Here is a 54,613-nt window from a genome sequence, read left to right as displayed (position 1 = left end):
TGCCGCCGGACGACGAGCCTCCCGTCGCGTCTCAGCAGAGCGCGTCGAGCTTCTCCTTGAGAAGCGCGTTGACCTGCTGGGGGTTGGCGGTGCCGCGGGAGGCCTTCATCACCTGGCCGACGAAGTAGCCGATCATCTTGCCGCGCTTGTCCGGCTCGGCGTCGCGGTACTGGGCCACCTGGGCGGGGCTGTCGGCGATCACCTGGTCGATCATCGCCTCGATGGCGCCGCTGTCGGTGACCTGCTTGAGGCCCTTGGCCTCGATCACCTCGTCGGCGCTGGCCCCCTCGCCGTTCCACAGGGCCTGGAAGACCTGCTTGGCCGCCTTGCCGTTGATGGTATCGTCCATCACCCGCGCGATCAGTTCGCCGAGCGCCTCGGCCGAGACGGGGCTGTGCTGGATCGGCAGGCCTTCGCGGTTCAGGGCGCCCGAGAGCTCGCCCTGGACCCAGTTGGCGGCCTGCTTGGCGTCGCCGCAGACGTCCTTGACCCGCTCGAAGTACTCGGCCATCTCGCGGCTCGCCGAGAGCACCCCGGCGTCGTAGGCGGAGAGGCCCAACTCCTTCTCGAAGCGGGCGCGCTTGTCGGCGGGCAGCTCCGGCAGGGTCTCGCGCAGGTGGTCGACATAGGCCCGGTCGAGCACCACCGGCAGCAGGTCGGGGCAGGGGAAGTAACGGTAGTCGTTGGCCTCCTCCTTGGTGCGCATGCTGCGGGTCTCGTCGCGGTCGGGGTCGAACAGGCGGGTCTCCTGGACCACCTGGCCGCCGTCCTCCAGCAGCTCGATCTGCCGCTCGACCTCGAAGGCGATGGCGCGCTCGACGAAGCGGAAGGAGTTGACGTTCTTGATCTCGGCGCGGGTACCGAAGGCCTCCTGGCCGACCGGGCGCACCGAGACGTTGACGTCGCAGCGCATCGAGCCCTCGGCCATGTTGCCGTCGGAAATTCCCAGATAGGTCACGATGGAATGGATCGCCTTGAGGTAGGCGGCGGCCTCCTTCGCGGAGCGCAGGTCCGGCTCGGAGACGATCTCCAGCAGCGGGGTACCGGCGCGGTTGAGGTCGACCCCGGTCATGCCGTGGAAGTCCTCGTGCAACGACTTGCCGGCGTCCTCCTCGAGGTGGGCATGGTGCACCCGGACGCGCTTGGTGCTGCCGTCGTCGAGGGTGATCTCCACCTCGCCGGCGCCGACGATGGGGTGGTACATCTGGCTGGTCTGGTAGCCCTTGGGCAGGTCCGGGTAGAAGTAGTTCTTGCGGTCGAACACCGAGACCTCGGGGATCTCGGCGTGGATCGCCAGGCCGAATTGCACCGCCATGGCCACGGCGGCCTCGTTGAGCACCGGTAGGACGCCGGGCAGCCCCAGGTCCACGGCGCAGGCCTGGGTGTTGGGCTCGGCGCCGAAGGCGGTGGAGGCGCCGGAGAAGATCTTGGAGCGGGTGGCGAGCTGGACGTGGACCTCCAGCCCGATCACGGTTTCCCATTGCATCAGACATTCTCCTCGGCGATGGCCGGACGGCGGCGGTGCCAGTCGGTGGCCTGCTGGAAGCGGTGGGCGACGTTGAGCAGGCGCGCCTCGGCGAAGTGGGTGCCCAGGATCTGCAGCCCCACCGGGCGACGCCCCACGAAGCCGGCCGGCACGCTGATGCCGGGGAGGCCGGCCAGGTTGACGGCGATGGTGTAGATGTCCTGCAGGTACATCGACACCGGATCCTTGTTGGCCCCCAGGTCGAAGGCCGGGGTCGGCGAGGCCGGGCCCATCAGCACGTCGACCTCCTCGAAGGCATCGAGGAAGTCCTGGCGGATCAGCCGGCGGACCTGCTGGGCCTTCTTGTAGTAGGCGTCGAAGAAGCCCTCGGAGAGGGTGTGGGTACCGATCAGGATACGCCGCTTGACCTCCTCGCCGAAGCCCTCGGCCCGTGACCGCTCGTAGAGGTCGATCAAGTCCTGCGGGTTGTCGCAGCGGTGGCCGAAGCGCACCCCATCGTAGCGCGACAGGTTGGAGGAGGCCTCGGCCGGGGCGATCACGTAATAGGCCGGTATCGCATAGTGGGTGTGCGGCAGGCTCACCTCGCTCACGCTGGCCCCCAGCGACTCGTAGACCTTCACCGCCTCGCGCACCGCGGCTTCCACCTCGGGGTCGAGGCCGTCGCCGAAGTATTCGCGCGGCAGGCCGATCTTCAGCCCGGTCAGGGGGGCCTCGAGCTCCTCGGTGTAGTCGGGCACGCCGCGGGCCACGCTGGTGGAGTCGCGCAGGTCATGGCCGGCGATGGCCCCCAGCAGCCGGGCGCAGTCCTCGGCCGTGCGCGCCATGGGGCCGGCCTGGTCGAGGCTCGAGGCGTAGGCGATGATGCCGTAGCGCGAGACCCGGCCATAGGTGGGCTTGAGGCCGGTGATGCCGCAGAAGGCCGCCGGCTGGCGGATCGAGCCGCCGGTGTCGGTGCCCATGGCGGCGGGCACCAGGCCGGCGGCCACCGCGGCGGCGCTGCCGCCGGAGGAGCCCCCCGGCACGGCGGTGGGGTCCCAGGGGTTCTTCACCGGGCCATGGAAGCTGTTCTCGTTGGAGGAGCCCATGGCGAACTCGTCCATGTTGGTCTTGCCCAGGCTCACGGTGCCGGCGGCCTTGAGCCTCTCGACCACGGTGGCGTCGTAGGGGGCGACGAAGTTGTCGAGCATCCTCGAGCCGGCGCTGGTCTTGACGCCGCGGGTGCAGAAGATGTCCTTGAGCGCCAGCGGCAGGCCGTCGAGCGGGCCGGCCTTGCCCGCCGCGCGGGCGGCATCGGCAGCATCCGCGGCGGCCAGGGCCTGCTCGGCGGTCACGGTGATAAAGCTGTTGAGATCACCGTCGAGGCGCTCGATGCGTGCGAGCAGGTGCTCGGTCAGCTCGCGGCTCGAGAACTCGCCGGCCTCGAGAGCGACGGCGAGTTCGCTGAGTGTCTTGTCATGCATGGGCCTAGGGCTCCGTCAAAGCTTGCCGGGAACGGAAGGTGCCGGATGGGTCATTCCACCACCCGGGGGACCAGGTAGAGGCCCTTCTCGACCGCCGGGGCGCAGCGTTGGAAGTCGTCGCGGTGGTTGGTCTCGGTCACCTCGTCGGCGCGCAGGCGCTGGGTGGCGTCCAGCGGGTGGGCAAGGGGGGCGACGCCTTCGGTGTCCAGGCTCTGCAACTGGTCGACCATCGCCAGGATGCGACCCAGGTCGTCCACGTAGCGCGCCGCCTCGTCGTCGTTCAGGCCGAGCCGGGCCAGGCTGGCGGCCCGCATCACCTCTGCGTGTTCAAGCGCCATGGTCAGGGTTCCTCGAACGGGGTGGGTCATGGAAATGACCGCAAAATGTACCACATCCGGCGCCTCTCTGGCAGCTCCGGCGGGCGCCTCATGCCGGGGCCTTTCGCTTGCTGCTGGGGGGCCGCGGTGATACCGTTTGCATCCGCATAGGGTTCCCGGACTGCACTAGGTAACGACTTCCATGTTCAAACGCTTGAGGGGGCTGTTCTCCAGCGATCTGTCGATCGACCTGGGCACGGCCAATACGCTGATTTACGTGCGCGGTCGCGGCATCGTGCTCGATGAGCCTTCGGTCGTGGCGATCCGCCAGTCCGGCAACATGCGCAGCGTGGCCGCGGTCGGTTCCGATGCCAAGCGCATGCTGGGCCGTACCCCCGGAAACATCACCGCCATCCGCCCGATGAAGGACGGGGTGATCGCCGACTTCACCGTCACCGAGCAGATGCTCCAGCACTTCATCCGCAAGGTGCACCAGAGCACCTTCCTGACCCCGAGCCCGCGGGTGCTGGTCTGCGTGCCCTGCATGTCGACCCAGGTCGAGCGTCGCGCCATCAAGGAGTCGGCCGAAGGTGCCGGGGCCCGTGAGGTGTTCCTGATCGAGGAGCCCATGGCGGCGGCCATCGGTGCCGGGCTGCCTGTGGAGGAGGCCCAGGGCTCGATGGTGGTGGACATCGGTGGCGGTACCAGCGAGATCGCCATCATCTCGCTCAATGGCATCGTCTATTCCGAGTCGATCCGTGTCGGCGGCGACCGCTTCGACGAGGCAATCACCGCCTACGTGCGACGCCACTACGGCAGCCTGATCGGCGAGGCCACCGCCGAGCGCATCAAGGAGGAGATCGGCTGCGCCTACCCGGGCGGCGAGCTGCGCGAGATCGACGTGCGTGGCCGTAACCTGGCGGAGGGGATTCCGCGCAGCTTCACCCTCAATTCCCACGAGATTCTCGATGCCCTGCAGGAGACGCTGGCTTCCATCGTCACGGCGGTGAAGAACGCCCTCGAGCAGTCACCACCCGAGCTGGCCTCCGACATCGCCGAGCGGGGCCTGGTGCTGACCGGTGGCGGCGCGCTGCTGCGCGACCTGGACAAGCTGATCGCCGAGGAGACCGGGTTGCCGGTGATCGTCGCCGAGGACCCGCTGACCTGCGTGGCGCGGGGCGGCGGCAAGGCCCTGGAGATGATCGACCAGCATACCTTCGAGCTGCTGTCCAGCGACTGATGCTCTGAGCAGGTCGCAGGCCAGGTGCGGGGGGGACGAATATTAAACCGCTGTTCTCGCACGGACCGCTGCCCGTCTATCGCATGCTGCTGTGCGCCTTGGCGGCGTCCGCGCTGATGTTCGTCGATATGCGCTTTACACGCATGGAGAACGTCCGTGCCCAGCTCTCCACCCTGGTGGCGCCCATCCAGTGGGTGGTCAGCGTACCCAGCGACGTCCTCAACTGGGGCTCGCTGGCGCTCTCCGACCAGCGTGCGCTGGTGGACGAGAATCGTCGACTGCGCGAGCAGATCCTGACCCTCTCGCATCGGGTGCAGCGCATGGCCAGTCTGACCGCCGAGAACGTGCGCCTGCGCGAGCTGCTGTCGGCGGCCGGTCAGAACGATGTGCCCTTCATCACCGCCGAACTGCTGTCGCTGGACGCCGACCCCTTCTCCCAGCAGATGGTGATCGACCGCGGGCGACGCAACGGTACCTATGTGGGGCAGCCGGTGATGGATGCCTCGGGGCTGGTCGGCCAGATTACCGCGGTGTCGGCCTACTCCAGCCGGGTGCTGCTGCTGGCCGATGCCAGCCATGCCCTGCCGGTGCAGGTCAACCGCAACGGCTTGCGCTTCATCGTCCAGGGCTCCGGCCACTACAACGGCCTGAACGTGCTGCACGTGCCCGATACCGCCGATATCCGCGAGGGCGACCTGCTGGTCACCTCGGGGCTGGCCGGTCGTTTCCCCGCCGGCTACCCGGTGGCACGGGTCGCCGAGGTGGTCCACGATCCCGGCCAGCCCTTCGCCCGGGTCACCGCTACCCCGGTGGCGCAGCTGCAGCGCTCGCGCCACTTCCTGCTGCTGTTCCCGCCGCCCCCGGCGCCGATGCCGGGAGAGGGTGGCTGGGAGCTGGAGCTCTCCGAGGAGGCGAGGGAAGCGGCCCGCCGGCTGGTCGGAATACCCAGCGACGAGGAGGAGCCCTGATGGCCACGTCGTCATCCGCCAGCCTGCTCTGGATCTGGCTGACCCTGCTGCTGGCACTGTGCCTGCAGGTGATGCCGCTGGCCGATGGCTGGCAGATCTGGCGCCCCGACTGGCTGGGGCTGATGCTGATCTACTGGTGCATGAAGGCGCCGCTCAGGGTCGGCGTGCTGCACGGCTTCGTCCTCGGCATTCTGCTCGACCTGATCGAGGGGGTGACGCTGGGGCAGAACGCCCTGATCCTGTCGCTGCTGGCCTTTCTCTGCGCGCTGGTCTATCCGCGCTTCCGGGCCTATTCGCTGCTTCAGCAGGCGGTGCTGATCTTCGTCCTGCTCGGCACCGTGCAACTCGCCGAGCAGTGGCTGCGCACCCTGCTGGGGCCCTTCTCCATCCATCTGTCGTTCCTGCTGCCCTCGCTGATCGGGGCGGTGCTCTGGCCCTGGCTGACCACGCTGTTCGAGGCACTGGGCCGCCGGCTGGCGAAAGAGTGAGGGAGGCTGCGTGACCGCTGATCTCTGCCTGGCGTCGGTTTCGCCTCGCCGCCGCGAGTTGCTCGCCTCGATCGGCGTGCGGGTCGAAGTATGCCCGGTGGACGTCGACGAAACGCCACGGCCCGGGGAGGCGGCCGTCGATTACGTGACGCGCCTGGCCCGTGCCAAGGCCCTGGCCGGGGCGCGGCGCTCGCCGCTGCCGACCCTGGGTGCCGACACCGCGGTGGTGCGCGACGGCGCGATCCTCGGCAAGCCCCGCGACCGTGAACACGCCGCCGCCATGCTGCGCTCGCTGTCGGGACGCGACCACCAGGTGCTCACCGCCGCGGCGGTGACGGGCCCCGCCGGCCTGCTCGACGCCTGGGTGTCGACCCGGGTCGTCATGCGCGAGATCGGCGAGGATGAGATCGACGCCTACTGGGCCACCGGGGAGCCCGCCGACAAGGCCGGCGGTTATGCCATCCAGGGGCTCGCGGCGGTCTTCGTCGAGCGCATCGAGGGCAGCCATTCGGCGGTGGTGGGGCTGCCGCTGTTCGAGACGGCGGCCCTGCTGAGGCGACAGGGCGTGCCGCTCTGGAGCGGGGCTTTCCAGGACGGGGCTATGTCATAATGTTTTCAGATTATTTCCGGACAAGGATTTCCGCATGAGCGGTGAAGTACTCATCAACCTGACGCCGATGGAAACCCGAGTGGCCGTGGTGGAGAACGGCGTGCTGCAGGAGGCCTTCATCGAGCGCTCGCGACGCCGGGGCATCGTCGGCAACATCTACAAGGGCCGGGTGGTGCGCGTGCTGCCCGGCATGCAGGCGGCCTTCGTCGACATCGGCCTGGACCGCGCCGCCTTCATCCATGCCCATGAGGTGATGCCGCCGGGCACCCCCGCCGAGGAGCAGGTCGCCATCGGTCAGCTGCTCCATGAAGGACAGGCCCTGGTGGTGCAGGTGACCAAGGACCCCATCGGGTCCAAGGGCGCGCGGTTGACCACCCACCTCTCGGTGCCCTCCCGCTACCTGGTCTACATGCCCGACTCGCCCCACCACGGGGTGTCCCAGCGCATCGAAGACGAGCGCGAGCGCGAACGGTTGCGCGCCGTGCTCGAGGAGGCCCAGGCGGAACAGCAGCTGGAGGTCAGCGGGGGCTTCATCGTGCGCACCGCCGCCGAGGGGGTGGGGGAGGAGGAACTCACCAGCGACATGCACTTCCTGCTGCGGCTGTGGCGCAAGGTGAGCGAGCGCAAGGTCACCGCGCCCGCGCCCAGCGTGATCTACGATGACCTGCCGCTGTTCATGCGTACCCTGCGCGACGTGATGCGCGACGAGATCGAGAAGGTGCGCATCGACTCCCGGGAGAACTACGTCAAGCTGGTCGAGTTCGCCGAGGAGTTCATGCCCGATTCGGTGGGGCGTATCGAGCACTATGCCGGCGAGCGCCCGATCTTCGACCTCTACAGCGTCGAGGACGAGATCCAGAAGGCGCTGGGGCGCAAGGTGCAGCTGAAGTCGGGGGGATACCTGGTCATCGACCCCACCGAGGCGATGACCACCATCGACGTCAACACCGGCGGCTACGTGGGGCATCGTAACCTCGAGGAGACGATCTTCAAGACCAACCTCGAGGCGGCCACCGCCATCGCCCGGCAGCTGCGCCTGCGCAACCTGGGCGGCATCATCATCCTCGACTTCATCGACATGGAGGACCCGGAGCACCAGCGTCAGGTGCTGCGGGTGCTGGAGAAGGCACTGGAGCGGGATCACGCCAAGACCAAGTGCACCGGGGTGACCGAGCTGGGGCTGGTCCAGTTGACGCGCAAGCGTACCCGCGAGAGCCTCGAGCAGACGCTCTGCGAGCCCTGCTCGACCTGCCACGGGCGCGGCACCCTGAAGACCCCGGAGACCGTCTGTTACGAGATATTCCGCGAGATCCTGCGCGAGGAGCGTGCCTATGGCCCCGAGACCTACATGGTGCTGGCGTCGCAGTCGGTGGTCGACCGACTGCTCGACGAGGAGTCGGCGGCGGTGGCCGACCTGGAGGCCTTCATCGGCAAGACCATTCGCTTCCAGGTCGAGATCCACTATTCCCAGGAGCAGTACGACATCGTGCTGATGTAAGCCCATGCCCCGGATTCGCCTGCTGTCGCGCTGGGTGCTGACGCTGGCGGCATTGCTGCTGGCGCTGGTGGCCCTGTTGCTGGTGCTGCTGCGCCTGGCCCTCGGCCTGGCCGAGGGCTTCACGCCGCGGCTCGAGGCACTGCTCTCGTCACGCTTCGGTGCCGTGGTGCAGATCCACGAGCTCGACACCCGCCTGACCCGGCTCGACCCGGTGCTGGAGCTCTCCGGCCTGACCGTCCGTTCCCGGGAGGGCCTCGGCCACACTCCGCTGATCGAGGTCGAGGGCGGTCGCTTGCGGCTGGATACCCTGGCCAGCCTGCGCGAAGGCGTGCCGGTGGTGGAGGATGCCCGCCTGCAGGGGGTGACCCTGCACCTCTATCAGGATCAGCAGCGGCGCTGGCACTGGCCCGACCCGGCCCGACTCCCCCCCGAACTCGAGCCCGATGTCGCGTTCGACCTGGAGCGTCTCGACTTCCTCGTCGGGCTGCTGCTGCGACAGCGCGCCTGGGTCGATGACCTGCGCCTGGTGCTGCATGGCCAGGAGCAGCGCGAGGTGCTGTACGCACCGCGGTTGCTGTTGACCGGGGATGCCCGCCATGCCCACCTGGAGGGTGAGGTGCGCCTCGAGGATCAGGAGCAGGGCCGGGAGCAGCTCGCCATGCAGGCGGCGCTGGAGCTCTTCCCCGGCCCCTCCGGGCTGCGCGACTTCAGCGCCGCCCTGCAGGCCGACATGAAGCTCGACAGCCTGGTGGGGCTGGCCGAGGTGCTGGGGCGCAATGATCCCCTGCGTCTCGAGGCGGCCAGCGGCGACGCCCGACTGTGGGGGCGCTGGCATCGCGGCAGTCTCGCCGATGCGCGCCTCGACCTGGACGTGCCGCTACTGGCGATGAGTCATGATGACCGCAACGGCGAGCTGCGCACCATCGTGCTCGAGGATGTCGACGCCCGCGGCCAGTGGCTGCGGCGCGATGACGGCTGGGAGGCCTGGCTGGAGGGGGATGCCGGCAGCGCCGACTGGAACGCGCCGGAGGCGCTGGCCGAGGCGGAGGGGGCGGCCCTGCCGGCCTATTGGCACCTGCGCCGCAGCGACGCCGGGTGGTGGCTCAATACCAGCGAGTTCGAACTGGGCTCGCTGGCCGCCTGGCGCGACCGCCTGCCGCTGCCGGAGGCGCTGTCGCGGGTGGTGGCCGCCCTGGCCCCCCGTGGCCGCGTGACCGGGCTGGGACTGGGGCGCGAGAATGGCCACTGGCTGGCCCGGGCCGGGCTGCAGGACGTGGCGGTCTCGCCCTGGAAGCAGGCCCCCGGTGGGGGGCCGTTCGACATGTGGGTCGAGGCCCGGGACCTGAGCGGCCAGGTGAGCTTTGTCGACAGCGATGGCGCCGAGCTGCACTTCCCCGAGGTCTTTGCCGCCCCCATGACGCTCTCCCACGCCAGCGGCGAGGTGCTCTGGTCCTACGACGGGCCGCGCAGGTTCGTCAGCGGTCGTGATCTCGAGGTGGGCTGGAACGGTGCCGAGGCCCGCGGCGGCTTCGGCCTTTCGGTCGGCGGGGGGCAGCGCGGTGGCTTCGGGTTGACGCTGGGCTTCCACGACGTGGATGCCATCGAGACCCCGCTGCTCGACTGGTTGCCGGTCGAGATCATGGACGAGGGGCTCACCGAGTGGCTGGGTGCGGGAGTGGCCGGGCGTGTGCCGGAGGGCTCGCTGCGGCTGCATGTGCCGCTGGCCGGCGGCGCGGCCAGGGTCGCTCCCTCCTTCGGCCTGGAGCTCACCATCGAGCAAGGCCGGCTGCCCTTCGGGCCGGCCTGGCCGGCCCTGGAGGCGCTGGAGGGTCGCCTGACCCTGCAGGACACCACGCTCGAAGCGACCGTGGCGCGGGCCGAGAGCCTCGGCGTCGAGGCTCGTGACGGCCGGGTCTCGCTGGTCGATGAACACCTCGAGGTGAGCGGCGAACTCGAGGCCTCGGCCGAGGCGCTGCGTCGCTACCTGCTGGCGATGCCGGTGGAAGGCATCGAGGCGGTGGAGGCGTGGCAGGGCGAGGGTGGTGCCGCGGGCCGGCTGGCGCTGGCGCTGGCGCTGGGCGAGCCCGAGGCGCTGGCGCTCGATATCGACACCGACGCCGCCTTTGATCGGCTGGAGTACCGCCCGCTGGCGCTGGTCTTCAGCGATCTCGACGGGCCGCTGGCCTGGCGCCAGCGCGGCGAGGAGGGGTGGCTCGAGGGGCGCCTCGAGGGCCGGCTGCTCGGTGGGCCGGTGCGCGCCGAGATCGACACCCTGGCCGGTGGCCTCGACCTGGCCGGCACCGCCGTGGCCGCCGACCTGGCCAGCTGGTCCGGAGCGGCCGCCCTCGACCGCCTGCTCGAGGGCCAGTTCGCCTGGCAGGGGCGCCTGGCGATCGGCGAACAGGCCAGCACGCTGAGCCTGTCGAGTTCGCTCGAGGGACTGGGCATCGCCTTGCCGGCACCGCTGGGCAAGGGGGCCGCGCCGCGCCAGCCGCTGCGGCTCGACATGGACCTGACCGGCGGCCGGCTCGAGGGCCGCCTGGGGGAGCAGTTGAACCTGCGCTGGCGGGAACTCGCCGGGTCGGAGGTCGGCCAGGGCCAGGTCTGGCTCGGTCGTTCGCCGGGCGCGACCTGGCCGGAAAGCGAGGGCTGGTGGGTGCAGGCCTACCAGCCGCGGCTCGACCTGGCCGCCTGGGGCGAGGCGCTCGTGGCGCTGGATGTCGGCCGGGGAGACGGAGCCGGCGATGGGCTCGTCGAGACCCTGGGGGGCCTCGAGCTCGAGACCAGCTGTCTGGAACATGAGGGGCGCTGCCTGGGCTCGCTCTATCTCGACGGACGGCCCCAGCGTGGCGGCGGCTGGCGGCTGGCGCTGGACGGCAGCCTGGTCGAGGGACAGCTCGACTATCGGCCACAACTTGCCGAGCCCCTGGATGTCGCGCTGAGGCGTTTGACCCTGGACGGCCTGATCCACGAGGCCGGCGACAGCGAGTCGCGGCTGGGCGAGGTCGCCACGCTGACGGAGCTGGAGCCGTTCCCGGACTGGGTCGAGCAGTTGCCCGCCGGCCGCTTGCGTGTCGCCGACATCGAGTATCGGGGGCGACGCTTCGGCCCGCTCACGACCCGCTGGCGGGCGACGCCCGAGCGGTTGACCATCGCGCCTCTGGGGCTGACCCTGGGCGAGGTCTCGGCGCGGGGCGAGCTGATCTGGGAGGCCGCCGGCCCCGCCAACAGCCTGAGCCGGGCGCGGCTCGACCTGGATGGCCGCGACCTCGGCACCGCGCTGGAGCGGCTCGGTCAACCGGTGGCGATCCGCAACCGCGAGACCCACGTCACCAGCCAGCTCGCCTGGCCCGGCGCGCCCTGGCAGTTCGCCCTGGAGCGCTCCCGCGGCAGCATCGAGGTGCTGCTGCGCGACGGGCGCTTCGTCAACATCGAGTCGCCCTCGGCGCGCCTGGTGGGGCTGCTCAACGTCGACAACCTGGTGCGTCGCCTGCGGCTCGATTTCTCCGATGTCACCGGCCAGGGCACCGCCTTCGACAGTGTCACCGGCGCCGCGACCCTGTATGGTGGAATTCTCGAGACTCGGGGGCCGGTGGAGGTCGAAGGGCCGGCCACCTTCTTCACCCTGGAGGGCAGCGTGAACCTGGTGCGGCGGGAACTCGACCAGCGCCTGGGCGTCACTCTGCCGGTGAGCCGCAACCTGCCGCTGGCCGCCGTGATTGCCGGCGCGCCGCTGGTCGGCGGTGCCCTGTTCATTGCCGACCGCCTGTTCGGCGACGCCCTCGACCGGGTGACCCGAGTTCATTACCGCGTGCGGGGCCCCTGGACCTCGCCCCAGATATCCGTGGAAAGTGCCGAATGACATCACGCCATCACTCCCTGCTCGAAGACGCCGCCGACATCCTGCTCGCCCCGGGCGGGCTCGATGTCGGTGCCCTGGACGCGGGCCTGGGGCATGCCCTGGGCCCGGGCATCGACTTCGCCGACCTCTACTTCCAGCGCAGCTGGCACGAGGGCTGGGTGCTCGAGGACGGCGAGGTCAAGGAGGCGAGCTACAACATCGACGGCGGTGTCGGGGTGCGCGCCATGGCCGGCGAGAAGACCGGCTTCGCCTACTCCAACCAGATCACCCGCGAGGCACTGGCCGAGACCGGACACACCGCCGCCGGCATCGTGCGCAGCGGCAGCCGCCTCGCGGTCGCCCCCCGGGTGGCGGTGCAGGGAGACAGCCGTTACGGCGGCGTGGACCCGCTCTCCGGCCTGACCGCCGAGGAGAAGATCGCCATGCTCAAGCAGGCCGACCGGATGGCACGGGCGGCCGACCCCGCCGTGGCTCAGGTCAGCGCCTCGCTCACCGGGGTGCACGAGGTGGTGCTGGTGCGGGCCAGCGACGGGACCCTGGCGGCGGACATCCGCCCGCTGGTGCGCTTCAACGTCAGTGTCATTGCGGTCAGGAACGGCCGTCGCGAGCGCGGCAGCGCCGGGGGGGGCGGACGCTACTCCATGTCGCGGCTGCGCGACGAGAATGTCGCCGAGCGCTATGCCAGGGAAGCGGTGCGCCAGGCGCTGGTCAACCTGGAAGCGGTCGACGCGCCGGCCGGCCAGCTGCCGGTGGTGCTGGGACCGGGCTGGCCGGGCATCCTGCTCCACGAGGCGGTGGGCCATGGCCTGGAGGGCGACTTCAACCGCAAGGGGAGCTCCGCCTTCGCCGGCCGCATGGGGCAGCGGGTCGCCTCGCCGGGCGTCACCGTGGTCGACGACGCCACCCTGGCCGATCGACGCGGCTCCATGAGCATCGACGACGAGGGCACCCCGGGGCAGTGCACCCCCCTGATCGAGGACGGCATCCTCACCGGCTACATGCAGGACAAGCTCAATGCCCGGCTGATGGGCATGGCGCCCACCGGCAACGCCCGGCGCGAATCCTTCGCCCACCTGCCGATGCCGCGCATGACCAACACCTACATGCTGGCGGGGCGGGACGACCCGGAGGAGATCCTGCGCAGCGTGAAGCGGGGGCTCTACGCGGTGAGCTTCGGTGGCGGCCAGGTGGACATCACCTCGGGCAAGTTCGTCTTCTCGGCCAGCGAGGCCTACCTGATCGAGGACGGCAGGATCACCGCGCCGGTCAAGGGGGCGACCCTGATCGGCAACGGCCCGGAAGCCATGGGCCGGGTGTCGATGATCGGCCACGACCTGGAACTGGACACCGGTATCGGGGTCTGCGGCAAGGAGGGGCAGGGCGTGCCGGTGGGCGTCGGCCAGCCGACGCTGAAGCTCGATGAGCTGACCGTCGGCGGCACCCAGTCGTGAGGCGTTGTGTAGGGCCGCCGGCGTCGGCGGTCCCTATGGGGTCAGACCCCGGCGGGGACTGCCTCGGCGAGAGAGGAGCGCCACGACAGGGATGATGGCTTGGCTGGGGTCTGACCCCATAGGGGCCATGCCGTCAACATGGGCAGTGTAAGGGCACGAGAGCCATGCGCTCGGGCAGGTGCCAGGTCTACAGCCCCGCGGTATCGCGGATCAGGCGGAACAGCCGGCGGGCATTGGTCGGCGGCTTGCCTAGCTCGCGTTCGCGGCGGGCATTGCGGATCAGCTGGCGCAGGGCCTGGCGGTCGACGGCGGGGAACTCCGCGATGAAGGGCTCGACGGCGGTATCGCCCTCCTCGATGAGCCGGTCGCGCCACTTCTCGAGGCGGTGGAAGGCGTGGTCGCGCCGGAGCTTCTCCTGCTCGACCTCGTCGAACACCGCCTGGATGGCGGCGAGGTCCTCGCGGCGCATCAGCTTGCCGACGTACTGCATGTGCCGCCGGCGTCCCTCGTGGGAGCGGATCCGCGAGGTCTCCTCCACGGCGGCGAGCAGGTCGTCGGAGAGGGGGAAGCGGGCGCGCTCGGCCTCGCTCATGGCGATGATCTGCTCGCCGAGGGCCTGCAGGGCGTGCATCTCGCGCTTGAGCTGCGACTTGCTGGGCGGTTCGTCGGCCGACTGGGTGATCTGCGCGAGCAGCTCACGAGAGGATTCCTGGGACATGCCGCTTCCATCGGTTGAGGTCGGGATGGCCGATAGTATATCAGCCCGCAGCGGCGGGCTGTGCAATGCATCATGAATGACCACCGGCCCGCGGGGCCGGTCGACGAGGAGAATCGCATGACACAGGCTTTCGATGCCGCCGCCCAGCAGGCGCTGCTGGAAACCCGCGCCGAGGCGGCGCTCGAGCTGGCCAGGCGGCTGGGGGCCGACGCCTGCGAGGTCGGGGCCAGCGTCGACCAGGGGATCGGCATCAGCGTGCGCGAGGGGGAAGTGGAGACCGTCGAACTCTCTCGTGACCAGGGCATCGCGGTGACCGTCTATGTCGGGTCGCGCAAGGGCAGTGCCTCGTCCAGCGATGCCGGCGAGGCCTCGATCCGCGCGGCGGTGGAGAAGGCGCTGGCGATTGCCCGCCATACCGGCGAGGACCCGGCCTCGGGGCTGGCCGACGCCGAGCTGATGGCGCGCGAGCTGCCCGATCTCGATGTCCACCACCCCTGGGACCTGACCACCGACCGCGCCATCGAGCTGGCGCTGGCCTGCGAGGCCGCCGGGCGCGGCGTGGCGGGGATCCGCAGCTCCGACGGCGCCTCGCTCTCCAGCGGCGAGGGCGTGCGGGTCTACGCCAACAGCCATGGTTTCCTCGGCAGCCAGCGCGGCAGTCGCCATTCGCTCTCCTGCATGCTGATCGCCGAGGATGCCAGCGGCATGCAGCGCGACTACGACTACACCAGTGCGCGCGACCCCGGCGACCTGCAGGCGCCCGAGGTGGTGGGCGAGAGCGCGGCGCGGCGGACCCTGCGACGCCTCGGCGCCCGGCGCCCGGCCACCGGACGCCTGCCGGTGCTGTTCGATCCGACCCTCGCCAGCGGGCTGGTGGGGCACCTGATGAGCGCCATCGCCGGCGGCGCCCTCTACCGCCAGGCCTCCTTCCTCTGCGACCGCCTGGGCGACCCGCTCTTCCCCGAGTGGTTCAGCCTCGGCGAGCGGCCCATGGAGCGCGGCGCCATGGCCAGCAGCCCCTTCGACAACGACGGGGTCCAGACCCGTGACAACGTCTTCGTCGACCGTGGGCGCCTGGCCAGCTACATGCTCTCGGCCTACAGCGCGAGGCGCCTCGGCCTGCAGACCACCGGCAACGCCGGCGGCGCACGCAACCTGCGTATCACCGCCCCTCTGGAGAACCAGGAGGCGCTGCTGCGCCGGATGGGACGCGGTGTGCTGGTCACCGAGCTGATGGGACAGGGGGTCAACGGCGTGACCGGCGACTACTCCCGCGGTGCCGCCGGCTTCTGGGTCGAGGATGGCGAGATCCGCCACCCGGTGGAGGAGTTCACCATCGCCGGCAATCTCGAGGGAATGTTCAAGGGCCTGGCGGGAGTCGGCGACGACATCGACACCCGTGGCAGCATCCATACCGGCAGCTGGCTCGTCGACGAGATGATGGTGGCGGGCAGCTGAGGCCGGTCTTCCGTGCCCACCCGGCCGCTGTCCCTACGTCGTACAGGGGTCAGGCATCCTCGTCGAACCTGGCATCGAAGAGTGCCTCGATGGCGTCGAGCGCCGCCTCGGCGTCTTCGCCCTCGGCCTCGAGGGTCAGCTCGGTGCCGCAGGGGGCGGCCAGCATCAGCAACGACATGATGTTGGCGGCGTCGGCGTCGCGGCCGGCGTGGCTCACGGTGACCTGGGCCTGGAAGGGCTGGCAGCACTGCACGAGCTTGGTGGCGGCACGGGCATGCAGGCCACGCCGATTGTTCAGGGTGAGCTTGCGTTGCGGCACGCCTCAGCTTCCTTCGTCGTCGTTCTCGGCCCGTGGCGGCTCCGACTGCCGGGGGAGGATGTTGTGGATGCCCAGTTCCCGATGGCGCAGTCGCACGCTGGGGCAATGCCCGGCGAGCTGCCGGGCCAGTCGTTCGGCCAGGTAGACCGAGCGGTGCTGGCCGCCGGTGCAGCCGATGGCCACGGTCAGGTAGCTTCGATGGCTGGCCTGGTAGGCCGGCAGCCAGCGCTCCACCCAGGCCAGGATGTCGTCATGCATCTCGCCGACGACGGGGTAGCCGTCGAGGAACTCGATGATCGAGGCATCGCGACCGGTGTCCTGGCGCAGCCGGGGATCCCAGTAGGGGTTCGGCAGGCAGCGGGCATCGAAGACGATATCGGCGTCGAGGGGCACGCCGCGCTTGAAGCCGAAGGACTCCACGGTCAGGGTCAGCTGGTCGGCCCGGTGGTGGGCCACCTGGTCGCTGATGCGCCGGCGCAGCTCGTGCACCGAGAGCCGTGAGGTATCGATCACCAGGTCGGCCAGGTCGCGGATCTCGGCCAGCGCCGTCTCCTCGGAGTCGATCGCCTCGGCCAGGGTCATGTCGCTGTCGCGCGTCAGCGGGTGGCGCCGGCGGGTTTCCGAGTAGCGCTCGAGCAGGATGCGGGCGTCGGTGGTGAGGTAGATCACCTGGCCGTCGATCCCGCGCGCGCGGACCTCCTCCAGCAGGCTGGGAAAGCGTTCCAGCGCATGGGGCAGGTTGCGGGCGTCGATGCTCACCGCGATCGAGGTGTGGGGGGAGTGGTCGCTGCTGAGTTCGTCCACCAGCGGGCCGAGCAGCATGGCCGGCAGGTTGTCGATGGCGTAGTAGCCGAGATCCTCGAGCGCCTGCAGTGCGATCGACTTGCCTGAGCCGGATCGGCCGCTGATGATCACGAGCTGCATGGCGGGTCTCCTGGTCGTGTGGCTGGCCGGGTGGCCCGGTGAGGGGCGATCAGCCCGAGGACTGTCGTCGGATCGCCTCGATGAGTCGTTCATGAAGTTCGCGCTGGCTCGCGCTCTTGCGCAGCCGGCCCCGGGTCTCGGCATCGTTCATCACGCCTGCGACCTGGGCCAGCAGCGCGAGGTGGGCATCGTCTGCCTCTTCCGGCACCAGCAGCACGAAGATCAGGTCCACCGGTTCGCCATCGATGGCGTCGAAGTCGATCGGTTCGGCCAGTTTCAGGAAGCCGGCAATGGGTGCCTTGCAGTGCGGATCGCGGGCATGGGGAATGGCGACGCCGTTGCCGATGCCCGTACTGCCCAGCCGTTCGCGGCCGATCAGGCGGCCGAAGACTTCCTGGCTGTCGAGGCTCGGGGTGTTCTGGGCGATGAAGGTGCTGAAGAACTCCAGGACCCGCTTCTTGCTCCCCCCGGGCACGCCGAAGAGGGTGCGCTCGGGGGGCAGGATGGCTTCGAGTGTCATGATGGATCAGCGGGCGCCGGCGCCCTGGGCGCGGGCCTGGACCTTCTCCTTGTGCTTGACCAGCTGGCGGTCCAGCTTGTCGGCGAGGGCGTCGATGGCGGCGTACATGTCACCGTCCATGGCCTCGGCGTGCAGATCGGCACCGGCGGCATGCAGGGTGCAGGCGGCCTGCTGGCGGGCCTTCTCGACGGAGAGCGTTACCTGCACGGTGGTGATGTTGTCATAGTGGCGTTCCACGCGAGTGAGCTTCTCGCTCACATAGTCACGCAGGGCGTCGGTCAGTTCCACATGATGGCCGGTGATGTTGACTTGCATGACACGCTCCTTCGTCCTTCGATTGGTGCCTCGATTGTAACCCTTTTTCCTGCCGTGCAAACCCCCCGTGAAGGGCGACGCCCGCAACGCCTGGCGCATGCCGCGACAGCGCCCGGAAACCCACTGGTGACGGGTGCTCCGGGCGCTGTCGATGCCTCACCTCAGCCGCTTGCGCTCGCTGGAGGAGGGGATGCCCATCGCTTCCCGGGTGAACCTTGGAGAGCGCAATGGTCGTCGCCGTCCCCTTCTCACCTCAGCCGCTTGCGCTCGCTGGAGGAGGGGATGCCCATCGCTTCCCGGTACTTGGCAATAGTCCGGCGCGCGACGCTGATGCCGGCCTCCTCGAGCAGTGCCACCAGCTTGCTGTCGGAGAGCGGCTTGCGTGGTGGTTCCTCCTGGATCAGCTTGCGGATGCGGGCGCGAATCGCCGTGCTCGAGTGGGCGTCGCCATCGCCGTTGCTGACCTGGCTGGAGAAGAAGTACTTCAGCTCGAAGACCCCGCGCGGGGTATGGATGAACTTCTGGGTGGTGACCCGTGAGATGGTCGACTCGTGCATCTCCACGGCCTGGGCGATATCGGCCAGTATCAATGGCCTCATCGCCTCCTCGCCCTGCTCGAGGAAGTCGAGCTGGCGCGCCATGATCTCGCGCCCCACCCGTAGCAGGGTATCGTTGCGGCTGGACAGGCTCTTCATCAGCCAGCGCGCCTCCTGCAGGTGATCCTTGAGGAACTGGTTGTCCTGGCTCTTGTCGGCGCGGCGAATCAGCGCCGCATAGTCGGGCTGGATGCGCAGCCGCGGCAGGGCCTCGGGATTGAGCTCCACCTGCCAGCCGCGGCTGTCGTGACGGGCGACCAGGTCGGGAATGACGTAGTCGCTGGCGGATTCCGAATAGCGGCTGCCGGGTCTCGGGTCCAGCGAGCGGACCAGGGCGGTCACCGCGTCGAGGGCATCGTCGTCGAGGCCGAGGCGTCGCCTGAGCAGGCGGCGGTCATCGGCGGCCAGCGCCTCGAGAAACTGGCGGACCAGGCGGCGGGCCTGGGGCAGCAGCGGGGTATCGTCGGGCAGGGCGGCGAGTTGCAGCATCAGGCATTCGCGCAGGTCCCGGGCGAAGATGCCGGTCGGTTCGAACTGTTGCAGGCGCAGCAGTACCTGCTCCACCTCGCGGCTCTTGAGGCCCTCGAGCCCCTGGCCCCTGAGCCCGTCGCGCAATTCGTCGAGCGGCTGGGTCAGGTAGCCGGCGCCGTCCACGGCGTCGATCAGGCTCTCGGCGATGTGCCGCTGGCGCTCGTCCAGGTCGGTCATCGCCAACTGCCAGGCGAGATGGCTCTGGAGGCTCTGGCCCTCGGCCTGGCGTTCGAAGTCAGGGCCCTCGCCGCCACCGGCGGGGGCGCCCAGGTCTTGATAGGTGTCCGACCAGTCGCTGTCGACGGAGAGTTCGCTGGGGATTTCGCTGGCCCAGTCGTCAGCGGGCGTCTCACTCGCCGCCTGCTCGCCGAAGCCGTCGTCGAGCTCCAGCATGGGGTTCGCTTCCAGGGCCTGCTGGATCTCCTGGCGCAGGTCCAGGGTGGAGAGTTGCAGCAGGGCGATGGCCTGCTGCAACTGGGGTGTCATGGTCAGTTGGGTACCGACGCGCAGTTGCAGAGATGCTTTCATGGCCATGAGAGGTGTGTGCTCATTCGCCGAAAACCTCCACCCTAGTCCGCTGTCGGTCGTCTTGCAAGGCTTTTATTAGCAATAAGCGTGCCATTGGCAATTAGTATGCCTATTTGTAATAATTGCCTTTATATCAGAAAGTTGCGGTGACAGTGCTCAGAGGCGGAAATCCTCGCCGAGGTACACTTCCCGTACCCGCTGGTTGGCCAGGATCGCCTCGGCATCGCCTTCGGCGATGATTCGGCCGTCGCCGACGATGTAGGCGGTGTCGCAGATGTCGAGGGTCTCGCGCACATTATGGTCGGTGATCAGCACGCCGATGTCACGGGCCTTCAGCTGGCGGATGATACTCTTGATCTCGCCCACCGAGATGGGGTCGACCCCGGCAAAGGGCTCATCGAGCAGGATGAAGGCGGGCTCCGTGGCCAGCGCCCTGGCGATCTCCACCCGCCGCCGTTCGCCGCCGGAGAGGCTCATGCCGAGGTTGTCGCGGATATGGGTGACGTGGAAGTCCTCGAGCAGCTGCTCGAGTCGGGCGCGGCGGCCGGCGCGGTCGAGATCCTTGCGGGTCTCGAGGATCGCCATGATGTTGTCGGCCACCGATAGCTTGCGGAAGATCGAGGCCTCCTGGGGCAGGTAGCCGATGCCGGCCCGGGCCCGCTCGTGCATTGCCGCTCGCGTCAGGTCCCGGTCGTCGATGTGCACCTCGCCGACATCGGCTCGCACCAGGCCGACGATCATGTAGAAGGAGGTGGTCTTGCCGGCGCCGTTGGGGCCGAGCAGGCCGACGATGCTGCCCTGACCGATGGCGAGGCTGATGTCCTGCACCACGCGGCGGCGCTTGTAGCTCTTGGCCAGATGGCTGGCGCGGAGTGTCTTCATGTCGTCCCTTACTGCTCGGGCTGCAGGGTCATGCGCACGCGCTGGCGCTCCTGGACGCCCTCGGCCTCGGAGCGGGCCTGGACCACGCGACGATCGAGGAAATACTCCAGATAGCCGCCATCGAAGGTGTCGCCGGCCTGGTGCAGCTCGGCACGGTCGATCAGCTCCACCCGTCGCTCGGCGACATAGTAGACGATGGTGCGCCCCCAGCCGCGCACGAGCGGCTCGTCCGGCGCGGGCTGCTGCTCGATGTAGGCACGCTCGCCGGTGGCGATGGCGTGGGAGAGTTCGCCTGCCTCGTTGCGGCGGATCTCGACCCGGTCACCGGTCAGTCGCATGCTGCCCTGGCGGATGTCCACCTCCCCGGTATAGACGGCGGTGCCGGCGCGGTCGTCGAGATCGAGCTGGTTCGCCTCCACCTCGATGGGGGCGCTGGCGTCGCCCTCGAGGGCCAGCGCCGGGGGGGTGGCCAGGACCGTGAGCGCTAGTCCGAGCAGTGCCGGGGCCAGCAGGGAGGCAGGGGACTGTTGCGTCATGGCTCGGGGTCCTCGTCGGTGGGGGGCGTCTCGGGCGGATGGTGGCCGCGAACATTGTCGGTCAGGCGGACGCGATTGTCATGGATCCAGGCGTCGAAGCGCTCACCGCGCATGCGTTGGGGCGGCTGCTGCAGCAGCGCCGCGGTCTCGCTCCAGGCGTGGCCGGTGTCGGCATCGAAGTGCAGGATGTCGGTGTCGAGCTGCCAGCGCTCCGCGGGGGCGCGCAGGCGGGCGTCGCCGGACAGGGTGAGGGGGTTGCCGTCGGCGCCCAGGGTGCCGACCGCGCCATGGCCAAACCAGGTGCGCCCCGAGGTGTCGATCAGCCGGGCTGCCGGGGCCTGCAGGCGGGTGACATCGTCGTGGGGCGTATGCACCAGGCGCGGGGTGTCCAGGCGCTGGTGTGCCCGGCCCTCGGCGTCGAAGCGCGTCAGGCGAACCCCTTCGAGGTAGTAGTCCGGTTCGCCGGCCTCGTCGCGCGGCACCGGCCCCGGCTCCCGGGAGGCGCGCTGGTCGAGCAGGGCGAGTACGCCGCCGAGCACCAGCAGCAGCAGGAACAGCCAGACCCGGAATGACGGTCGCGGCAGGCGCAGCGCCATGGCCTCAGTCGGCTCCGTGCAGGTAGGTGTCGACCACGGCATCCCAGTGTCCCTGGGCCTGGAGCAGGACGTCGCAGATCTCGCGCACCGCGCCGTGGCCGCCGGGGCTGTCGGTGACCCAGTCGGCGTGCCGGCGGATGTAGGCGGGGGCGCCGGGCACGCTGATGCCGACCCCGGCGCGCTTGATGGCGCCCGCGTCCGGCAGGTCGTCGCCGCAGTAGGCGACCTGGTCCAGCTCGAGGCCGAGCCGGGTGCACAGTTCGCGCAGCATGGGCAGCTTCTTCTCCACTCCCTGGTAGAGGTGCTTGATGCCGAGGGCGGCAGCGCGGCGGCTGACCATGGGCGAATCGCGGCCGGTGATCAGCGCCACCTCGAGCCCCGCACGCTTGAGCAGCTTGAGACCGTGGCCGTCGTGGGTGTGAAAGGCCTTGATCTCGATGCCGTCGGCCTGGAAGTAGAGGCGGCCGTCGGTGAGCACGCCGTCCACGTCCAGGGCCAGCAGGCGCACGCGGCGCAGCCGGTCCACCAGTTGGGTATCGAGCAGGGGGGAATCGAGGGTCATGAGGACTCCTTGGGGGAAAGGGGCATCAGATCACGCCGCTGGCGAGCAGGTCGTGCATGTGCAGGGCGCCGACCGGCCGGTCGTCGTCGTCGACCACGGCCAGGGCGGTGATGCGGTTGTCTTCCATGATGCGCACCGCCTCGGCGGCCAGGATGTCGGCGGCGACGCGCTTGCCCGGCCGGGTCATGACATCGTCGACCCTGAGTCCGGAGAGGTCGCTGTGCTGGTCGAGGGTGCGGCGCAGGTCGCCATCGGTGTAGACCCCGGACAAGCGGCCGTCGACATCGACCACGCAGGTGAAGCCCAGGCCCTGGCGGGTGATCTCCAGCAGGGCGTCGCGCAGCGGGCTGCCGAGCGGTACCGAGGGGAGTCGGCTGCCCTGGTGCATCAGGTCGGCGACCCGCAGCAGCAGGCGCTTGCCGAGGCTGCCGCCGGGGTGCGAGCGGGCGAAGTCCTCGGCGGTGAAGCCGCGGGACTCGAGCAGCGCCACCGCCAGGGCGTCGCCCAGGGCGAGCGACGCGGTGGTCGAGGAGGTGGGGGCCAGGTCCAGCGGGCAGGCCTCGCGGTCGACCGCGGCGTCGAGGTGGGCATCGGCATGGCGAGCCAGGGTCGAGCCGGGGCGCCCGGTCATGCTGATCAGCGGCGTGCCCATGCGCTTGAGCAGCGGCAGCAGGGCGGTCACCTCGGCGGTCTCGCCGGAGTTGGAGAGTGCCAGCACCACGTCGCCGGGGGTGATCATGCCCAGGTCGCCGTGGCTGGCCTCGCCGGGGTGGACGAAGAAGGCCGGGGTGCCGGTGCTCGCCAGGGTGGCGGCGACCTTGCCGGCGATGTGGCCGGACTTGCCCATGCCGGTCACCACCACCCGGCCGCGGCAGGCCAGGATCAGCTCGCAGGCGCGGTCGAAGCCCTCGTCGAGGCGTTCGACGAGGGCGGTGATGGCCTGCTGCTCCAGCTGCAGGGTGCGTCGGGCGCTGTCGCGCAGCGGGGAGCTGCGGGTGGGGGGGGTGTCTGTCGTCATGGCGATGATTGTTGCCCGTTGCTGAGTTTCACTCAAGTGCGTGACTCCGTTCAAAAGACCGGTGCTGGCGCGGCGAGGCTGGCGATGCCGAGCCAGGTCAGATAGCCGGCATAGCTCAGCGCCAGCAGCCCGCCGGGGAGTCGCCCCAGCTGGCCGCGTCGCTGCCACAGCAGCAGCATGCCCAGCGCCAGGGTCAGGACCAGCATGACCGGGAAGTCCCGGCTGCCCGCCGCCGGGTCGATGAGGCCGGGGGCCAGCAGGCCCGGCACCGGCAACACGGCGAGCATGTTGAACAGGTTGGAGCCGATGACATTGCCGATGGCGATGTCGTGGTGGCGCTTCAGGGCGCTGGCCACGCAGGCGGCCAGCTCCGGCAGGCTGGTGCCGATGGCCACCACCGTGAGCCCGATGGCCAGCTCACTGACCCCGAGACCGCGTGCCAGTTCACTGGCGCCCCATACCAGGGCACGCGAACCGATGCCCATGACCACCAGGGTCAGCACCAGCCAGAACAGGGCGCGGGGGAGGCGCATGTCGGGAATCTCGCCCACCGGGGCCGCGTCGGGAGTGTCGGCGCGGACCAGCCACCACAGGCTGAACACCAACAGCAGGATCAGCAAGAGCGCATCGATGCGGCCAAGAATGCCGTTGGCCAGGGCATAGCCGGCCAGGCCGGTGGCGCCGAGCAGCAGCGGCAGCTCGCGACGCACGATGGAAAAGCGCACCGGAATCGGCACCACCAGGGCGGTCACGCCGAGCACCAGGCCGAGGTTGGCGATGTTCGAGCCGAGCGCGTTGCCGATGGCGAGGTCGGGAATGCCGTCCAGCGAGGCCATCGCCGAGACCACGATCTCCGGTGCCGAGGTGCCCAGGGCGACGATGGTCATGCCCACCAGCAGGGTGCTCATGCCGGCCCGATGGGCCGTCGCGGCGGCGGCGCCGACGAAGCGCTCGGCGCTCCACAACAGGGCGATGAAGCCTAGCAGTACGACGATGAGGGGAACGAGCATGGCAGATACGGCCCTGGCCAGGACGGAAAGGGCGCCCATTAAACGTTCTCGGTCGGCGTGGTGCAAGCCGGGGGGAGCCGGTGGTGGCGTAATGAGGCAAGGTTAGGATACGATGTTCGATAATTTTCTCGAGGGACACGAGCCGATGAGCGACACTCCCTTCGTGGTGGTGGAGGGGCTGCATTTCTCGCGGGGCGAGAAGGAGATCTTCCGCGGTGTCGACCTGCAGATTCACCGCGGCAAGATCACCGCCATCATGGGGCCCAGCGGTACCGGCAAGACCACGCTGCTCAAGTTGATCGGCGGCCAGCTCTATCCGGACGCGGGTCGCGTATGCATCGATGGCGAGGACGTGCACCGCCAGTCGCGCAAGGCGCTGTTCGCCATGCGCCGGCGCATGGGCATGCTGTTCCAGAGCGGGGCACTGTTCTCCGACCTCAGCGTCTACGAGAACGTGGCCTTTCCGTTGCGGGTCCACACCGACCTGCCGGAGTCGATGGTCCGTGACCTGGTGCTGATGAAGCTCGAGGCCGTGGGGCTGCGCGGTGCCCGCGAGCTGATGCCGTCCGAGCTCTCCGGCGGCATGGCGCGCCGCGTGGCGCTGGCCCGGGCCATCGCCCTGGACCCGGAGCTGATCCTCTACGACGAGCCCTTCGTCGGCCAGGATCCGATCTCCATGGGCGTGCTGGTGCAGCTGACCAAGCGGCTCAACGAGGCGCTCGGCCTCACTTCCGTCATGGTCTCCCACGACATCAAGGAGACCCTCACGATCGCCGACTATGTCTACGTGATCGCCGATGGTCGGGTGATGGCCCACGGCACGCCGGCGGGGCTCGACGTCGACCAGGATCCCCGGGTCAGCCAGTTCGTTCATGGTGAGCCGGACGGGCCGGTGCCCTTCCACTATCCCGCGGTGGACTTCTTCACCGACATCCTCGACGCAGGAGGGCGGCGATGATCCGGCACATCACCCACCTGGGGCGCCGCGGCTGCGAGCTGCTGGAGGCACTGGGGCGGGCGGGAATCTTCCTCTTCCTCTCCGCGGTTGGCGTGCCGTCCCGGGAAGGCTGGTACCTGTGGTTGCGGCAGATGCACTTCGTCGGCGTCCTGTCGCTGGCCATCGTGCTGGTCTCGGGGCTGTTCATCGGCATGGTGCTGGCGCTGCAGGGCTATACCATCCTGGTCGATTTCGGTGCCGAGCAGGCGCTGGGCCAGATGGTGGCCTTGTCGCTGCTGCGCGAGCTGGCCCCGGTGGTGGCGGCGCTGCTGTTCGCCGGGCGGGCCGGCTCGGCGCTGACCGCCGAGATCGGTCTGATGAAGGCCACCGAACAGCTGACCAGCATGGAGATGATCGGTGTCGATCCCTTGCGGCGGGTGGTGGCACCACGGCTGTGGGCGGGAGTCGTTGCCCTGCCGTTACTGACCATCGGCTTCAGCGTGGTGGGGGTGTATGGCGGCTACCTGGTCGGTGTCGAGTGGCTCGGTGTCTTCGAGGGATCCTACTGGGGCAACATGCAGGCCAGCGTCGAGTTCATCGCCGATATCGGCAACGGCATGGTCAAGAGCCTGGTATTCGCCCTGGTGGTGACCTGGATCGCGGTCTTCCAGGGCTACGATCTGGTACCCACCGCGGAAGGCATCTCCCGGGCCACCACCCGCACCGTGGTCTACTCCTCGCTGGCGGTGCTCGGCCTCGATTTCGTGCTCACCGCGGTGATGTTCGGGGGGCTGTCCTGATGGTGGTGGCTCGCGATGCGTGGACGTGCGATGTGCCAAGACTTGGGTTGATGTTCGGAGAAACGCAATGAAGCGCAGCAAGATGATGGAACTGGGGGTCGGGCTGTTCATGCTGGCCGGCATCCTGGGGCTGGTATTCCTCGGGCTGCGCGTCAGTGGCCTGACCTTAACCGCCCCAAGCGACACCTTCCGCCTCGAGGCCAACTTCGCCAACATCGGCAGCCTCAAGCCGCGCGCGCGGGTCACCCTGGCCGGGGTCACGGTGGGGCGGGTCGCGGCCATCGAGCTGGATACCGACTGGTATGACGCCCGGGTGATCTTCGAGCTCGATGCCGAGCTGGAGGACCGGCTGTCGCGGGACACCACGGCGGCAATACTCACCGCCGGTCTGCTCGGCGAACAGTACGTCGGGCTCTCGGTGGGCGGTGATCCCGAAACCCTGGCCGACGGCGATACCATTCGCGATACCCAGTCGGCGGTGGTGCTCGAAGAACTCATCCAGCAATTCGTGTCCAATTTGATCAGCGATTGAGTCGTCCCGTGCGCTAGTCGTTCACGGCATTCTTTACGAGGAGATGTGATGATGCCCTTACTGCCTGCTTCCCTTCGCCTGGTGGTGCTCGGCTTCTGTCTGGTGCTGGTGTCCCTGTCGGCCCAGGCGGCCCCCGAGCGTGAGCCCGAAGAGGTGATCCGCGAGAGCATTGACGAACTGATGGCGCAGATCGAGGGCCGCCGCGACTATTTCGCCGACAATGTCGACGAGCTCAAGGCCCTGGTCGACGACAATCTCGACGACATCGCCGATTTCCGCTACATCGGGGCGAGCGTCATGGGGCGCTACTTTCAGAATGCCACTCCCCGGCAACGCTCGCGTTTCGCCGGTACCTTCCGCAAGACACTGATCGATACCTACACCAAGGGGCTGGTGACCTTCGATTACCGCGAGCTGCGGGTACTGGACAACCAACAACCCCAGCGCTACGAGGACCAGGCCAGCGTGGCCATGGAGGTGGTGGCCATTGACGGCAGCGTCTATCCGGTCAGCTATTCGCTGCGCCTGAGCGATGGCCAGTGGAAGGTGGTCAATGTCATCGTCAACGGCATCAACCTCGGGTTGACCTTCCGCAACCAGTTCGATCAGGCCATGCGCGAGCACGGCCGCGACTACGACGCCGTGATCGAGAGCTGGGCCCCGGAAATCGCCGTCGAGGAGCTCGAGGAGGGTGGCAGCGCATGAGCCTGCTGCTCGATCGGTCGGGCGTTCGCCTGTCTGCCGGCCGCGAGGGGCTGGCGGTGAGTGGCGTGGTGGGCTTCGATGTGGCGGCGGTACTGGCCGCCACGGGGAGTGACTGGCTCGCCGACCAGCCGGCCGGTACCCGGGTCGACTTCGACCTGTGCGGCGTCGCGGGCGTCAGCAGTGCGGCGCTCAGCGTGCTGCTGGAGTGGACCCGTCGTGCCCGGGTGGCGGGCCTCAAGGTGCGCGCCGTGCGCCTCTCGCCGCCGTTGATCCGCCTGACCCGGTTGGCCGGCCTCGACCGCCTGCTGCCGCTGGACGAGGCCGCCTGACGACCGGCTTTCCTCCGGCGGCGAGGATCGCCGGCATCGCCAAGAGCGGCGCTTTTCATTACCATGTCGGGATTCCCGATCCATGCCATCGGTCGCCTCGCGACCGATGGCCCGACATTTTCATGCATCACAGGAGTTCCGGTTCATGCAACCCAGTGAGGTCAAGGCGCTGCTCGAGGCCCGCATCGACGACTGCGAGTTCCATATCCAGGGCGAAGGCTGCAACTTCCAGGTGGTGGCCGTGGGGGCGGTGTTCGACGGCCTGTCGCCGGTCAAACGCCAGCAACTCATCTATGGCGCCCTCTCCGAGGAGATCGCCTCGGGTGCGCTGCATGCGGTGAGCATCAAGACCTACACGCCGGCGCAGTGGCAGAGCGCGCCGGAAAACACCAGCGCCTGACGGGCGGGTCCCATGGACAAATTGATCATTACCGGCAATGGCCCCGCCGACGGCGAGGTCTGGGCCAGCGGTGCCAAGAACGCCGCCCTGCCGATCCTCTGCGCCACCCTGCTGGCCGAGGAGCCGGTGACCATCGGCAACCTGCCCCACCTGCAGGACATCACCACCACCCTGGAGCTGCTCGGCCACCTGGGCCTCGAGCCGGTGATGGGCGAGAAGATGACCATCCAGCTCAACGGCGCCCAGGTGCGTCACTGCGACGCGCCCTACGAGCTGGTCAAGAAGATGCGTGCCTCGATCCTGGTGCTGGGGCCACTGCTGGCCCACTTCGGCCATGCCGATGTCTCGCTGCCCGGCGGCTGTGCCATCGGCTCCCGGCCGGTGGACCTGCATATCCGCGGCCTGGAGGCGATGGGCGCCGAGATTCGCGTCGAGGGGGGCTATATTCGCGCCCGGGTCGACGGTCGTCTCCGGGGGGGCACCATCTTCTTCGATACCGTCACCGTCACCGGCACCGAGAACCTGCTGATGGCGGCGACCCTGGCCGAGGGCACCACGGTGCTGGAGAATGCCGCCCGGGAGCCCGAGGTGGTGGACCTCGCCGAGTGCCTGATCGCCATGGGCGCGAAGATCCGCGGCCACGGCAGCGATACCATCACCATCGAGGGCGTCGAGCGGCTGCACGGCTGCTACCACGACGTCATGCCCGATCGCATCGAGACCGGCACCTTCCTGGTGGCCGCGGCGGTGACCCGTGGGCGGGTCAGGGTGCGCCGTACTCGTGCCGACCTCCTCGAGGCGGTGCTGGCCAAGCTGGAGGAGGCGGGCGCTACCATCACCAGCGGTGATGACTGGATCGAGGCGGACATGGGCGGGCGGCGGCCGCGGGCAGTGAATGTTCGCACCGCCCCCTATCCGGCCTTCCCCACCGACATGCAGGCCCAGTTCGTGGCGCTCAATGCGGTGGCCGAAGGAACCGCCCGGGTGGTGGAGACCATCTTCGAGAACCGCTTCATGCACGTCCAGGAGCTCAACCGCATGGGGGCGAAGATCGCCCTGGAGGGCAACACCGCCGTGGTGACCGGGGTCGAGCGCCTCTCCGGCGCCCCGGTGATGGCCACCGACCTGCGTGCCTCCGCCTCGCTGGTGGTGGCGGCGATGATGGCCGACGGCGAGTCCCTGGTCGATCGCATCTACCATATCGATCGTGGCTACGAGTGCATCGAGGAGAAGCTGCAACTGCTGGGTGCCAATATCCGTCGCATTCCCGGCTAGCTCCCAAGACAGGCGAGAGCATGAGCAAACAACTGATTCTGGCCCTTTCCAAGGGCCGCATTCTGGACGAGACGCTGCCCCTGCTGGCCGACGCCGGCATCACCCCGGCCGAAGACCTGGGCGCCAGCCGCAAGTTGCTGTTCGACACCAACCTGGCGGACGTCAAGCTGGTGATCCTGCGCGCCACCGACGTGCCCACCTACGTGCAGCTGGGCGCCGCCGATCTCGGCGTGGCGGGCAAGGACGTGCTGCTCGAGCACGGGGCCGAGGGGCTCTATGAGCCGCTCGATCTCGAGATCGCCCGGTGCCGGCTGATGACCGCCGGCCCCACCGGGGCCGAGCCGGCCCGGGCCCGGCGCCGGGTGGCCACCAAGTTCGTCAACGTCGCCCGCCGCTACTATGCCGAACAGGGCATCCAGGCCGAGGTGATCAAGCTCTACGGCGCCATGGAGCTGGCGCCGCTGATGAACCTGGCCGACGAGATCGTCGACATCGTCGACACCGGCAACACCCTGCGTGCCAACGGCATGGCCCCCCGTGAGCTGATCGCCCCGATCAGCACCCGGCTGGTGGTCAACAAGGCGGCCATGACCATGAAGCATGCCCGGCTCAAGCCGCTGATCGAGCGCCTCGGCAATGCCGTGGCCGCCCGTCGCGAGAGTCGTGCCACCTCAACCCGATAGCGACTGATGCCTTGCCATGGCCCGGCCCTGGCATCAGGCTCAGACAAGACCCGACAGCCACGGGAGCTGCGCGCCCATGACCAAGACCCTCGCTTCCACCGGCATCGCCCGTCTCGCCACCGCCGATGCCGACTTCGACGACCGCCTGGACGCCCTGCTGGCCTGGGAAGGCGTTTCCGATGCCGACATCCAGCGGCGCGTCGACGAGATCATCGCCGCCGTGAAGGTCCGTGGCGACGCGGCGCTGGTCGAGTACAGCAACCGCTTCGACCGGTTGGCGGTCGCCTCCATGGCCGAGCTGACCCTGGGGCCGGCGCGTCTCGAACAGGCCTACCGGGGGTTGCCCGTCGAACAGCGTGACGCCCTGGCCGCCGCCGCCGAGCGCATTCGCCTCTACCACGAGCGCCAGAAGCCCGAATCCTGGCACTACACCGAGGCCGACGGGACCGTGCTCGGCCAGCAGGTCGTGCCGCTGGATCGTGCCGGGATCTATGTGCCCGGCGGCAAGGCGGCCTACCCCTCCTCGGTGCTGATGAACGCGATTCCCGCCCATGTGGCCGGCGTCCGCGAGATCGTCATGGTGGTGCCGACGCCGGACGGCGTGCTCAACGAGCTGGTGCTGGCGGCGGCCCATCTGGCCGGCGTCGACCATGTCTTCACCATCGGCGGGGCCCAGGCGGTGGCGGCGCTGGCCCATGGTACCGAGACGGTACCGCGGGTCGACAAGATCGTCGGGCCCGGCAACATCTACGTGGCCACCGCCAAGCGGGCGGTGTTCGGCCGGGTGGGTATCGACATGATCGCCGGTCCCTCGGAGATCCTGGTGATCTCCGACGCCGGTACCCCTGCCGACTGGCTGGCCATGGACCTGTTCTCCCAGGCCGAGCACGACGAGGATGCCCAGGCGATCCTGGTGAGCTGGGACAGGGCCCATCTCGAGGCGGTGGAGGCGGCCATCGAGCGCCTGTTGCCGACCCTGGAACGGGAGGCGATCGTGCGCGAGTCCCTGGCCGGGCGGGGTGCGCTGATCCACTGCCGCGACCGCGCCGAGGCGGCCGAGCTGATCAATCGCATCGCCCCCGAGCACCTGGAGCTGTCGGTGGCCGACCCGGAGAGCTGGCTGCCCGAGGTGCGGCATGCCGGTGCCATCTTCATGGGGCGCTACACCGCCGAGGCGCTGGGTGACTACTGCGCCGGTCCCAACCATGTGCTGCCTACCTCGGGCACGGCACGCTTCTCCTCGCCGCTGGGGGTCTACGACTTCCAGAAGCGTTCCTCGATCATCCACTGCTCGTCGCAGGGGGCCTCGGCGCTCGGCGGGATCGCCTCGGTGCTGGCGCGAGGCGAGTCGCTGACCGCCCATGCCCGGTCGGCCGAATATCGTCTCAAGGAACAGGATCGAATCCGGACGTAGGGGGATGGTCCTCTGCAACGACGAAGGCCCCGTCAGCGACGGGGCCTTCGTCGTCGAGGGGGCGGGGTCACGGCTCCGGGCGGCGCAGCTCCGGTGGCGGACGTTCGCCCACCTCCAGGGTGACTTCCAGCGCTTCGCCGCCACGGAGCACCGTCAGCGGCAGCTCGGCCCCGGGCTCGATGGCGGCGATGTCGCTCATCGCTACCCGGGCGTCGAGGATCGGGCGTCCGTCCACCGCGAGCAGGACGTCGCCCGGCTGCAGGCCGGCCTGGGCGGCGGGGCCGCCGGGGACCACCGCGGCGATCACCACGCCGCGGGGTGCCTGGAGACCGAAGGAGGCGGCCAGCTCCTGGTTCAGCTCCTGGGCCTCGATGCCCAGCCAGCCGCGGATCACCCGGCCCTGGGTGACCAGTTCCTCGAGGATGTTGCGGGCGAGATTGGCGGGGATCGCGAAGCCGATGCCCTGGGAGCCGCCGGAGCGCGAGAAGATGGCGGTGTTGATGCCCACCAGGGCGCCCTCGGCGTTGATCAGGGCGCCGCCGGAGTTGCCCGGGTTGATCGCCGCGTCGGTCTGGATGAAGTCCTCGTAGGCGTTGAGGCCCAGATGGCCGCGACCGGTGGCGCTGATGATGCCCATGGTCACGGTCTGGCCCACTCCGAAGGGGTTGCCGATGGCCAGCGAGACGTCGCCCACCGCCACGTCGCCGGAGTCCGCCAGTTCGATCACCGGCAGGCTGTCCAGGCCGATACGCAGCACCGCCAGGTCGCTCTCCGGGTCGGTGCCGACCACCTCGGCGAGGGTCTCGCGGCCGTCGCGCAGGGCGACCCGGATCTGGTCGGCGCCGCCGATGACATGGTGGTTGGTGAGGACATAGCCATCGCCGCTGACGATGACCCCGGAGCCCAGGCTCGAGAGCATGCGCTGGCGGCTGGGCAGGTCGTCGCCGAAGAACTGGCGGAAGAAGGGGTCCGACATCAGCGGGTGCTGCTCGCGCTCGACCACCCGCGAGGAGTAGATGTTGACCACTGCCGGTGCGGCACGGTCCACCGCCTCGGAGTAGGTGACCGGACCCTGCTGGCGTGCCATGGGGGCCGACTGGCGCAGCTCGGGGGAGGGGCGTGACGCCTCCTCGGCAGGCGCGTCCACCGGGGTCGGCGAGACGGGCGCCGTGGGGGGTTGCGGCGCGGTCACCGGCGACTCGGGGCGCCCCAGGAGCTGCGGGAAGGCATTGAGCAGCACGATGGCCAGCAGTACGCCGATGAGGGCGGGCCAGACGTACGGCAGCAGGTTGCGTCGCATGCGGGGTGTTTCCTTCTCGCGGTGCTTGTCGCGACCCGGGGCCGCGGTCGATACAATGGCGACAGTGTAACATTGCCGATTCACCGATGCCCGGAGGTGTGAATGAACCGTGACGACCTGGTCGCCGCCTGCGACCACCTGCTCGATGCCGGCCGCTTCAGGGACTACACCGTCAACGGCCTGCAGGTGGCCGGGCGTGATCGGGTGGTTCGGGTGATGACCGGCGTTACCGCCTGCCAGGCACTTCTCGACGAGGCGGTGGCCTGGCGTGCCGACCTCGTGCTGGTCCACCATGGTTACTTCTGGAAGAACGAGCCGGTGGCCATCACCGGCATGAAGCAGCGCCGCATCCGCACCCTGCTGCTCAACGACATCAGCCTGCTGGCCTACCACCTGCCGCTGGATGCCCACCCGGAGCTGGGCAACAACGCCGAGCTGGCCAGGCGCCTGGACTTTCGCGTCGAGGGCTGTGCCGACGGCGAGCTGGGCGAGGGGCTGCTGTGGCTGGGGGCGCCGCCCCCGGGCCTGGATGCCCGGGGGCTCGCCCGTCATGTGGGCGAGCGACTGGCGCGCGAGCCGCTGCTGATCGAGGCGCCGGGCGGCGGCGAGATCGGTCGCGTCGCCTGGTGCACCGGGGGCGCCCAGGACTTGATCACCGCCGCCCGGGAGGCCGGGGCCGACGCCTTCATCTCGGGGGAGATCTCCGAACGCACGACCCACCTGGCCCGGGAGCTGGGCATCCACTACCTGGCGGCGGGGCATCATGCCACCGAGCGCTACGGCGTCCAGGCGCTGGGGGAGTGGCTGGCCCGCGAGCACCGCCTCGAGCATCGTTTCGTCGATATCGACAACCCGGCCTGAAGGCGCCGTATCACGCGTCGCCTCGGGCGTGAGGCGGTGTCGGTCAGTAGCGGGGAGGCTGCGGGGCGCCGGTCTCGCCGCTCTTCAGCCCGAAATCCTCGGAAAGGGTTCCGCCGGTGCCGTCGGCATAGTCGCGGGGGGCGGCATACTCCTCGTTGGCCGCCTGCTCCTCGGCCGCGAACGTGACTTCCAGGCTGCGTCGTGCACGGTCATGGCCGGCAAGGGTGGCGGCGTCTTCCTCGAGACGCCTGGCCAGGGTGTCGCTGTCGCGCTGGAGGCTCTCGACCAGGCCGTTGATGGTAGCGAAATGGTCGTCGACGCCATCCTTGAGGGCAGCCAGTTCGCGGTCGCGCTCCGCGAGGCGCTGGCGCAGCTTCTGCAGGTGGGCGGCGCCGGCGTTGAGCAGGTGATAACCCAATGCGCCGATACCGGTGCCGGCCAGCAGGCTGGCGATGGCCAGTACCCAGTTGATGTTGCTTTCGTCCACGTGTGTCTCCCTGCAGCTGTCGGACGATCCGGTGCGCGAGGCGGAGCCGGTGTCGAGGGCGGGGTTGCCCGGTGGCCCATTATAGGGCCGAGGCCGCGCGCCGGGTCAACGCGGAGCCGGCGATGCGAAGCGCCGGCCAGGCGCGTATAATGCGTTCCTCATCGAAGCCGTGAGCAGGCCGCAGACTTTCCAGGAGCGCATCGCCAACCATGTCAGCATCCCGTGACGCGAGCCGTCCCGCCACGCCGGTGGCACGCTACCGCGCCGACCTCGAACGTGACGACTTCCAGTATGATCCGGCCCAGGAACGGGCCGTCGAGCATCTGCAGCGGCTCTTTGATGAACTGGTGGCCAGGCCCCGCACCCGGCCGCGCGCGGTGCTCGGCGGCAAGGGGCTGAAGTCGCGCGTGGCGGGGCTGTTCGGGCGTCGGGAGGAGACGCCGGAGCCGGCGTTGCCCGAGGTCGCCGGCCTCTACTTCTGGGGGGGCGTGGGGCGTGGCAAGACCTACCTGGTCGATACCTTCCACGAGACCCTGCCCTTTCCCGACAAGATGCGTACCCACTTCCATCGCTTCATGCAGCGGGTGCACAACGAGCTCGAGCACTACAAGGGCGAGAAGAACCCCCTCAAGCTGATTGCCGCCAAGTTCGCCGCCGAGACCCGGGTGATCTGCTTCGACGAGTTCTTCGTCAAGGACATCACCGATGCCATGATCCTGGCCAACCTGCTCGAGGCGCTCTTCGAGCACGGCGTGGTGCTGGTGGCGACCTCCAACATCGTGCCCGACGACCTCTACAGGGACGGCCTGCAGCGGGCCCGCTTCCTGCCGGCGATCGACCTGCTCAAGCGCCACTGCGAGGTGGTCAACGTCGATTCCGGCATCGACTATCGCCTGCGGGCCCTGGAGCGGGCCGAGATATTCCATGCCCCGCTCGATACCACCGCCGAGCGGGAACTCGCCCGCAGCTTCCGCGAGATCGCCGGCCACGAGGGGGAGGGGGGCGTGCCCATCGAGATCAACCATCGGGTGCTGCACACCCGGCGCCTCCATGACGACGTGGTGTGGTTCGAGTTCCGCGAGCTGTGCGACGGGCCGCGTAGCCAGAACGACTACATCGAGCTGGCCCGCGAATACCACACGGTGCTGGTCTCCAACGTGACCCGCATGAGCGGCGCCACCGACGACCAGGCGCGGCGTTTCATCAACATGGTCGATGAGTTCTATGATCGCGGTGTCAAGCTGCTGATGTCCGCCGAGGTGCCGGCCGAGCAGCTCTATGTCGATGGCCGCCTCGAGTTCGAGTTCCAGCGTACCCTTTCACGGCTCCAGGAGATGCAGTCCCACGAGTACCTGGCGCTACCCCACAAGCCCTGACCCGGCTTCGCCGGGAGCTGTAAGCCTTAAGCTGGAAGCTGGAAGAAAAATCTTGATTCAGATGCCGGAGGCAAGAGTCTGGCTTCGAGCTTCGAGCTTCGAGCTTCGAGCTTCGAGCTTCGAGCTTCGAGCTTCAAGCAGTTGGCAGCCAGCCCGCAGCCCGCAGCCCGCAGCTCTTCCCTTGCCCGCCGCGTGTCGTGTAGAATGCGCGCTCGCTCGACCGTTGCGCCGTCTCTGCGAGGCGGGCAACCAAGAAGAATAGGGATGGTCCCATGCCGGGCGCTCCGGCGGCAGGACCCAATACATCGATCTGGTGATTCATCCATGAAGACGTTCACTGCCAAACCGCAGTCCGTCCAGCGCGACTGGTACGTCGTCGACGCCACGGACAAGACGCTCGGCCGTCTGGCCACCGAAATCGCTCGTCGCCTGCGCGGCAAGCACAAGCCGGAATTCACCCCGCATGTCGACACCGGCGACTACATCGTCGTGATCAATGCCGAGAAGGTGAAGGTCACCGGCAACAAGGCCAGGGCCAAGACCTATTATCGCCACACCGGTTATCCCGGAGGCCTGCGCTCCATGACCTTCGACAAGCTGGTCGAGCACGCGCCGGAGCGCATCATCGAGTCCGCCGTCAAGGGCATGCTGCCGAAGGGTCCCCTGGGTCGTGCCATGTATTCCAAGCTCAAGGTCTATGCCGGCACCGAGCATCCGCATGCTGCCCAGCAGCCGCAAGAACTGAACATCTGAGGGAGTCTTCGCCATGACACAGCAGTATTACGGAACCGGGCGCCGCAAGACCTCTACCGCCCGCGTCTTCATGAAGCCGGGCACCGGCAAGATCACCGTCAACAACCACGAGCTGGACCAGTACTTCGGTCGTGTCACCGGTCGCATGGTGGTCCGCCAGCCGCTGGAGCTGACCGACACCCTGAACCAGTTCGATGTCTTCGTCACCGTCAAGGGGGGTGGTGGTTCGTCCCAGGCCGGTGCCATCCGTCACGGCATCACTCGCGCCCTGATGGTGTACAACGAGGACTTCCGCGGCCAACTGCGTGAAGCGGGCTACGTCACCCGTGACGCCCGCCAGGTCGAGCGCAAGAAGGTGGGTCTGCGCAAGGCACGTCGCCGTCCGCAGTTCTCCAAGCGTTAAGCGGTCGCTGCTGCGAGAAAAACGCCCGGGTCCCATGACCTGGGCGTTTTTTTGTTCCTGATCAATAAATTGTCGCCGTTTTTCCACCTTGGTCAAGGGGCTTGTCCTTGTGCGGGGCGATACGATTTCTTAACATAGTGCGCATTTGATATCCGTGGTCGCGGGACGCTCTACTGCCCGTGATGGAACAACGGGTAAGCTGATGGGAGAAACCTGAAATGGCAGACAACGGCGTGAACAAGGGTCGGCGCCGTTTCCTCGTGGGTGCCACCACCGTTGTGGGTGCGGTGGGTGCCGTCGGGGTAGCGGTCCCCTTTGTGGCTTCCTGGCAGCCCAGTGCCAGGGCAAGGGCGGCGGGTGCGCCGGTACGAGCCGATATCTCCAAGCTCGAACCGGGTCAGCGCATGACCGTGGAGTGGCGGGGCAAGCCGGTATGGGTCATCAATCGCACGCCGGAGATGATCGAGCTGACCGAGGGGCTGGATGCCTCGCGACTGGCTGATCCGGATTCCGACGTCCCGCAGCAGCCCGGTTATGTTACCGGCGCGTTGCGCTCCATCAAGCCCGAGATCGGCGTGATCATCGGTATCTGCACCCACCTGGGCTGCTCTCCGCTCTTTCGCCCCGAGCCCGATGCCGAGGGAGTCGGTGTCGATGATTGGCCGGGCGGTTTCTTCTGTCCTTGCCATGGTTCCCGCTTCGACCTGGCAGGGCGGGTGTTTCGCAACGTGCCGGCCCCGACCAACCTCGAGGTGCCGCCGTATCGCTTCGAGAGTGACGAGATCATCGTCGTCGGCGAAGATGAGGAGACTGCCTGATGGGTAACCCGAACAAAGCCAAGGCGGAGCGCGGGTTCATGCGCTGGGTCGATGACCGCTTTCCCGCCACCCAGATGTGGCAGGAGCATCTGTCCAAGTACTATGCCCCGAAGAACTTCAACTTCTGGTACTTCTTCGGCTCCCTGGCGCTGCTGGTGCTGGTCAACCAGATCCTCACCGGCGTGTGGTTGACCATGAGCTTCAACCCCTCCGCCGAGGGGGCCTTCGCTTCGGTCGAGTACATCATGCGCGACGTGGAGTGGGGATGGCTGATCCGCTACATGCACTCCACCGGGGCCTCGGCGTTCTTCGTGGTCGTCTATCTGCACATGTTCCGCGGCCTGCTCTACGGCTCCTACAAGGCGCCCCGCGAGCTGGTATGGATCTTCGGCATGGCGATCTACCTGGCGCTGATGGCCGAGGCCTTCATGGGCTATCTGCTGCCCTGGGGGCAGATGTCCTACTGGGGGGCCCAGGTCATCATCTCGCTGTTCTCGGCGATTCCGGCCATCGGTCCGGACCTGGCGCAGTGGGTGCGCGGCGACTTCCTGATCTCGGGCATCACCCTGACCCGCTTCTTCGCCCTGCACGTGGTGGCACTGCCCATCGTGATCCTGGCGCTGGTGGTGCTGCATATCATCGCCCTGCACGAAGTCGGCTCCAACAACCCGGACGGCATCGACATCAAGGCCAAGAAGGACGAGACCGGCAAGCCGCTCGACGGCATCCCCTTCCATCCCTACTACTCGGTCAAGGACCTGGTCGGGGTGGCCGTGTTCCTGTTCGTCTTCGCGGTGGTGATCTTCTACTTCCCGGAGGGTGGCGGCTACTTCATCGAGAAGCCGAACTTCGAGCCTGCCAACCCGTTGAAGACCCCCGACCACATTGCACCGGTGTGGTACTTCACGCCCTTCTACGCGATCCTGCGCGCCATCACCTTCTCGCTATTCGGGCTCGACGCCAAGTTCCTCGGCGTGGTGTGCATGGGCGCGGCCATTGCGGTGCTCTTCGTGCTGCCCTGGCTCGACCGCAGCCCGGTGCGATCGATGCGCTACAAGGGCTGGATGTCCAAGGTGATGCTGGCCCTGTTCGCGATCAGTTTCGTGATCCTCGGCGTGCTCGGGGTGTTGCCGGTCACCGAGGGGCGCACCCTGCTGTCCCAGGTGTGTACCGTCATCTATTTCGCCTTCTTCCTGCTGATGCCGTTCTATACCCGGCTGGAGAAGACCAAACCCGTTCCGGAGAGGGTGACTGGCTAATGAAAAAGCAACTGTTCGCACTGCTCTTCGCGCTGGTGCCCTTCACGGCCATGGCCGCGGGAGGCGCGAGCGTGCCGTACTCGATGACGCCCGACCTCAAGGACCAGGCGTCACTGCAGAACGGCATGAAGCTCTACGTCAACTACTGCATGGGCTGTCACTCCCTGGAGCACCAGCGTTTCGCCCGTGCCGCCGAGGACCTGGGGATGCCCCAGGACCTGGTCGAGGAGAACCTGATCTTCTCCCCGGCGCTGGCCTTCAACGATCAGATGCACATCGCCATGGACCGCGGCGATGCCGAGAGCTGGTTCGGGGCACCGCCCCCGGACCTGACCCTCGAGGCGCGTCTGCGTGGCACCGACTGGATCTACTCCTACCTGCTGAGCTTCTACAAGGACCCCAGCACCGGCACCGGCGTCAACAATGCCGTCTTCGATCTGGTGGCGATGCCCAATGTGCTCGAGCCGTTGCAGGGCGTGCAGGAGAAGGTGTGCGCCGAGAGCGACCATCCCATCGACGGTGCCGAACTCGACCCCCTGACCGGCAAGTACCAATCCTGCGAGGTCCTGCAGGTGACCCAGCCCGGCGCGATGGAGCCCGACGAGTTCGAGGAGGCGGTCTATGACCTGACCAACTTCCTGGCCTACGTCGGCGAGCCGTCCAAGCTGCAGGCCCAGGCCCTGGCGCCCAAGGTGCTGATCTTCATCTTCATCTTCGGTGTCATTGCCTACCTGCTCAAGCGCGAGTACTGGCGCGACATCCACTGATCCGTCGCCGGCGGAGATGACCGGGGCGCGTGGCCGAGGGCCATGCGCCCCTTTGGTTTGCAAAAGGTGGTTTGCGTAAGGTGGTGTGTCCGATCCCCCGGGGAGCGGGCGCCCGATGGCCCCTCAAGGTGGGGGTTGTCGTGTTATCATTCCGGTTCGAACTGATGCGAGGATTGTTTCATGGGTGTAGTGGCCAAGCGGTCGTCGATGATCTTCTACTCCGGGGGCGATGACCACTTCAGTCATCGCGTACGCATCGTGCTCGCCGAGAAGGGCGTGGCGGTGGATATCGTCGAGGTCACCGACGAGCAACACCCCGCGGAGCTCGCCGACCTCAACCCCTACAACAGCGTCCCCACGCTGCTGGACCGGGACCTGGTGCTCTACGAATCCAAGGTGATGATGGAGTACCTGGACGAACGCTTCCCGCATCCGCCGCTGCTGCCGGTCTATCCGGTGGCCCGGGCACAGAGCCGGCTGTGGATGCATCGCATCGAGCGTGAGTGGTGCCCGCTGGTCGACCAGATCCTCGGCGCGCCCAGGAAGGAGGCCGAGAAGGCGCGCAAGGAGCTGCGCGAGAGCCTGATCGGCATCTCGCCGATCTTCGAGGACATGCCGTTCTTCATGAGCGAGGAGTTCACCCTGGTCGACTGCTGCCTGGCTCCCATTCTCTGGCGCCTGCCCGTGCTGGGCATCGAGTTGCCGGAGATGCAGATCAAGCCGCTGGCCAGCTACATGGAGCGGGTGTTCGGCCGCGAGGGCTTCAAGGCCGCGCTGAGCGAAAGCGAGCGTGAGATGCGTCCCTGAACACGAACCTTGGCCCGCGGGCCGGGGTTCCCCAATGCAGGAGGGCAAAGATGATGCAATCGAGTCGCCCCTATCTCGCCAGGGCCCTGTATCAGTGGTTGCTGGATAACGAGCTCACCCCCTACATCGTCGTCGATGCCGAGCAGCCGGGCGTCGAGGTGCCGCGTCAATTCGTGCAGAACGGCCAGATCGTGCTCAACATGGCGCCCACCGCGGTGCGGGATCTCTTCATGGAGAACGAGGCGCTGGGGTTCAGCGCCCGTTTCGGCGGCCAGCCGATGCGCATCATGGTGCCGATCTCGGCGCTGGTGGCGATCTATGCACGCGAGAACGGCGTGGGCATGGTGTTCGGCCACGAGCCCGTCATGCCGATGGCGCCGGAGCCGGCCGGGGTCGAGGAGCCGGCGCTTTCCGGTGTCGATGCCGAGGAACCGGGTGACGATCCGGAGGCGGGGAAGTCGCGGTCGAAGGAGGGTGCCGACGGCGAGACCCCACCTCGCAAGGGGCGTCCCTCGCTGCGGGTCATCAAGTGATCCGGCGACGCGGGAGGCAAACGAGAAACGGCAGGCCGGGGCCTGCCGTTTCTCGTTCCGGTAGGGTAAGACTCAATCGATGTAGTCGAACACCTTGACGATGCGTTGCACGCCACCGATTCGGGACACCGCCTCGACGATGCGATCGGCCTCGGCACGGCTGACGATGCCCATCAGGTAGACGCTGGCGTTCTCGGTGATCACCCGGATGCGCCCCGAGTCGATCGACTCGTTGCTGGCCAGGTTGGTGCGGATGCGAGTGTTCACCCAGGTGTCGGAGAGGCGCTGGCTGGCCGGCAGGTTGGCGGCCACGGTCAGCTCGTTGTGCACTTCACGCACGTTGCGTACCTCGCCGGCGATGTCGGTTGCCATCTGCCTGAGCTCTTCGCTGGGTGCCTGGCCGGTCAGCAGCACCACGCCGTTGTAGGCATCGACATTGATGCGGGCGTCGCCCAGACGGGCATCGGTGCGCCGCAGGTTGTGACTGATCTTGGTCTCGATGCTTTCGTCCTCGACCTTGGTGCCGAGGGTGCGCTCGCGGTAGTTCTCGTCGATGGTGCCGGGGTGGGTGACACCGGTGACGGCGGTGCAGCCGGCGAGCCCGAGCGCCAGGGTCAGCAGAAGGGGGGTGAACAGGGACTTCTTGGTCATGGGAGTTACTCGCTTGCGCCGAAGAGTTGTTCGTCGATCAGGTCGCACAGGCAGTGGATCACCAGCAGGTGAACCTCCTGGATGCGGGCGGTGGAAGTGGCCGGCACGCGGATCTCGCAGTCGTCCTGGCCGAGCAGGGAGGCCATGTTGCCGCCGTCGCGGCCGGTGAGGGCCACCACCGTCATGTCGCGGTCGTGGGCCGCCTGGATCGCCTGGATCACGTTGGCGGAGTTGCCGCTGGTGGAGATCGCCAGCAGGATGTCGCCGGGCTGGCCCAGGGCGCGTACCTGCTTGGAGAAGACCTCGTTATAGCTGTAGTCGTTGGCGATGGAGGTCAGGGTCGAGGTGTCGGTGGTCAGGGCCAGGGCGGGCAGGCTCGGACGCTCGCGCTCGAAGCGGTTGAGGAGTTCGGAGGAGAAGTGCTGGCTGTCGCCGGCGCTGCCACCGTTGCCGCAGGCGAGGATCTTCCCTTCGCTGACAAGGCACTGCACCATCATCTGGCTGGCTACCTCGATGAAGGGCGGCAGCACTTCACTGGCGTAGGTCTTGGTGTCGATGCTGGCATTGAAGTGGCCGAGAATTCGCTGCTGGAAATCCATGCTGGGTTCCTGGTCCTTTTAGCAGTTTGGCGTGGCCGGTCAGAACGCGTCGAAGGCACCCTGTACCCACAGGAAGTCGAGGGCCGGGGCCTGGCCGGTCACGGCCAGCACGTCGAAGCGGCAGGGACATGATAGCCCGTTGCGCTGGAGATAAAAACGCGCCGCCCGGATCAGGCGGCGCTGCTTGGCGGCGGTGACGGTCTCGAGCGGGTGGCCGTGACGGGTGTCGGCGCGGTGACGAACCTCGACGAACACCAGCACCTCGCCGTCGCGCATCACCAGGTCGATCTCGCCGCCCTTGGCGTGCTGGTTGCTCGCCTCGAGGTCGAGCCCCTGGTCGACCAGCCAGGCCGCGGCGAGGCGCTCGACGGCGCCGCCGCGGGCCCGGGCATCACGGGGACTCGCCATCACCATCGCCATTCGAGCCGAGATCGAAGAGCCCCGGGATCAGGATGGGCTGTGGCACGCCATTCGTGAAGCGTGCCCAGGGCAGCTGGCGCTGGATGCGGCCATCGTCCCGCAGGCGCAGGGTGCCGGTGGCGCCGAACAGCTCGCTGTCCGGTAGGGCCTGGAACTGCGGCAGGCGGCGCGCAAGCTCATAGGCATCGACCCCCATGGCCATCAGTCGGAACAGGGCCGGGTCGGACTCCTCGCGCAGCTGGCGGTAGCTGGTCGTGAAGGGCAGGGCGTCCTCGCCGCCCACCGCGGCATCGGGAATCTGCCAGGGGATGTCGATGAACTGGACATCGTCGAGGTCGTGGTCCAGCCGCGGCTGCAGGCGTCCCTCGAAGAGATGCGAGGTGGCGTAGATCGGCAGCTCGCCGGCGTAGTAGTAGTCCAGGGTCGGGGGGACCTGGCGCGCGAACTCGGGCAGGGCGAGCAGGAACAGCATGTCGATGTCACCCAGCCGCGCGTGCTCGCCGCTCACGCGCAGTGCCGGGCGCACCGCATTGGCGACGCTGCTCTCCGGGTCGTAGCGCACGGCATTGGTGACCTCGCCGCCGCGCTCGCGCCACTCGTTCCAGAAGGCTTCGCCGACCCGGCGGCCCCAGTCGTTGTCCGGCACCATCAGCACCGCCTGGCGGTGGCCGTCCTGCCAGGCGCGGCGCGCCGACTGGCGTGCCTCGTCCTCGGCGGAGAGGCCGTACTGGAAGAGCCCCCGGGCCCGGTTGCGCTCGCCATGACCATAGTTGAGGGCCAGGGTCGGCAGCGGCACGCTGTCGAGGTTCTCGAGCTCGGTGACCTGGTCCTTGTCGAGCGGACCGATCACCACTTGGGCGCCGCGATTCTCGGCCTCGCGATAGAGGGCCGCAAGGTCACTGTTGCTGGCGTCGATGAAGCTCAGACGGGCGCTGCTGCCGCCGTCGGCGGCGTTGAGGTGGTGGGTGCGCATGCCCTCGCGAATGGCGCCGGCGACGCCGGACAGCGGGCCCGATTCGGGCAGGAAGACGGCGATGTGGTCGACCTCCATCCCGCGCAGCTCGCGCAGGGCCAGCAGGTCGGCGGGCAGCCGCCGTGCGGCGGGATGCCGGGGGTGGCCCGCACGCCAGTCGTCGAGGCGGCCGAACAGGCGCTCCAGGTCGCCGGCACTGCTGCGGGCCAGCTCGGCCAGGGCCAGCCAGCCCAGGGTGAGATCGTCGGCGCCGTCGCGCAGAGCCGAGAGCTCGCGTCCATCGAGACGCGAGAGGGCCTTCCAGATCGGGTCGTTGAGTGCCTCCCGGCCGGTGTCGGCCTGGGCGCGCAGCAGCGCCTCGGCGGCAGCGCCGGGTTCGTCGACCTCGAGCAGGGCCAGGCCCATGCGCCGGCGCAGGGTGTCGGCCTGGTCGCGTGAGAGGTCGAGGGCGTCGAGGTCCTGTCCGGCCCGGATCACCGCCCAGGGGTCGTCGAGTTCCTCGCCGAGCCGTGACAGCAGCAGTGCCCAGCGCACCCTGGCCCGGCCGGGTAGCAGGCCATCGTCGATGTCGCCGGCGATCTCGAGTGCCTGGGGGCGATCGCCCTGGCGTGCTAGGATGTCGGCCGCTTCGAGCCGGGTGAGGGCGGCCTGTTCCGGGGCCTGCTGCTGGGCCTGTGCGAGCAGGCGCCCGGGATCGTCGTCGGGCATGCGCTCGACGATGCCGGGCCGGTAGGCACAGCCGGCCAGGAACAGTGCCAGGAGCGCGGCGGCCAGGGGGCCGCGGGGCATTTTCCGCATGAATTCATCCTTGTCCTGAAAGCGCCAGGGGAGCCGAGATGTCTGACTCGAGTATGGGCACATTGTACGTGGTCGCCACGCCGATTGGGAATCTGGAGGATCTGAGTCCTCGTGCCGCCAGGGTGCTGGGTGAGGTGGCACTGATCGCCGCCGAGGACACCCGGCACAGTGGCCGGCTGTTGCGATACCTCGGGCTCTCGGTGCCGATGCTCTCGCTGCATGAGCACAACGAGTCGGCCCGGGTCGCCCAGCTCGATGCGCGGCTTGCCGGCGGTGACTCGATCGCCCTGATCAGCGATGCCGGTACGCCATTGATCAGCGATCCGGGCTTCGTGCTGGTTCGCGAGTTGCGTGCCCGCGGACGACGCATCGTGCCGGTGCCGGGGCCCTGTGCCCTGGTGGCGGCGCTCTCTGCGGCGGGGTTGCCCACCGACCGCTTCCTGTTCCAGGGCTTCCTGCCGGCGAAGGGCGGCGGGCGTCGCGGCCGGCTGGAGGCCCTGGCGGGCCATGAGGAGACCCTGGTCTTCTACGAGTCGCCCCATCGCATCCGCGACACCCTGGCCGACCTCGGCACTTGCCTGGGCGATCGCCGGCTGGTGTTGGCCCGGGAACTGACCAAGACCTTCGAGACCTTCCTCGACGGTACGGCGGCCGAGCTGCTCGAGCGCCTGGCGACCGACCCGGACCAGGCCCGCGGCGAGTTCGTGATCATGGTGGCCGGTGCCGCGCCCCGCGACGACGGCGACACCGCCGCGGTGGACGCCGACGCCCTGCTCGGGGCGATGCTGGCCGAGGGGGTGGGGGTCAAGCAGGTCGCGGCGGTGGCGTCCCGGGTGCTGGGGGGCGCCAAGAAGACCTGGTATGCCCGCGCCCTGGTATTAAAAGAGAGAAGCCAGCCGTAACTGATCAAGGCTTTCCGGCGGCAGGTCTACGAGGGGGCGCTGTGAACCCTTCCCTGGGCGCTACCGATGCCATCCCTGGCATAGGCCCCCCTCTACGACCTGCCCCCGTCGCCTCTCGCGTCCAACCAGCAGTGGCAACGCTTCCATTGCACCGGGGTTGTTGAGGGGGTGGCGAGGCGCTGGTATGCTTGCCGCGGGAGTTGGCCAGGCAGTCGCCGCCGGCCCGGTTCTCGGATCGGGCCAGGGGAGGAAAGTCCGGGCTCCACAGGGCAGAGTGCCAGGTAATGCCTGGGCGGCGTGAGCCGACGGAAAGTGCAGCAGAGAGCAGACCGCCTACGTCTCCTTCGGGAGGCCGGCAAGGGTGAAAGGGTGCGGTAAGAGCGCACCGCGCGCCTGGCAACAGTGCGTGGCAAGGTAAACCCCACTCGGAGCAAGACCAAATAGGAACCCCATGGCGTGGCCCGCGTCGGGTTCGGGTAGGTTGCTCGAGGGTCGTGGTGACGCGGCCCCTAGATGAATGACTGTCCACGACAGAACCCGGCTTATCGGCCGACTCCCACTCGCGAATCCTGTCGTCGCGTCCGTCCCCCTCCAGCTTGCCGATCGAGAAGCGCATGCCGTCACCCGCTCCTGAACACGCCTCCCGCGGTTTTCGCCATGCCAGCGTGCTGCTCGATGGCGCCGTCGCTGCCCTGGTCCATGAACCGCGCGGCATCTACCTGGACGGCACCTTCGGGCGCGGCGGCCACTCCCGGGCCATTCTGGCCCGGTTGGCCCCGGAAGGGCGCCTGTTGGCCATCGATCGCGACCCCCAGGCGATCGCCGCAGCGTCCGCCATCGACGATCCACGCTTCACCATCGAGCAGGGCGAGTTCGCCCGTCTCGACGAGATCGCCGATCGCCATGGCCTGCACGGCCGGCTGGCCGGCATCCTGCTCGACGTCGGCGTCTCCTCGCCCCAGCTCGACGATCCCGAACGCGGCTTCAGCTTCCTGCGCGACGGTCCGTTGGACATGCGCATGGATCCGACCCGCGGCGAGAGTGCCGCCGGCTGGCTGGCCCGGGCCAAGGAGGCCGAGCTCGCCCGGGTCTTCAAGGCCTACGGCGAGGAGCGCTTCGCCCGGCGTCTGGCCAGGGCCATCGTCGCGCGTCGCACCGAGCGGCCCTTCACGCGCACGACCGACCTCGCCGAGGTGGTCAAGGCCGCCCACCCCGCCTGGGAGAAGGGGCGGCACCCGGCGACCCGCGTCTTCCAGGCGCTGCGCATCCAGGTCAACGGCGAGCTCGAGCAACTGGATGCCGCCCTGGAGGCGGCGCTGGAGGCACTGGCCCCGGGCGGCCACCTGGTGGTGATCAGTTTCCACTCGCTGGAGGATCGGCGGGTCAAGCGCTTCATTCGCCGGCATGTGCGTGGCGATACCCATTTGCCGCGCGGCGTGCCGGTCCGCGACGACCAGCTCGAGCGCCGCCTGGAGGCCCTGGGCAAGGCGCAGCGCCCGACGGCCGCCGAGGTCGAGGACAACCCCCGTGCCCGCAGTGCGGTGATGCGCGTGGCACGCAAGCGGCACTGAGGAGGCGTCATGGTCCAGGGACGACCCGCGACGGCATCCGCTTTCGGCTGGCTGAAGGCCAGGTCGAGTCTGCTGCTGGTCACCACCCTGCTGGTGGTGGCCTGTCTGGCCAGTGCCCTGGCGGTGATCGCCGCCAGCCACCTGACCCGCGAGCAGTATGGCCGCCTGCAGCAGCTCGAGCGTGAGCAGCAGCAGCTGCAGACCGAGTGGGGACAGCTACTGCTCGAGGAGAGTGCCTGGTCGTCGCCGGCCCGTATCGAGCGCCTCGCCGTGGAGCGTCTGGAGATGCGTCTGCCCGCCGTCGACGAGGTCGAGGTGATCCGGCCATGAGCACCGAGGTGCGCAGCGGCGTGACGCCGCGTCGACCGCCCCCCATGGCGCCCCTGGGGGGAGTGCGCTACGGCCTGATTCTGCTGCTGGTGGTGATCGGTCTCGGCCTGCTGGCCGGCCGCATCGTCATCCTGCACGTGGTCGATCGCCCCTTCCTGCAGGGGCAGGGCGATGCCCGCACCCTGCGTACCGACACCATTCCCGCCCACCGGGGGATGATCACCGACCGCAACGGCGAGCCGCTGGCGATCTCCACGCCAGTGGTGACGCTCTGGGCCAACCCCCAGGACCTGCCCGCCGATGACATCCAGCGACTGATGCTGGCGCGGGCGCTGGGGATGGAACTCGATGCCCTCAACGAGCGCATCGGGCGCTACAGCGAACGCGAGTTCATGTACCTGCGGCGGCAGATGACGCCGGAGGCGGCCCAGCGGGTGCTGGGGCTGCGGATTCCCGGTGTCTATGCCCAGGACGAGTACAAGCGCTACTACCCGGCCGGCGAAGTCACCGCCCAGCTGCTGGGGGTGACCAATGTCGACGATGCCGGCCAGGAGGGGCTGGAGCTCGCCTACCAGCCCCACCTCGCCGGCACGCCCGGTCAGCGGCGGGTGCTCAAGGATCGTCGCGGCCGCCTGGTGCGTGACCTGCAACTGCTGCGCGAGGCGCGGCCCGGCGGCGACCTCACGCTCTCGATCGACCAGCGGCTGCAGTACATGGCCTACCGTGAGCTCAAGGCCGTGGTGGCCGAGCACGAGGCAGATGGCGGCGTGGTGGTGATGATGGATGCTCGCACCGGCGAGGTGCTGGCCATGGCCAACCAGCCCTCCTACAACCCCAACAACCGTGCCGGTCTCGACCCTCGGGGGCTGCGCAACCAGGCCATCGTCGATGTCTACGAGCCGGGGTCGGTCATGAAGCCGCTGGCGATGGCCGCCATGCTCCAGACCGGTGACGTGCCGCTGGATACGGTGGTCGATACCTCGCCGGGCTGGATGGTCATCGACCGCTTCACCATCAAGGACATCCGCAATTACGGCAAGCTGACCCTGTCCGGCATTCTCGAGAAGTCCTCCAATATCGGCATGTCCAAGCTTGTGCTGCGCCTGGAGGACCCCGTGGTGCCGGCCACCTATCGAGCCCTCGGGCTAGGACAGAGCCCCGGCACTGGTTTTCCCGGCGAGGCCACCGGCAGCATCCCGGCCCCGGTGCGCTGGTCGAGCAGCCAGTGGGCGGCCCTCTCCTATGGCTACGGCCTGTCGGTCTCGGCACTGCAGCTGGCCAGTGCCTTCACGGCCATTGCCAACGACGGTCGACGCCTGCCGCCCTCGCTGCTCAAGCTCGGCCAGTCGCCGGCCGGCGAGCCGGTCATCGACCCGGGCGTGGCCCGGCAGATACTGGGGATGATGGATCAGGTCGTCGAGCCCGGCACCGGCGCCCGTCAGGCGCTGGTGCCGGGCTATCGGGTCGCCGGCAAGACGGGGACCGTGCGCAAGACCGATGCCGGCGGGTATCAGGAGAAGGCCTACCGCAGCCTGTTCGTCGGTATCGCCCCCGTCTCGGATCCGCGCATCGTTACCGTGGTGATGATCGATCACCCCCGTGGCGAGGAGTACTACGGCGGCGCCGTGGCGGCCCCGGTCTTCTCGCGGGTGGCCGGCAATGCCCTGCGCCTGCTGGACGTGCCACCGGATGCCCGGGACCCGGAATCATGAGCGCAAGCCCTGGAGAGGAAACGCGATGCAGCTGACAGCCGAGCGACTCGAGACAGGCCTGGCCGGGCTCTGGCCTGACTGCCGCCGTGCCCTGGCGGCCGTCTCCCTGCCGGACTGCGTCCGGCTGGTGCTCGACAGCCGTCGCCTGGCGGCGGGGGACGTCTTCGTCGCCGTGCCGGGCGTGGCAAGCGATGGCCGCGACTTCGCCGCCGCGGCCCTTGAGGCCGGCGCTTCTCTGGTGCTCGCCCATCGGGAGGCCGGCGAGCCGCCGGCCGGGCCGGCCGACCCGCGGGTGGTGCCACTCGAGGGGCTGCGCGGTCGCCTCGGCGAGCTCGGCCGCGAGCTCTTCGCCGTGCCCGACGACCTGGAGCTGGTCGGCGTGACCGGTACCAACGGCAAGAGCTCGGTGGCCCACTACCTGGCCGAGCTCAGCCAGGCACTAGGGGTCGATGCCGGCCTGGTGGGTACCCTGGGCCATGGCCGCCCCGGTGCCCTGGTCGAGGGGGGGCTGACCACGCCCGGGCCGCTGGCGCTGCAGGCGTCACTCGGTGAACTCGCCGCGAGCGGGGTCCGGCGCGTGGCCATGGAAGTCTCCTCCCACGCCCTGGAGCAGGGGCGCCTGGAGGGTTGCCGGATCACCGCCGCGCTGTTCACCAACCTGACCCGCGACCACCTCGACTACCATGGCAGCATGGCCGCCTATGCCGCGGCCAAGGCACGGCTCTTCCGCCAACCGGAACTCGAGCTCGCCGTGGTCAATGCCGACGACCCCCTGGCCCGCCTGATGCTCGCCGGCATACGGCCGGGCGTGCGAGTGCTGGCCACCGGCGAGGATGAGGCGGTGACCCTGAGGGTCGTGGACTGGCAGCCCCACGACGCCGGTCAGCGAGCACTGGTCGCCACCCCGGACGGGGAGCGGGTGCTCGAGCTGCCCCTGTTGGGCCGCTTCAACCTCGACAATGCCCTGCTGGCCATCGCGACCCTCTACGGGCTCGGTCATGGGCTGGAGGCGCTGTTTGCCGCCGCCGGGACGCTGACGCCGGTGCCGGGGCGCATGCAGGCACTCGCACGCCCGGGCGCCCCCAGGGTGGTGATCGACTATGCCCATACGCCGGATGCCCTGGAGAGCGCGCTCACGGCGCTCGAGGCGCACCTGCCGGGCAGCGGCCGGCTGTGGTGCCTGTTCGGCTGCGGCGGCGATCGCGATGCCGGCAAGCGCCCGCTGATGGCGGCCGCCGCCGAGCGGCACACCGACCGGCTGGTCGTCACCGACGACAACCCGCGCGGCGAGGAGCCCGCGACGATCCGCGAGCAGGTGCTCGCCGGCCTGTCGGACGAGTCGCGCGCCCGGGCCTGGAACCTGGGCGGGCGCGCCGAGGCGATCGCCCGCGTGCTGGCCGAGGCGGCACCCGACGACGTGGTGCTGATCGCCGGCAAGGGCCACGAGGCCTACCAGGAAGTGGCCGGCGTTCGCCACGCCTTCTCGGATCTCGACACGGCCGAGCGGGCCCTGGCGGCCCGGGCCGGGGCGGGCGTGCCATGAGCCAGGCAGGCCTCGCGACCCTGGCCGCGGTAGCGGACGCCCTGGGGCTGCCGGCACCGGCCGGGGACCTCGCGATCACCGCCATCGTCACCGATACCCGCCGGCTCGTGCCCGGCTGCCTGTTCGTGGCGCTCAAGGGCGAGCGCTTCGATGCCCACGACTTCCTCGGCCAGGCCCGGGAGGGCGGGGCCGTGGCGGCCGTGGTGGAGAGAGAGGTGGAGCCACCGGTGGGCGACCCCCTGCCGCAGCTGGTGGTGGCCGACACCCGGCTGGCCCTGGGGCTGCTCGGCCGGGCGCGGCGTCGCGCCTGGGGTGGTCCGCTGGTGGCGGTGACCGGCAACAGCGGCAAGACCACGGTGAAGGAGCTGCTGGCGGCGCTGCTGTCCCGTCGCGGGCCGACGCTTTCGACCCGCGGCAATCTCAACAACGACATCGGCGTCCCCCTGACCCTGCTCGAGCTCGACTCCCGTCATCGTCAGGCGGTGGTGGAACTCGGCGCCAACCACCTCGGCGAGATCGCCTGGACCACCCTGCTGGCCGAGCCGCGGGTGGCGGTGATCACCAATGTCACCGGCGCCCATGTGGGCGAATTCGGCGGCACGGGGCGCATCGCCCAGGCCAAGGCGGAGATCCTCGCCGGGCTCGCCGCCGGCGGCGTGGCGGTGCTCAATCGCGATGATGCCTATTTCGCCACCTGGGCGCGGCTGGCCGCGCCCGGGGAGGTGCTCGACTTCGGCCTGACGCCGGGGGCCCGGGTCACGGCCGCTGCGCTGGCCTGTGACGCCCTCGGGCGCTATGCTTTCACGCTTGTCGTGGACGGGCGTGCCCTCGGTCGCGTGCAGCTTGCCCTGCTGGGGCGCCACAACGTCGCCAATGCCCTGGCCGCGGCCGCGGCGGCCCTGGCCATGGGCCTCGACGAGGCGGACGTGCTCGCCGGACTCGCCGCGGTGGCCCCGATGCCCGGGCGGCTCTCCGTGGTGGAGGGGATTAACGCCACACGACTGCTGGATGATACGTATAATGCCAACCCCGGCGCGGTGAAGGCAGCGCTCGACCTGCTGGTGACGCTGCCCGGACCGCACTGGTGCCTGCTGGGTGCCATGGGCGAACTGGGGGAGGCGTCCGACCGGCTGCATGCCGAGATCGGGCGCCACGCGCGGGAACTGGGGATCGACTTCCTCGGCACCTTCGGCGACCCGGCGCGGCCGGCGAGCCACGCCTTCGGCGAGGGCGGGTGCCACTTCGACGATCGGGAGGCGCTGACGCGCCACGTCCTCCACCATCTGCCGCCAGGGGCCAGCGTGCTGGTCAAGGGGTCGCGCAGTGCCGGCATGGAAAGGGTGGTCGCCGCACTGCGCTCGGATGCATCAAGGTGAACGCGATACATGCTGCTTTATCTGGCTAATCTACTGGCGCAATTCTTCAGCGCCTTCAATGTCTTCAACTACCTGACCCTGCGCATGATCCTGGGGACCATCACCGCCCTGGTGCTCTGCCTGTGGCTGGGACCGGTGATGATCCGCCGCCTGGTGGAGCGCCAGATCGGCCAGGCGGTGCGCGACGACGGCCCCCAGTCACACCTCTCCAAGGCCGGCACCCCGACCATGGGCGGCGCCATGATCCTGATGGCCATTGCCGTCAGCACCCTGCTGTGGGGGGACCTCACCAATCACTATGTCTGGATCGTGCTGGCGGTGACCCTGGGCTTCGGTGCCATCGGCTGGGTCGATGACTACCGCAAGGTGGTGGAGAAGAACCCGCGCGGCCTGCCGGCCCGCTGGAAGTACTTCTGGCAGTCGGTGATCGGCGTGGCGGCGGCGGCCGTGCTCTACGCCACCGCCGTCGAGCCGGCGGAGACCAGCCTGATCGTGCCGCTGTTCAAGGACATCGTGCTGCCGCTGGGGGTATTCTATCTCGTGCTCACCTACCTGGTGATCGTCGGCAGTTCCAATGCGGTGAACCTCACCGATGGCCTCGACGGCCTGGCGATCATGCCCACCGTGCTGGTGGCCATGGGGCTGGCGGTGTTCGCCTATGCCAGCGGCAACGCCGTGTTCGCCGACTACCTGCAGATTCCCAACATCGCCGGGGCCGGCGAGCTGGCGGTGTTCTGCGCCACCATCGCCGGGGCCGGCCTGGGCTTTTTGTGGTTCAACACCTATCCCGCCCAGGTGTTCATGGGCGACGTGGGGGCCCTGGCCCTGGGCGCGGCGCTGGGCGTGGTGGCGGTGATCGTGCGTCAGGAGATCGTGCTGTTCATCATGGGCGGCATCTTCGTCATGGAGACCGTCTCGGTGATCCTCCAGGTGGGCTCCTACAAGCTCACCGGACGGCGCATCTTCCGCATGGCGCCGCTGCATCACCATTACGAGCTCAAGGGCTGGCCGGAGCCGCGGGTCATCGTGCGCTTCTGGATCATCACCGTGGTCCTGGTGCTGATCGGCCTGGCCACGCTGAAGGTTCGCTGAACGGATTCGCTGAGCCCCGCGGGGAGATCGTCAACGCCTTACGCCAGGAGCCAACCATGGTCAAGGTGCCGAAGGGAGTCACGCTGGTGGTCGGGCTCGGGATATCGGGTCGCGCCATCTGCCGTCACCTGACGCGGCAGGGCACGCCCTTCATGGTCGCCGATACCCGGGCGGTGCCGCCCGGCGTGGATGACTTCCATGCCGCCCATCCGGGGATCGAGGTCCACTGCGGACCGTTGACTGACCTGGACCTCTCCGAGGTCGAGGAGGTGGTGGTCAGCCCGGGAATCGACCCTCGGACCCCGGGACTGGCCGAGCTCGCCGGCCGCCCCCGGCCGGGCAGCGACGAGCCGCTGCGGGTGGGCGAGATCGCGCTCTTCGTGCGCGCCTGTCGCGCCCCCATCGTCGCCGTGACCGGCTCCAACGCCAAGTCCACCGTCACCACCCTGATCGGCGAGATGGCCCGCGAGGCCGGGCGTCGTGTCGCGGTGGGCGGCAACCTGGGGACCCCGGCCCTGGACCTGCTGGCCGAGGCCCCCGGGGCCGAGCTGTACGTGCTGGAGCTCTCGAGCTTCCAGCTGGAGGCCACGCCGCGGCTGGGCGCCGAGGTCGCCGTCTTCCTCAACCTCTCGGAGGACCACCTGGATCGCCACGGCGACATGGCCGGCTACCGGGCCGCCAAGCTCGGCATCTTCCGTGGCGCCCGCCATGCCGTGGTCAACGCCGATGATCCCATGACCTGGCCCGCGGCCCCCCTGCCGGCCCAGGACCGCTTCACCACCCACCCCCCGGCGGCCGGCGAGTGGGGCATCGGGCGCCGCGAGGGGCGCGACTGGCTGATGCACGGCGACGAGCCGCTGATGCCCGCCGACGAGGTGCGCCTGCCCGGGCGCCACAACCAGGCCAATGCCCTGGCGGCGCTGGCCGTGGGCCACCGCCTCGGGCTGCCGCCGGCCGCCATGCGCGCCGTGCTCGAGCGCTTCGCCGGCTTGGTGCATCGCGGCGAGCTGGTGGCCGAGGTCGAGGGCGTGCGCTGGATCAACGACTCCAAGGGCACCAACGTGGGGGCGACCCTGGCCGCCATCGCCGGCCTCGGCCCGACCCTCGAGGGGCGGCTGGTCCTGCTCGCCGGCGGGGTGGGCAAGGGCGCCGACTTCCGGCCGCTGGCCGAGCCCCTGGCCCGCTACGGCCGCGAGGCGATCCTCTTCGGCCTGGATGCCGAGCGCCTGGAGCAGGCGCTACGGGGGCGGTTGCCGCTGACCCGGGTGCCGGACCTGGAGGCCGCCATGGCCCGGGCCGTCGAGATCGCCGAGCCGGGCGACTGCGTGCTGCTCTCGCCGGCCTGCGCCAGCCTCGACCAGTTCGCCAACTACCAGGAGCGGGGCGAGGCGTTCCGTCGTTGGGCGCACCGGCTGGTGGGGAGGGCACGATGAAACGTCTGGCCCGCTGGCGCGAGCGCCTCTCCACCCGGGATCAGCCCTTCGACGGCTGGCTGCTGCTGGCGGCCCTGTCGCTGATGCTGATCGGCTGGGTGATGGTCACCTCGGCGTCCACCGAGGTGGCCTCGAGCCTCACCGGCAACACCTGGTACTTCAGTATCCGCCACGGCGCCTTCCTGCTGCTGGCGCTGCTGGTCGCGGCGCCGATGCTGCGGGTGCCGCTGATGTGGTGGAAGGCCAACGGGCCACTCCTGCTGCTGGTGGGCATCGCCCTGCTGCTGCTGGTGCTGCTGGTGGGGCGCGAGGTCAACGGCAGCAAGCGCTGGCTCTCGATCCCCGGCGTGCCCTTCAACCTCCAGGCCTCGGAAGTCGTCAAGCTCTGCCTGATCGCCTACCTGGCCGGGTACCTGGAGCGCTTCCTGCCCCAGGTGAGGCGGCAGTGGGGCGCCTTCCTGCGCCCCCTGATGGTGATGGCAGTGATCGCCCTGCTGTTGATCCTCGAGCCCGACTACGGGGCCGTGGTGGTGATGACCAGCTGCGTGATGGGCATGTTACTGCTGGCCGGCGCCCCCTGGGGGCGTTTCGTGCTGTTGCTGGGCCTGGTGGGGCTGGCGGGTTTCTACGTGGCGATCGCCGAACCCTATCGCCTGGCGCGCCTGGCCAGCTTCGCCGACCCCTGGGCGGACCAGTTCGCCAGCGGCTACCAGCTGACCCAGGCGCTGATCGCCTTCGGCCGGGGCAGTTGGCTCGGCATGGGGCTCGGCAACAGCGTGCAGAAGCTCTTCTACCTGCCCGAGGCCCATACCGACTTCGTCTTCGCGGTATTGGCCGAGGAACTCGGCCTGTTCGGCGCCATCGGGGTGGTGGGCCTCTTC

General features: G+C 68.9%; 56 protein-coding genes and 1 other RNA gene (1 of these 57 only partly in view). 36 read left to right on the top strand and 21 right to left on the bottom strand.

The window, feature by feature from the left end:
• Positions 1-31 precede the first annotated feature (31 nt).
• The 3 genes from gatB to gatC are packed head-to-tail and all read right to left on the bottom strand — an operon-like array spanning position 32 to position 3,284.
• Complete coding sequence (gatB, locus tag CR157_RS02075) at positions 32-1,486, bottom strand: Asp-tRNA(Asn)/Glu-tRNA(Gln) amidotransferase subunit GatB (RefSeq protein WP_110281879.1); 1,455 nt, start codon at positions 1,484-1,486, stop codon at positions 32-34.
• Positions 1,486-2,946 (bottom strand): Asp-tRNA(Asn)/Glu-tRNA(Gln) amidotransferase subunit GatA, encoded by a 1,461-nt coding sequence (gatA, locus tag CR157_RS02070; protein WP_110281878.1) that lies wholly within the window; start codon positions 2,944-2,946, stop codon positions 1,486-1,488. The genes gatB and gatA overlap by 1 nt, the downstream gene beginning before the upstream one ends.
• Before the next feature lie 50 nt (positions 2,947-2,996).
• Positions 2,997-3,284, bottom strand: coding sequence for an Asp-tRNA(Asn)/Glu-tRNA(Gln) amidotransferase subunit GatC (gene gatC / locus CR157_RS02065; RefSeq protein WP_110281877.1), 288 nt, complete (start codon positions 3,282-3,284; stop codon positions 2,997-2,999).
• Positions 3,285-3,465: 181 nt separating this feature from the next.
• Here gatC and CR157_RS02060 point away from each other — a divergent pair, with 181 nt between their 5' ends.
• From CR157_RS02060 to tldD, 7 genes are all read left to right on the top strand, one after another.
• The gene (locus CR157_RS02060; RefSeq protein WP_110281876.1) at positions 3,466-4,503 is read left to right on the top strand and encodes a rod shape-determining protein; all 1,038 of its coding nucleotides are present in this window, start codon (positions 3,466-3,468) and stop codon (positions 4,501-4,503) included.
• Between the two features lie 83 nt (positions 4,504-4,586).
• Positions 4,587-5,471, top strand: a complete 885-nt coding sequence (gene mreC / locus CR157_RS02055) for a rod shape-determining protein MreC (RefSeq protein ID WP_110281875.1) — start codon at positions 4,587-4,589, stop codon at positions 5,469-5,471.
• A complete protein-coding gene (gene mreD, locus CR157_RS02050; RefSeq protein WP_110281874.1) occupies positions 5,471-5,959 on the top strand; it encodes a rod shape-determining protein MreD in 489 nt (162 codons plus the stop codon). The genes mreC and mreD overlap by 1 nt, the downstream gene beginning before the upstream one ends.
• Positions 5,960-5,969: 10 nt before the next feature.
• A complete protein-coding gene (locus CR157_RS02045) occupies positions 5,970-6,569 on the top strand; it encodes a Maf family protein (RefSeq protein ID WP_110281873.1) in 600 nt (199 codons plus the stop codon).
• Positions 6,570-6,603: 34 nt separating this feature from the next.
• Complete coding sequence (gene rng / locus CR157_RS02040) at positions 6,604-8,067, top strand: ribonuclease G (protein ID WP_110281872.1); 1,464 nt, start codon at positions 6,604-6,606, stop codon at positions 8,065-8,067.
• A gap of 4 nt (positions 8,068-8,071) precedes the next feature.
• Positions 8,072-11,929 (top strand): YhdP family protein, encoded by a 3,858-nt coding sequence (locus CR157_RS02035; RefSeq protein WP_110281871.1) that lies wholly within the window; start codon positions 8,072-8,074, stop codon positions 11,927-11,929.
• Positions 11,926-13,380, top strand: a complete 1,455-nt coding sequence (gene tldD / locus CR157_RS02030) for a metalloprotease TldD (protein WP_110281870.1) — start codon at positions 11,926-11,928, stop codon at positions 13,378-13,380. Before CR157_RS02035 ends, tldD begins: the two co-directional genes overlap by 4 nt.
• A gap of 187 nt (positions 13,381-13,567) precedes the next feature.
• On the opposite strand, the gene yjgA is transcribed toward tldD, so the two are convergent.
• Positions 13,568-14,098 carry a ribosome biogenesis factor YjgA gene (gene yjgA / locus CR157_RS02025; protein ID WP_110281869.1) on the bottom strand — a complete coding sequence of 177 codons (531 nt, stop codon included), beginning with the start codon at positions 14,096-14,098 and terminating at the stop codon, positions 13,568-13,570.
• A gap of 117 nt (positions 14,099-14,215) precedes the next feature.
• On the opposite strand from yjgA, the gene pmbA reads away from it, so the two are divergent.
• Positions 14,216-15,556, top strand: coding sequence for a metalloprotease PmbA (pmbA, locus tag CR157_RS02020; protein WP_110281868.1), 1,341 nt, complete (start codon positions 14,216-14,218; stop codon positions 15,554-15,556).
• 49 nt (positions 15,557-15,605) lie between these two features.
• Here pmbA and CR157_RS02015 read toward each other — a convergent pair whose 3' ends face one another.
• The 11 genes from CR157_RS02015 to CR157_RS01965 form a co-directional block, all read right to left on the bottom strand.
• Positions 15,606-15,875: an HPr family phosphocarrier protein gene (locus CR157_RS02015; protein WP_110281867.1), complete on the bottom strand. Its 270-nt coding sequence runs from the start codon at positions 15,873-15,875 to the stop codon at positions 15,606-15,608.
• A gap of 3 nt (positions 15,876-15,878) precedes the next feature.
• Positions 15,879-16,799, bottom strand: coding sequence for an RNase adapter RapZ (gene rapZ, locus CR157_RS02010; RefSeq protein WP_110281866.1), 921 nt, complete (start codon positions 16,797-16,799; stop codon positions 15,879-15,881).
• Positions 16,800-16,848: 49 nt separating this feature from the next.
• On the bottom strand, positions 16,849-17,319 hold the full coding sequence (gene ptsN / locus CR157_RS02005; protein WP_110281865.1) for a PTS IIA-like nitrogen regulatory protein PtsN: 471 nt from the start codon (positions 17,317-17,319) through the stop codon (positions 16,849-16,851).
• A 6-nt stretch (positions 17,320-17,325) separates the two neighbouring features.
• On the bottom strand, positions 17,326-17,634 hold the full coding sequence (gene hpf, locus CR157_RS02000; RefSeq protein WP_110281864.1) for a ribosome hibernation-promoting factor, HPF/YfiA family: 309 nt from the start codon (positions 17,632-17,634) through the stop codon (positions 17,326-17,328).
• A 248-nt stretch (positions 17,635-17,882) separates the two neighbouring features.
• Positions 17,883-19,295 (bottom strand): RNA polymerase factor sigma-54, encoded by a 1,413-nt coding sequence (locus CR157_RS01995; protein WP_110281863.1) that lies wholly within the window; start codon positions 19,293-19,295, stop codon positions 17,883-17,885.
• Between the two features lie 150 nt (positions 19,296-19,445).
• Positions 19,446-20,171: an LPS export ABC transporter ATP-binding protein gene (lptB, locus tag CR157_RS01990; protein ID WP_110281862.1), complete on the bottom strand. Its 726-nt coding sequence runs from the start codon at positions 20,169-20,171 to the stop codon at positions 19,446-19,448.
• Positions 20,172-20,179: 8 nt separating this feature from the next.
• Entirely contained in the window at positions 20,180-20,707 is a 528-nt protein-coding gene (gene lptA, locus CR157_RS01985; protein WP_110281861.1) for a lipopolysaccharide transport periplasmic protein LptA, read from the bottom strand.
• Complete coding sequence (gene lptC, locus CR157_RS01980; RefSeq protein ID WP_110281860.1) at positions 20,704-21,303, bottom strand: LPS export ABC transporter periplasmic protein LptC; 600 nt, start codon at positions 21,301-21,303, stop codon at positions 20,704-20,706. The genes lptA and lptC overlap by 4 nt, the downstream gene beginning before the upstream one ends.
• A 4-nt stretch (positions 21,304-21,307) precedes the next feature.
• Positions 21,308-21,865, bottom strand: a complete 558-nt coding sequence (locus CR157_RS01975; protein ID WP_110281859.1) for a KdsC family phosphatase — start codon at positions 21,863-21,865, stop codon at positions 21,308-21,310.
• A gap of 25 nt (positions 21,866-21,890) precedes the next feature.
• On the bottom strand, positions 21,891-22,883 hold the full coding sequence (locus CR157_RS01970) for a KpsF/GutQ family sugar-phosphate isomerase (RefSeq protein ID WP_110281858.1): 993 nt from the start codon (positions 22,881-22,883) through the stop codon (positions 21,891-21,893).
• A gap of 50 nt (positions 22,884-22,933) precedes the next feature.
• Complete coding sequence (locus tag CR157_RS01965) at positions 22,934-23,893, bottom strand: calcium/sodium antiporter (RefSeq protein WP_110282791.1); 960 nt, start codon at positions 23,891-23,893, stop codon at positions 22,934-22,936.
• A gap of 145 nt (positions 23,894-24,038) precedes the next feature.
• Here CR157_RS01965 and CR157_RS01960 point away from each other — a divergent pair, with 145 nt between their 5' ends.
• The 9 genes from CR157_RS01960 (at position 24,039) to hisD (ending at position 30,968) form a co-directional block, all read left to right on the top strand.
• The gene (locus tag CR157_RS01960; protein WP_110282790.1) at positions 24,039-24,851 is read left to right on the top strand and encodes an ABC transporter ATP-binding protein; all 813 of its coding nucleotides are present in this window, start codon (positions 24,039-24,041) and stop codon (positions 24,849-24,851) included.
• Positions 24,848-25,630, top strand: a complete 783-nt coding sequence (gene mlaE / locus CR157_RS01955) for a lipid asymmetry maintenance ABC transporter permease subunit MlaE (protein WP_110281857.1) — start codon at positions 24,848-24,850, stop codon at positions 25,628-25,630. Before CR157_RS01960 ends, mlaE begins: the two co-directional genes overlap by 4 nt.
• Before the next feature lie 67 nt (positions 25,631-25,697).
• Positions 25,698-26,162 carry an outer membrane lipid asymmetry maintenance protein MlaD gene (gene mlaD / locus CR157_RS01950; protein WP_110281856.1) on the top strand — a complete coding sequence of 155 codons (465 nt, stop codon included), beginning with the start codon at positions 25,698-25,700 and terminating at the stop codon, positions 26,160-26,162.
• 51 nt (positions 26,163-26,213) lie between these two features.
• Entirely contained in the window at positions 26,214-26,867 is a 654-nt protein-coding gene (locus tag CR157_RS01945; protein WP_373681005.1) for an MlaC/ttg2D family ABC transporter substrate-binding protein, read from the top strand.
• Complete coding sequence (locus CR157_RS01940; protein WP_110281854.1) at positions 26,864-27,196, top strand: STAS domain-containing protein; 333 nt, start codon at positions 26,864-26,866, stop codon at positions 27,194-27,196. The genes CR157_RS01945 and CR157_RS01940 overlap by 4 nt, the downstream gene beginning before the upstream one ends.
• Positions 27,197-27,341: 145 nt before the next feature.
• Positions 27,342-27,596 (top strand): BolA family protein, encoded by a 255-nt coding sequence (locus CR157_RS01935; protein ID WP_110281853.1) that lies wholly within the window; start codon positions 27,342-27,344, stop codon positions 27,594-27,596.
• A 12-nt stretch (positions 27,597-27,608) separates the two neighbouring features.
• Positions 27,609-28,871, top strand: coding sequence for a UDP-N-acetylglucosamine 1-carboxyvinyltransferase (gene murA, locus CR157_RS01930; protein WP_110281852.1), 1,263 nt, complete (start codon positions 27,609-27,611; stop codon positions 28,869-28,871).
• A gap of 20 nt (positions 28,872-28,891) precedes the next feature.
• Positions 28,892-29,554 (top strand): ATP phosphoribosyltransferase, encoded by a 663-nt coding sequence (gene hisG, locus CR157_RS01925; RefSeq protein WP_110281851.1) that lies wholly within the window; start codon positions 28,892-28,894, stop codon positions 29,552-29,554.
• 76 nt (positions 29,555-29,630) lie between these two features.
• Positions 29,631-30,968: a histidinol dehydrogenase gene (gene hisD / locus CR157_RS01920; protein WP_110281850.1), complete on the top strand. Its 1,338-nt coding sequence runs from the start codon at positions 29,631-29,633 to the stop codon at positions 30,966-30,968.
• 67 nt (positions 30,969-31,035) lie between these two features.
• On the opposite strand, the gene CR157_RS01915 is transcribed toward hisD, so the two are convergent.
• Positions 31,036-32,268, bottom strand: a complete 1,233-nt coding sequence (locus tag CR157_RS01915) for a Do family serine endopeptidase (RefSeq protein WP_110281849.1) — start codon at positions 32,266-32,268, stop codon at positions 31,036-31,038.
• A gap of 102 nt (positions 32,269-32,370) precedes the next feature.
• On the opposite strand from CR157_RS01915, the gene CR157_RS01910 reads away from it, so the two are divergent.
• Positions 32,371-33,129: a Nif3-like dinuclear metal center hexameric protein gene (locus tag CR157_RS01910; RefSeq protein WP_110281848.1), complete on the top strand. Its 759-nt coding sequence runs from the start codon at positions 32,371-32,373 to the stop codon at positions 33,127-33,129.
• A 43-nt stretch (positions 33,130-33,172) separates the two neighbouring features.
• Here CR157_RS01910 and CR157_RS01905 read toward each other — a convergent pair whose 3' ends face one another.
• Complete coding sequence (locus CR157_RS01905; protein WP_110281847.1) at positions 33,173-33,616, bottom strand: YhcB family protein; 444 nt, start codon at positions 33,614-33,616, stop codon at positions 33,173-33,175.
• Between the two features lie 209 nt (positions 33,617-33,825).
• Here CR157_RS01905 and zapE point away from each other — a divergent pair, with 209 nt between their 5' ends.
• The 8 genes from zapE to CR157_RS01860 all read left to right on the top strand — a co-directional run bounded on the left by zapE (position 33,826) and on the right by CR157_RS01860 (position 40,332).
• Positions 33,826-34,992, top strand: a complete 1,167-nt coding sequence (zapE, locus tag CR157_RS01900; RefSeq protein WP_110281846.1) for a cell division protein ZapE — start codon at positions 33,826-33,828, stop codon at positions 34,990-34,992.
• A gap of 324 nt (positions 34,993-35,316) precedes the next feature.
• Positions 35,317-35,745: a 50S ribosomal protein L13 gene (gene rplM, locus CR157_RS01890; RefSeq protein ID WP_110281844.1), complete on the top strand. Its 429-nt coding sequence runs from the start codon at positions 35,317-35,319 to the stop codon at positions 35,743-35,745.
• 13 nt (positions 35,746-35,758) lie between these two features.
• Positions 35,759-36,148, top strand: coding sequence for a 30S ribosomal protein S9 (gene rpsI / locus CR157_RS01885; protein WP_110281843.1), 390 nt, complete (start codon positions 35,759-35,761; stop codon positions 36,146-36,148).
• 218 nt (positions 36,149-36,366) lie between these two features.
• Positions 36,367-36,966, top strand: coding sequence for a ubiquinol-cytochrome c reductase iron-sulfur subunit (gene petA / locus CR157_RS01880; protein ID WP_110281842.1), 600 nt, complete (start codon positions 36,367-36,369; stop codon positions 36,964-36,966).
• Positions 36,966-38,225 (top strand): cytochrome b, encoded by a 1,260-nt coding sequence (locus CR157_RS01875; RefSeq protein WP_110281841.1) that lies wholly within the window; start codon positions 36,966-36,968, stop codon positions 38,223-38,225. The genes petA and CR157_RS01875 overlap by 1 nt, the downstream gene beginning before the upstream one ends.
• Positions 38,225-38,992, top strand: coding sequence for a cytochrome c1 (locus CR157_RS01870; protein WP_110281840.1), 768 nt, complete (start codon positions 38,225-38,227; stop codon positions 38,990-38,992). Before CR157_RS01875 ends, CR157_RS01870 begins: the two co-directional genes overlap by 1 nt.
• Before the next feature lie 180 nt (positions 38,993-39,172).
• Positions 39,173-39,799, top strand: coding sequence for a glutathione S-transferase N-terminal domain-containing protein (locus CR157_RS01865; RefSeq protein ID WP_110281839.1), 627 nt, complete (start codon positions 39,173-39,175; stop codon positions 39,797-39,799).
• Positions 39,800-39,852: 53 nt separating this feature from the next.
• The gene (locus CR157_RS01860) at positions 39,853-40,332 is read left to right on the top strand and encodes a ClpXP protease specificity-enhancing factor (protein WP_110282789.1); all 480 of its coding nucleotides are present in this window, start codon (positions 39,853-39,855) and stop codon (positions 40,330-40,332) included.
• Positions 40,333-40,404: 72 nt separating this feature from the next.
• Here the strand turns inward: CR157_RS01860 and CR157_RS01855 are convergent, their stop codons facing one another.
• The 4 genes from CR157_RS01855 to CR157_RS01840 are packed head-to-tail and all read right to left on the bottom strand — an operon-like array spanning position 40,405 to position 43,773.
• Positions 40,405-40,983, bottom strand: coding sequence for a BON domain-containing protein (locus CR157_RS01855; RefSeq protein ID WP_110281838.1), 579 nt, complete (start codon positions 40,981-40,983; stop codon positions 40,405-40,407).
• 5 nt (positions 40,984-40,988) lie between these two features.
• On the bottom strand, positions 40,989-41,582 hold the full coding sequence (locus tag CR157_RS01850) for a phosphoheptose isomerase (protein WP_110281837.1): 594 nt from the start codon (positions 41,580-41,582) through the stop codon (positions 40,989-40,991).
• Positions 41,583-41,621: 39 nt separating this feature from the next.
• Positions 41,622-41,990 (bottom strand): YraN family protein, encoded by a 369-nt coding sequence (locus tag CR157_RS01845; RefSeq protein WP_110282788.1) that lies wholly within the window; start codon positions 41,988-41,990, stop codon positions 41,622-41,624.
• Positions 41,974-43,773, bottom strand: coding sequence for a penicillin-binding protein activator (locus CR157_RS01840; RefSeq protein WP_110281836.1), 1,800 nt, complete (start codon positions 43,771-43,773; stop codon positions 41,974-41,976). Before CR157_RS01840 ends, CR157_RS01845 begins: the two co-directional genes overlap by 17 nt.
• 38 nt (positions 43,774-43,811) lie before the next feature.
• Between CR157_RS01840 and rsmI the strand changes: the two genes are divergently transcribed.
• The 10 genes from rsmI to ftsW form a co-directional block, all read left to right on the top strand.
• Entirely contained in the window at positions 43,812-44,675 is an 864-nt protein-coding gene (rsmI, locus tag CR157_RS01835) for a 16S rRNA (cytidine(1402)-2'-O)-methyltransferase (protein WP_110281835.1), read from the top strand.
• A gap of 196 nt (positions 44,676-44,871) precedes the next feature.
• Positions 44,872-45,236: RNase P RNA component class A (gene rnpB / locus CR157_RS01830), an RNA gene on the top strand.
• Positions 45,237-45,289: 53 nt separating this feature from the next.
• Complete coding sequence (gene rsmH / locus CR157_RS01825) at positions 45,290-46,246, top strand: 16S rRNA (cytosine(1402)-N(4))-methyltransferase RsmH (RefSeq protein ID WP_110281834.1); 957 nt, start codon at positions 45,290-45,292, stop codon at positions 46,244-46,246.
• 9 nt (positions 46,247-46,255) lie between these two features.
• Positions 46,256-46,576, top strand: a complete 321-nt coding sequence (gene ftsL, locus CR157_RS01820) for a cell division protein FtsL (protein ID WP_110281833.1) — start codon at positions 46,256-46,258, stop codon at positions 46,574-46,576.
• Positions 46,573-48,288 carry a peptidoglycan D,D-transpeptidase FtsI family protein gene (locus CR157_RS01815; RefSeq protein WP_110281832.1) on the top strand — a complete coding sequence of 572 codons (1,716 nt, stop codon included), beginning with the start codon at positions 46,573-46,575 and terminating at the stop codon, positions 48,286-48,288. Before ftsL ends, CR157_RS01815 begins: the two co-directional genes overlap by 4 nt.
• Positions 48,289-48,313: 25 nt before the next feature.
• On the top strand, positions 48,314-49,831 hold the full coding sequence (locus tag CR157_RS01810) for a UDP-N-acetylmuramoyl-L-alanyl-D-glutamate--2,6-diaminopimelate ligase (RefSeq protein WP_110281831.1): 1,518 nt from the start codon (positions 48,314-48,316) through the stop codon (positions 49,829-49,831).
• Positions 49,828-51,207 carry a UDP-N-acetylmuramoyl-tripeptide--D-alanyl-D-alanine ligase gene (locus CR157_RS01805; RefSeq protein WP_110281830.1) on the top strand — a complete coding sequence of 460 codons (1,380 nt, stop codon included), beginning with the start codon at positions 49,828-49,830 and terminating at the stop codon, positions 51,205-51,207. The genes CR157_RS01810 and CR157_RS01805 overlap by 4 nt, the downstream gene beginning before the upstream one ends.
• Positions 51,208-51,216: 9 nt before the next feature.
• Positions 51,217-52,299 (top strand): phospho-N-acetylmuramoyl-pentapeptide-transferase, encoded by a 1,083-nt coding sequence (gene mraY / locus CR157_RS01800; RefSeq protein WP_110281829.1) that lies wholly within the window; start codon positions 51,217-51,219, stop codon positions 52,297-52,299.
• A gap of 56 nt (positions 52,300-52,355) precedes the next feature.
• Entirely contained in the window at positions 52,356-53,732 is a 1,377-nt protein-coding gene (gene murD, locus CR157_RS01795) for a UDP-N-acetylmuramoyl-L-alanine--D-glutamate ligase (protein ID WP_110281828.1), read from the top strand.
• Positions 53,729-54,613, top strand: the 5' portion of a protein-coding gene (ftsW, locus tag CR157_RS01790; RefSeq protein ID WP_110281827.1) for a putative lipid II flippase FtsW. 339 nt of this gene lie beyond the right edge of the window; only the first 885 of its 1,224 coding nucleotides appear in the window; the start codon lies at positions 53,729-53,731; its stop codon lies beyond the right edge, outside the window. The genes murD and ftsW overlap by 4 nt, the downstream gene beginning before the upstream one ends.

Source organism: Halomonas sp. LBP4, from assembly GCF_003202205.1.
Classification (GTDB): Bacteria; Pseudomonadota; Gammaproteobacteria; order Pseudomonadales; family Halomonadaceae; genus Halomonas; species Halomonas flagellata.
This window is presented reverse-complemented; position numbering and strand designations above follow the sequence as displayed.

Coding starts and splice junctions, on each gene's coding strand:
- CR157_RS02060 (WP_110281876.1), top strand. CDS start 3,466: ATGTTCAAACGCTTGAGGGGGCTGTTCTCCAGCGATCTGTCGATCGAC.
- lptA (WP_110281861.1), bottom strand. CDS start 20,707: ATGACGCAACAGTCCCCTGCCTCCCTGCTGGCCCCGGCACTGCTCGGA.
- hisD (WP_110281850.1), top strand. CDS start 29,631: ATGACCAAGACCCTCGCTTCCACCGGCATCGCCCGTCTCGCCACCGCC.
- CR157_RS01935 (WP_110281853.1), top strand. CDS start 27,342: ATGCAACCCAGTGAGGTCAAGGCGCTGCTCGAGGCCCGCATCGACGAC.
- gatA (WP_110281878.1), bottom strand. CDS start 2,946: ATGCATGACAAGACACTCAGCGAACTCGCCGTCGCTCTCGAGGCCGGC.
- CR157_RS01845 (WP_110282788.1), bottom strand. CDS start 41,990: ATGGCGAGTCCCCGTGATGCCCGGGCCCGCGGCGGCGCCGTCGAGCGC.
- CR157_RS01965 (WP_110282791.1), bottom strand. CDS start 23,893: ATGCTCGTTCCCCTCATCGTCGTACTGCTAGGCTTCATCGCCCTGTTG.
- mreD (WP_110281874.1), top strand. CDS start 5,471: ATGGCCACGTCGTCATCCGCCAGCCTGCTCTGGATCTGGCTGACCCTG.
- CR157_RS01995 (WP_110281863.1), bottom strand. CDS start 19,295: ATGGCCATGAAAGCATCTCTGCAACTGCGCGTCGGTACCCAACTGACC.
- gatC (WP_110281877.1), bottom strand. CDS start 3,284: ATGGCGCTTGAACACGCAGAGGTGATGCGGGCCGCCAGCCTGGCCCGG.
- CR157_RS01915 (WP_110281849.1), bottom strand. CDS start 32,268: ATGCGACGCAACCTGCTGCCGTACGTCTGGCCCGCCCTCATCGGCGTA.
- mreC (WP_110281875.1), top strand. CDS start 4,587: ATGCTGCTGTGCGCCTTGGCGGCGTCCGCGCTGATGTTCGTCGATATG.
- hisG (WP_110281851.1), top strand. CDS start 28,892: ATGAGCAAACAACTGATTCTGGCCCTTTCCAAGGGCCGCATTCTGGAC.
- rapZ (WP_110281866.1), bottom strand. CDS start 16,799: ATGCAGCTCGTGATCATCAGCGGCCGATCCGGCTCAGGCAAGTCGATC.
- CR157_RS01860 (WP_110282789.1), top strand. CDS start 39,853: ATGCAATCGAGTCGCCCCTATCTCGCCAGGGCCCTGTATCAGTGGTTG.
- tldD (WP_110281870.1), top strand. CDS start 11,926: ATGACATCACGCCATCACTCCCTGCTCGAAGACGCCGCCGACATCCTG.
- CR157_RS01815 (WP_110281832.1), top strand. CDS start 46,573: ATGAGCACCGAGGTGCGCAGCGGCGTGACGCCGCGTCGACCGCCCCCC.
- mlaE (WP_110281857.1), top strand. CDS start 24,848: ATGATCCGGCACATCACCCACCTGGGGCGCCGCGGCTGCGAGCTGCTG.
- CR157_RS01855 (WP_110281838.1), bottom strand. CDS start 40,983: ATGACCAAGAAGTCCCTGTTCACCCCCCTTCTGCTGACCCTGGCGCTC.
- CR157_RS01960 (WP_110282790.1), top strand. CDS start 24,039: ATGAGCGACACTCCCTTCGTGGTGGTGGAGGGGCTGCATTTCTCGCGG.
- ftsL (WP_110281833.1), top strand. CDS start 46,256: ATGGTCCAGGGACGACCCGCGACGGCATCCGCTTTCGGCTGGCTGAAG.
- CR157_RS01945 (WP_373681005.1), top strand. CDS start 26,214: ATGCCCTTACTGCCTGCTTCCCTTCGCCTGGTGGTGCTCGGCTTCTGT.
- rplM (WP_110281844.1), top strand. CDS start 35,317: ATGAAGACGTTCACTGCCAAACCGCAGTCCGTCCAGCGCGACTGGTAC.
- CR157_RS01910 (WP_110281848.1), top strand. CDS start 32,371: ATGAACCGTGACGACCTGGTCGCCGCCTGCGACCACCTGCTCGATGCC.
- CR157_RS01850 (WP_110281837.1), bottom strand. CDS start 41,582: ATGGATTTCCAGCAGCGAATTCTCGGCCACTTCAATGCCAGCATCGAC.
- CR157_RS01865 (WP_110281839.1), top strand. CDS start 39,173: ATGGGTGTAGTGGCCAAGCGGTCGTCGATGATCTTCTACTCCGGGGGC.
- CR157_RS01975 (WP_110281859.1), bottom strand. CDS start 21,865: ATGACCCTCGATTCCCCCCTGCTCGATACCCAACTGGTGGACCGGCTG.
- murA (WP_110281852.1), top strand. CDS start 27,609: ATGGACAAATTGATCATTACCGGCAATGGCCCCGCCGACGGCGAGGTC.
- CR157_RS01810 (WP_110281831.1), top strand. CDS start 48,314: ATGCAGCTGACAGCCGAGCGACTCGAGACAGGCCTGGCCGGGCTCTGG.
- CR157_RS01940 (WP_110281854.1), top strand. CDS start 26,864: ATGAGCCTGCTGCTCGATCGGTCGGGCGTTCGCCTGTCTGCCGGCCGC.
- petA (WP_110281842.1), top strand. CDS start 36,367: ATGGCAGACAACGGCGTGAACAAGGGTCGGCGCCGTTTCCTCGTGGGT.
- rsmH (WP_110281834.1), top strand. CDS start 45,290: ATGCCGTCACCCGCTCCTGAACACGCCTCCCGCGGTTTTCGCCATGCC.
- yjgA (WP_110281869.1), bottom strand. CDS start 14,098: ATGTCCCAGGAATCCTCTCGTGAGCTGCTCGCGCAGATCACCCAGTCG.
- CR157_RS02035 (WP_110281871.1), top strand. CDS start 8,072: ATGCCCCGGATTCGCCTGCTGTCGCGCTGGGTGCTGACGCTGGCGGCA.
- ptsN (WP_110281865.1), bottom strand. CDS start 17,319: ATGACACTCGAAGCCATCCTGCCCCCCGAGCGCACCCTCTTCGGCGTG.
- CR157_RS01840 (WP_110281836.1), bottom strand. CDS start 43,773: ATGCGGAAAATGCCCCGCGGCCCCCTGGCCGCCGCGCTCCTGGCACTG.
- CR157_RS01805 (WP_110281830.1), top strand. CDS start 49,828: ATGAGCCAGGCAGGCCTCGCGACCCTGGCCGCGGTAGCGGACGCCCTG.
- CR157_RS01875 (WP_110281841.1), top strand. CDS start 36,966: ATGGGTAACCCGAACAAAGCCAAGGCGGAGCGCGGGTTCATGCGCTGG.
- zapE (WP_110281846.1), top strand. CDS start 33,826: ATGTCAGCATCCCGTGACGCGAGCCGTCCCGCCACGCCGGTGGCACGC.
- rng (WP_110281872.1), top strand. CDS start 6,604: ATGAGCGGTGAAGTACTCATCAACCTGACGCCGATGGAAACCCGAGTG.
- CR157_RS01870 (WP_110281840.1), top strand. CDS start 38,225: ATGAAAAAGCAACTGTTCGCACTGCTCTTCGCGCTGGTGCCCTTCACG.
- pmbA (WP_110281868.1), top strand. CDS start 14,216: ATGACACAGGCTTTCGATGCCGCCGCCCAGCAGGCGCTGCTGGAAACC.
- gatB (WP_110281879.1), bottom strand. CDS start 1,486: ATGCAATGGGAAACCGTGATCGGGCTGGAGGTCCACGTCCAGCTCGCC.
- lptB (WP_110281862.1), bottom strand. CDS start 20,171: ATGAAGACACTCCGCGCCAGCCATCTGGCCAAGAGCTACAAGCGCCGC.
- murD (WP_110281828.1), top strand. CDS start 52,356: ATGGTCAAGGTGCCGAAGGGAGTCACGCTGGTGGTCGGGCTCGGGATA.
- rsmI (WP_110281835.1), top strand. CDS start 43,812: ATGTCTGACTCGAGTATGGGCACATTGTACGTGGTCGCCACGCCGATT.
- rpsI (WP_110281843.1), top strand. CDS start 35,759: ATGACACAGCAGTATTACGGAACCGGGCGCCGCAAGACCTCTACCGCC.
- mlaD (WP_110281856.1), top strand. CDS start 25,698: ATGAAGCGCAGCAAGATGATGGAACTGGGGGTCGGGCTGTTCATGCTG.
- CR157_RS01970 (WP_110281858.1), bottom strand. CDS start 22,883: ATGACGACAGACACCCCCCCCACCCGCAGCTCCCCGCTGCGCGACAGC.
- mraY (WP_110281829.1), top strand. CDS start 51,217: ATGCTGCTTTATCTGGCTAATCTACTGGCGCAATTCTTCAGCGCCTTC.
- hpf (WP_110281864.1), bottom strand. CDS start 17,634: ATGCAAGTCAACATCACCGGCCATCATGTGGAACTGACCGACGCCCTG.
- lptC (WP_110281860.1), bottom strand. CDS start 21,303: ATGGCGCTGCGCCTGCCGCGACCGTCATTCCGGGTCTGGCTGTTCCTG.